Annotated in this window: 59 protein-coding genes (2 of these 59 running past the window's edge); all 59 read left to right on the forward strand. The window is 53.5% G+C overall.

Going from position 1 to position 57,671, the window contains the following annotated elements:
• Positions 1-487: the final stretch of an ADP-forming succinate--CoA ligase subunit beta gene (gene sucC, locus FHS19_RS02485; RefSeq protein ID WP_183578134.1), read on the forward strand. It extends 674 nt beyond the left edge of the window; only the last 487 of its 1,161 coding nucleotides appear in the window; its start codon lies off the left edge, out of view; it ends in the stop codon at positions 485-487.
• 34 nt (positions 488-521) lie between these two features.
• Complete coding sequence (gene sucD, locus FHS19_RS02490; protein ID WP_183578137.1) at positions 522-1,451, forward strand: succinate--CoA ligase subunit alpha; 930 nt, start codon at positions 522-524, stop codon at positions 1,449-1,451.
• 131 nt (positions 1,452-1,582) lie between these two features.
• On the forward strand, positions 1,583-2,701 hold the full coding sequence (gene dprA / locus FHS19_RS02495) for a DNA-processing protein DprA (RefSeq protein ID WP_183578140.1): 1,119 nt from the start codon (positions 1,583-1,585) through the stop codon (positions 2,699-2,701).
• A gap of 53 nt (positions 2,702-2,754) precedes the next feature.
• Positions 2,755-4,857, forward strand: coding sequence for a type I DNA topoisomerase (gene topA, locus FHS19_RS02500; RefSeq protein WP_183578143.1), 2,103 nt, complete (start codon positions 2,755-2,757; stop codon positions 4,855-4,857).
• 25 nt (positions 4,858-4,882) lie between these two features.
• Positions 4,883-6,223 (forward strand): FADH(2)-oxidizing methylenetetrahydrofolate--tRNA-(uracil(54)-C(5))-methyltransferase TrmFO, encoded by a 1,341-nt coding sequence (gene trmFO, locus FHS19_RS02505; RefSeq protein ID WP_183578146.1) that lies wholly within the window; start codon positions 4,883-4,885, stop codon positions 6,221-6,223.
• Between the two features lie 18 nt (positions 6,224-6,241).
• Positions 6,242-6,784, forward strand: coding sequence for an ATP-dependent protease subunit HslV (hslV, locus tag FHS19_RS02510; RefSeq protein WP_183578151.1), 543 nt, complete (start codon positions 6,242-6,244; stop codon positions 6,782-6,784).
• Between the two features lie 16 nt (positions 6,785-6,800).
• Complete coding sequence (gene hslU / locus FHS19_RS02515; protein WP_183578153.1) at positions 6,801-8,204, forward strand: ATP-dependent protease ATPase subunit HslU; 1,404 nt, start codon at positions 6,801-6,803, stop codon at positions 8,202-8,204.
• A 525-nt stretch (positions 8,205-8,729) separates the two neighbouring features.
• Positions 8,730-9,137 (forward strand): flagellar basal body rod protein FlgB, encoded by a 408-nt coding sequence (gene flgB, locus FHS19_RS02520; RefSeq protein WP_183578156.1) that lies wholly within the window; start codon positions 8,730-8,732, stop codon positions 9,135-9,137.
• A gap of 12 nt (positions 9,138-9,149) precedes the next feature.
• Positions 9,150-9,593: a flagellar basal body rod protein FlgC gene (gene flgC, locus FHS19_RS02525; RefSeq protein ID WP_221223854.1), complete on the forward strand. Its 444-nt coding sequence runs from the start codon at positions 9,150-9,152 to the stop codon at positions 9,591-9,593.
• Positions 9,594-9,634: 41 nt separating this feature from the next.
• Positions 9,635-9,946 (forward strand): flagellar hook-basal body complex protein FliE, encoded by a 312-nt coding sequence (fliE, locus tag FHS19_RS02530; RefSeq protein ID WP_183578162.1) that lies wholly within the window; start codon positions 9,635-9,637, stop codon positions 9,944-9,946.
• Positions 9,947-10,044: 98 nt separating this feature from the next.
• Positions 10,045-11,625: a flagellar basal-body MS-ring/collar protein FliF gene (gene fliF / locus FHS19_RS02535; RefSeq protein WP_183578165.1), complete on the forward strand. Its 1,581-nt coding sequence runs from the start codon at positions 10,045-10,047 to the stop codon at positions 11,623-11,625.
• An 11-nt stretch (positions 11,626-11,636) separates the two neighbouring features.
• On the forward strand, positions 11,637-12,653 hold the full coding sequence (fliG, locus tag FHS19_RS02540) for a flagellar motor switch protein FliG (RefSeq protein ID WP_076168160.1): 1,017 nt from the start codon (positions 11,637-11,639) through the stop codon (positions 12,651-12,653).
• Positions 12,646-13,491 carry a FliH/SctL family protein gene (locus FHS19_RS02545; RefSeq protein ID WP_183578168.1) on the forward strand — a complete coding sequence of 282 codons (846 nt, stop codon included), beginning with the start codon at positions 12,646-12,648 and terminating at the stop codon, positions 13,489-13,491. Before fliG ends, FHS19_RS02545 begins: the two co-directional genes overlap by 8 nt.
• Positions 13,478-14,797, forward strand: coding sequence for a flagellar protein export ATPase FliI (gene fliI, locus FHS19_RS02550; protein WP_183578171.1), 1,320 nt, complete (start codon positions 13,478-13,480; stop codon positions 14,795-14,797). The genes FHS19_RS02545 and fliI overlap by 14 nt, the downstream gene beginning before the upstream one ends.
• Before the next feature lie 9 nt (positions 14,798-14,806).
• Positions 14,807-15,256 (forward strand): flagellar export protein FliJ, encoded by a 450-nt coding sequence (gene fliJ / locus FHS19_RS02555; protein WP_183578174.1) that lies wholly within the window; start codon positions 14,807-14,809, stop codon positions 15,254-15,256.
• Between the two features lie 42 nt (positions 15,257-15,298).
• Positions 15,299-16,234, forward strand: a complete 936-nt coding sequence (locus FHS19_RS02560) for a MotE family protein (protein ID WP_183578177.1) — start codon at positions 15,299-15,301, stop codon at positions 16,232-16,234.
• A 78-nt stretch (positions 16,235-16,312) separates the two neighbouring features.
• Positions 16,313-17,776, forward strand: a complete 1,464-nt coding sequence (locus tag FHS19_RS02565; RefSeq protein WP_183578180.1) for a flagellar hook-length control protein FliK — start codon at positions 16,313-16,315, stop codon at positions 17,774-17,776.
• Between the two features lie 17 nt (positions 17,777-17,793).
• Positions 17,794-18,420 carry a flagellar hook capping FlgD N-terminal domain-containing protein gene (locus FHS19_RS02570; protein WP_183578183.1) on the forward strand — a complete coding sequence of 209 codons (627 nt, stop codon included), beginning with the start codon at positions 17,794-17,796 and terminating at the stop codon, positions 18,418-18,420.
• Positions 18,417-18,806: a TIGR02530 family flagellar biosynthesis protein gene (locus FHS19_RS02575; RefSeq protein ID WP_183578186.1), complete on the forward strand. Its 390-nt coding sequence runs from the start codon at positions 18,417-18,419 to the stop codon at positions 18,804-18,806. The genes FHS19_RS02570 and FHS19_RS02575 overlap by 4 nt, the downstream gene beginning before the upstream one ends.
• Positions 18,807-18,889: 83 nt before the next feature.
• Positions 18,890-19,708: a flagellar basal body rod protein FlgG gene (gene flgG / locus FHS19_RS02580; RefSeq protein ID WP_183578189.1), complete on the forward strand. Its 819-nt coding sequence runs from the start codon at positions 18,890-18,892 to the stop codon at positions 19,706-19,708.
• A gap of 56 nt (positions 19,709-19,764) precedes the next feature.
• Positions 19,765-19,989 carry a flagellar FlbD family protein gene (locus FHS19_RS02585; RefSeq protein ID WP_076168142.1) on the forward strand — a complete coding sequence of 75 codons (225 nt, stop codon included), beginning with the start codon at positions 19,765-19,767 and terminating at the stop codon, positions 19,987-19,989.
• Entirely contained in the window at positions 19,986-20,453 is a 468-nt protein-coding gene (locus FHS19_RS02590) for a flagellar basal body-associated FliL family protein (RefSeq protein WP_183578192.1), read from the forward strand. Before FHS19_RS02585 ends, FHS19_RS02590 begins: the two co-directional genes overlap by 4 nt.
• A 34-nt stretch (positions 20,454-20,487) precedes the next feature.
• Positions 20,488-21,486: a flagellar motor switch protein FliM gene (gene fliM / locus FHS19_RS02595; protein ID WP_183578195.1), complete on the forward strand. Its 999-nt coding sequence runs from the start codon at positions 20,488-20,490 to the stop codon at positions 21,484-21,486.
• Positions 21,476-22,747, forward strand: a complete 1,272-nt coding sequence (fliY, locus tag FHS19_RS02600) for a flagellar motor switch phosphatase FliY (RefSeq protein WP_183578198.1) — start codon at positions 21,476-21,478, stop codon at positions 22,745-22,747. Before fliM ends, fliY begins: the two co-directional genes overlap by 11 nt.
• Before the next feature lie 26 nt (positions 22,748-22,773).
• Entirely contained in the window at positions 22,774-23,139 is a 366-nt protein-coding gene (locus FHS19_RS02605; RefSeq protein ID WP_076168133.1) for a response regulator, read from the forward strand.
• 8 nt (positions 23,140-23,147) lie between these two features.
• Positions 23,148-23,681, forward strand: a complete 534-nt coding sequence (locus FHS19_RS02610) for a flagellar biosynthetic protein FliO (protein WP_183578201.1) — start codon at positions 23,148-23,150, stop codon at positions 23,679-23,681.
• Complete coding sequence (fliP, locus tag FHS19_RS02615) at positions 23,678-24,430, forward strand: flagellar type III secretion system pore protein FliP (RefSeq protein WP_183578204.1); 753 nt, start codon at positions 23,678-23,680, stop codon at positions 24,428-24,430. Before FHS19_RS02610 ends, fliP begins: the two co-directional genes overlap by 4 nt.
• A gap of 32 nt (positions 24,431-24,462) precedes the next feature.
• The gene (gene fliQ / locus FHS19_RS02620) at positions 24,463-24,732 is read left to right on the forward strand and encodes a flagellar biosynthesis protein FliQ (RefSeq protein ID WP_076168126.1); all 270 of its coding nucleotides are present in this window, start codon (positions 24,463-24,465) and stop codon (positions 24,730-24,732) included.
• Positions 24,733-24,744: 12 nt separating this feature from the next.
• Positions 24,745-25,533, forward strand: a complete 789-nt coding sequence (gene fliR / locus FHS19_RS02625; protein WP_183578207.1) for a flagellar biosynthetic protein FliR — start codon at positions 24,745-24,747, stop codon at positions 25,531-25,533.
• 22 nt (positions 25,534-25,555) lie between these two features.
• On the forward strand, positions 25,556-26,644 hold the full coding sequence (gene flhB, locus FHS19_RS02630) for a flagellar biosynthesis protein FlhB (protein ID WP_183578210.1): 1,089 nt from the start codon (positions 25,556-25,558) through the stop codon (positions 26,642-26,644).
• A gap of 21 nt (positions 26,645-26,665) precedes the next feature.
• Positions 26,666-28,699: a flagellar biosynthesis protein FlhA gene (gene flhA / locus FHS19_RS02635; RefSeq protein WP_183578213.1), complete on the forward strand. Its 2,034-nt coding sequence runs from the start codon at positions 26,666-26,668 to the stop codon at positions 28,697-28,699.
• Positions 28,696-30,135 (forward strand): flagellar biosynthesis GTPase FlhF, encoded by a 1,440-nt coding sequence (flhF, locus tag FHS19_RS02640; RefSeq protein WP_183578216.1) that lies wholly within the window; start codon positions 28,696-28,698, stop codon positions 30,133-30,135. The genes flhA and flhF overlap by 4 nt, the downstream gene beginning before the upstream one ends.
• The gene (locus tag FHS19_RS02645; RefSeq protein ID WP_183578219.1) at positions 30,132-31,046 is read left to right on the forward strand and encodes a MinD/ParA family protein; all 915 of its coding nucleotides are present in this window, start codon (positions 30,132-30,134) and stop codon (positions 31,044-31,046) included. Before flhF ends, FHS19_RS02645 begins: the two co-directional genes overlap by 4 nt.
• A gap of 35 nt (positions 31,047-31,081) precedes the next feature.
• Entirely contained in the window at positions 31,082-32,479 is a 1,398-nt protein-coding gene (locus FHS19_RS02650; RefSeq protein WP_183578223.1) for a protein-glutamate methylesterase/protein-glutamine glutaminase, read from the forward strand.
• Between the two features lie 13 nt (positions 32,480-32,492).
• Positions 32,493-34,577, forward strand: coding sequence for a chemotaxis protein CheA (locus tag FHS19_RS02655; protein ID WP_183578227.1), 2,085 nt, complete (start codon positions 32,493-32,495; stop codon positions 34,575-34,577).
• Positions 34,578-34,657: 80 nt separating this feature from the next.
• Positions 34,658-35,119: a chemotaxis protein CheW gene (locus FHS19_RS02660; RefSeq protein ID WP_183578230.1), complete on the forward strand. Its 462-nt coding sequence runs from the start codon at positions 34,658-34,660 to the stop codon at positions 35,117-35,119.
• A gap of 36 nt (positions 35,120-35,155) precedes the next feature.
• Complete coding sequence (locus tag FHS19_RS02665) at positions 35,156-35,749, forward strand: chemotaxis protein CheC (RefSeq protein WP_221223856.1); 594 nt, start codon at positions 35,156-35,158, stop codon at positions 35,747-35,749.
• Entirely contained in the window at positions 35,742-36,239 is a 498-nt protein-coding gene (locus tag FHS19_RS02670; protein WP_183578235.1) for a chemotaxis protein CheD, read from the forward strand. The genes FHS19_RS02665 and FHS19_RS02670 overlap by 8 nt, the downstream gene beginning before the upstream one ends.
• Positions 36,240-36,241: 2 nt before the next feature.
• Positions 36,242-36,640: a hypothetical protein gene (locus tag FHS19_RS02675; RefSeq protein WP_183578238.1), complete on the forward strand. Its 399-nt coding sequence runs from the start codon at positions 36,242-36,244 to the stop codon at positions 36,638-36,640.
• A gap of 12 nt (positions 36,641-36,652) precedes the next feature.
• The gene (locus FHS19_RS02680) at positions 36,653-37,441 is read left to right on the forward strand and encodes a FliA/WhiG family RNA polymerase sigma factor (protein WP_183578241.1); all 789 of its coding nucleotides are present in this window, start codon (positions 36,653-36,655) and stop codon (positions 37,439-37,441) included.
• Between the two features lie 30 nt (positions 37,442-37,471).
• Positions 37,472-38,881 (forward strand): flagellar assembly protein A, encoded by a 1,410-nt coding sequence (locus tag FHS19_RS02685; protein ID WP_183578245.1) that lies wholly within the window; start codon positions 37,472-37,474, stop codon positions 38,879-38,881.
• Between the two features lie 668 nt (positions 38,882-39,549).
• On the forward strand, positions 39,550-39,861 hold the full coding sequence (locus tag FHS19_RS02690; protein ID WP_183578248.1) for a hypothetical protein: 312 nt from the start codon (positions 39,550-39,552) through the stop codon (positions 39,859-39,861).
• A 45-nt stretch (positions 39,862-39,906) separates the two neighbouring features.
• Positions 39,907-40,500, forward strand: coding sequence for a hypothetical protein (locus tag FHS19_RS02695; RefSeq protein ID WP_246426402.1), 594 nt, complete (start codon positions 39,907-39,909; stop codon positions 40,498-40,500).
• The gene (locus FHS19_RS02700; protein ID WP_183578250.1) at positions 40,497-41,132 is read left to right on the forward strand and encodes an endolytic transglycosylase MltG; all 636 of its coding nucleotides are present in this window, start codon (positions 40,497-40,499) and stop codon (positions 41,130-41,132) included. Before FHS19_RS02695 ends, FHS19_RS02700 begins: the two co-directional genes overlap by 4 nt.
• Positions 41,133-41,338: 206 nt before the next feature.
• Positions 41,339-42,037 carry a 30S ribosomal protein S2 gene (rpsB, locus tag FHS19_RS02705; RefSeq protein ID WP_076168084.1) on the forward strand — a complete coding sequence of 233 codons (699 nt, stop codon included), beginning with the start codon at positions 41,339-41,341 and terminating at the stop codon, positions 42,035-42,037.
• Between the two features lie 151 nt (positions 42,038-42,188).
• Positions 42,189-42,839 carry a translation elongation factor Ts gene (gene tsf / locus FHS19_RS02710; RefSeq protein ID WP_076168081.1) on the forward strand — a complete coding sequence of 217 codons (651 nt, stop codon included), beginning with the start codon at positions 42,189-42,191 and terminating at the stop codon, positions 42,837-42,839.
• Positions 42,840-43,039: 200 nt separating this feature from the next.
• A complete protein-coding gene (gene pyrH / locus FHS19_RS02715; RefSeq protein ID WP_076168079.1) occupies positions 43,040-43,768 on the forward strand; it encodes a UMP kinase in 729 nt (242 codons plus the stop codon).
• Positions 43,768-44,322, forward strand: a complete 555-nt coding sequence (gene frr / locus FHS19_RS02720; RefSeq protein WP_183578253.1) for a ribosome recycling factor — start codon at positions 43,768-43,770, stop codon at positions 44,320-44,322. The genes pyrH and frr overlap by 1 nt, the downstream gene beginning before the upstream one ends.
• Before the next feature lie 72 nt (positions 44,323-44,394).
• Positions 44,395-45,162: an undecaprenyl pyrophosphate synthase gene (uppS, locus tag FHS19_RS02725; RefSeq protein WP_183578256.1), complete on the forward strand. Its 768-nt coding sequence runs from the start codon at positions 44,395-44,397 to the stop codon at positions 45,160-45,162.
• A gap of 21 nt (positions 45,163-45,183) precedes the next feature.
• A complete protein-coding gene (locus FHS19_RS02730; RefSeq protein ID WP_183578260.1) occupies positions 45,184-45,984 on the forward strand; it encodes a phosphatidate cytidylyltransferase in 801 nt (266 codons plus the stop codon).
• 18 nt (positions 45,985-46,002) lie between these two features.
• Positions 46,003-47,142 carry a 1-deoxy-D-xylulose-5-phosphate reductoisomerase gene (locus FHS19_RS02735; RefSeq protein WP_183578263.1) on the forward strand — a complete coding sequence of 380 codons (1,140 nt, stop codon included), beginning with the start codon at positions 46,003-46,005 and terminating at the stop codon, positions 47,140-47,142.
• 215 nt (positions 47,143-47,357) lie between these two features.
• Positions 47,358-48,629: an RIP metalloprotease RseP gene (gene rseP, locus FHS19_RS02740; RefSeq protein WP_183578267.1), complete on the forward strand. Its 1,272-nt coding sequence runs from the start codon at positions 47,358-47,360 to the stop codon at positions 48,627-48,629.
• A 52-nt stretch (positions 48,630-48,681) separates the two neighbouring features.
• Positions 48,682-50,130: a proline--tRNA ligase gene (gene proS / locus FHS19_RS02745; protein WP_183578270.1), complete on the forward strand. Its 1,449-nt coding sequence runs from the start codon at positions 48,682-48,684 to the stop codon at positions 50,128-50,130.
• A gap of 197 nt (positions 50,131-50,327) precedes the next feature.
• Positions 50,328-54,644: a PolC-type DNA polymerase III gene (locus tag FHS19_RS02750; RefSeq protein ID WP_183578273.1), complete on the forward strand. Its 4,317-nt coding sequence runs from the start codon at positions 50,328-50,330 to the stop codon at positions 54,642-54,644.
• A gap of 195 nt (positions 54,645-54,839) precedes the next feature.
• Entirely contained in the window at positions 54,840-55,301 is a 462-nt protein-coding gene (gene rimP, locus FHS19_RS02755; protein ID WP_183578276.1) for a ribosome maturation factor RimP, read from the forward strand.
• A 38-nt stretch (positions 55,302-55,339) separates the two neighbouring features.
• On the forward strand, positions 55,340-56,437 hold the full coding sequence (gene nusA / locus FHS19_RS02760) for a transcription termination factor NusA (RefSeq protein WP_183578279.1): 1,098 nt from the start codon (positions 55,340-55,342) through the stop codon (positions 56,435-56,437).
• 25 nt (positions 56,438-56,462) lie between these two features.
• Positions 56,463-56,771, forward strand: coding sequence for an RNase P modulator RnpM (gene rnpM / locus FHS19_RS02765; RefSeq protein WP_076168056.1), 309 nt, complete (start codon positions 56,463-56,465; stop codon positions 56,769-56,771).
• Positions 56,764-57,087 (forward strand): YlxQ family RNA-binding protein, encoded by a 324-nt coding sequence (locus tag FHS19_RS02770; protein ID WP_076168054.1) that lies wholly within the window; start codon positions 56,764-56,766, stop codon positions 57,085-57,087. Before rnpM ends, FHS19_RS02770 begins: the two co-directional genes overlap by 8 nt.
• A protein-coding gene (gene infB, locus FHS19_RS02775) for a translation initiation factor IF-2 (RefSeq protein ID WP_183578283.1) crosses the window boundary here: on the forward strand, positions 57,080-57,671 show its beginning. It continues 2,012 nt past the right edge of the window; 592 of the gene's 2,604 nt are visible here — the first part of the coding sequence; the start codon lies at positions 57,080-57,082; its stop codon lies beyond the right edge, outside the window. Before FHS19_RS02770 ends, infB begins: the two co-directional genes overlap by 8 nt.

Genomic DNA, 57,671 nt, shown 5'->3' on the forward strand with positions numbered 1-57,671 from the left:
GCACAAAGACATTCAAGAGCTTCGCGACCTGGACGAAGAGAACGAAAAAGAAATCGAAGCTTCCAAATACGACCTGAGCTACATAGCTCTCGACGGCAACATCGGCTGTATGGTCAACGGCGCAGGCCTTGCCATGGCCACGATGGATATTATCAAGTACTATGGCGGAGACCCGGCCAACTTCCTCGACGTAGGGGGCGGTGCCACGAAAGAGAAGGTTACCGAGGCGTTCAAGATCATCCTGTCGGATGAGCAGGTCAAAGGCATTTTCGTCAACATCTTTGGCGGAATCATGCGCTGTGACGTTATCGCCGAGGGCGTGGTTGAAGCTGCCAAGCAGCTCGGCCTGACCCGTCCGCTTGTTGTGCGTCTCGAAGGAACCAACGTGGATCTGGGCAAGAAAATTTTGGCCGAATCCGGCCTGAACATCGTGCCTGCCGATTCCATGGCTGACGGCGCCCAAAAAATTGTCTCACTCGTAAAATAGAATCTTTAAAATACGATAGGGGATGTGAACAAACGTGAGTATTTTGGTCGATAAAAATACAAAAGTCATCACACAGGGCATCACCGGCAAAACCGCCCTTTTCCATGCGAAAGGCGCCCTCGACTACGGCACGCAAATGGTCGGAGGAACTTCTCCGGGCAAAGGCGGCACCAAGGTTGATATTACGCTGGAGAACGGCCAAGCGGTCAGCCTGCCCGTATTTAACACGGTTGTAGAAGCCAAGGAAGCGACGGGCGCGACCGCGAGCGTCATCTACGTTCCGCCGGCATTCGCGGCCGACTCCATCATGGAAGCCGTCGATGCGGAAATGGAACTGGTCATCTGTATTACGGAAGGCATTCCGGTGCTGGACATGGTCAAAGTGTCCCGTTACATGGAAGGCAAGAAAACCGTCCTGATCGGACCAAACTGCCCAGGGGTGATTACACCTGGTGAATGTAAAATCGGCATCATGCCTGGGTATATCCATACTCCGGGCCATGTGGGCGTCGTGTCCCGCAGCGGAACGCTGACCTACGAAGCGGTTCATCAATTGACGACCCGCGGCATCGGCCAGTCCTCTGCAGTAGGCATTGGCGGTGACCCGGTAAAAGGCTCGGAATTCATCGATATCTTGAGCCGCTTTAACGATGATCCTAACACCTATGCTGTTATTATGATCGGTGAAATCGGCGGTACGGCGGAGGAAGAGGCGGCGGAATGGATCCGCGCCAACATGACTAAGCCGGTCGTTGGCTTTATCGGCGGCGTGACTGCGCCTCCGGGCAAACGCATGGGACATGCGGGCGCTATTATTTCCGGCGGTAAAGGCACGGCGAAAGAAAAGATCGCCAAGCTTGAGGAATGCGGCATCAAAGTCGCTCCAACGCCTTCGGAAATGGGCTCCACGCTGGTAAGCGTTCTGGAAGAGCGCGGCCTGCTGGAAAAATGCACGACTCACTAATATAAACCGGCCGTTATGTACGGTTGAAAGAGGTAAGCAACCTTTTATTTCTCCATTCGGAGAATAAAGGGTTGCTTTTTTGTGTTTTCAACACCGAAAAACTGGAAAATATAAGGAAGGGCGGGATTGGTATGAAAGACGAACGGTGGCTGTTGATTGCACTGCATGAGACAGAGGGGATCGGGAGAAAGAGTATTGCCAGGCTGCGCGGACAGCGTATGTTCTCCGGGGACATGTTTCATTATAATAGTAGAGATTGGGAGGAAGCAGGTTTTCCCGAGGAAAAGGCGAAGCTTTTATCTGAACGGATCACACCCGATTTGATCGAAGAGCTGAAATCCCGTAAGCTTGAGGGAGGCGCCGGCATCCTGACTTTTTTGGATGAAGATTACCCTGCGTATTTGAAGGAGATCGCGGAGCCTCCATGGGTATTGTACTGCACCGGAAAACGGGGATTGCTGCAAACGCCCGGTGTCGCCATGGTCGGAACAAGGGTACCGACGGCCTATGGCCGTAAGGTCGGCCAGGAACTGGCGGAGGGCATCAGCGCAGCTGGATTCACGATCGTCAGCGGCATGGCCAGAGGCATCGACAGCGTGTGCCATGAAGCCTCTCTAGCCTGCGGAGGAAATACGATTGCGGTGATGGGGACCGGACATGGCGTAGTCTATCCGCCGGAGAACAGAGGATTGTATGAGCGGATCGCCGAGGATGGGCTCATTCTAACGGAGTATCCTTCCGGGACCAAATCGCATCCCGGCCTGTTTCCGCAGCGCAACCGCATTATTGCCGGCTTGACGCTCGGGACGCTGGTCGTCGAAGCGGATTCGCGCAGCGGATCTTTGATTACGGCGGATTTGGCACTCGAAGCCGGCAGAGATGTGTTCGCCGTGCCTGGGCCGGTTACCTCGCCCAAGAGCCGAGGCGCGCTGAGTTTGATTAAACAAGGCGCCAAAATGGTGCTGAATGCCGAAGACGTGATTGAAGAATATGATTCATGGTTGCCAAAAGGGTTTGAAGATACATACAATAGGGAGCGTCAGATGTTGGAGGACACGCGGCTGCCTGCAGATCATTTGACAATGGATGAGCTTGGGATATACCATATATTGGAACAAGGGCCGTCTACATTGGATGAGCTGCTGCAGCAGACCGGATGGGATTTTGGACATTTGCATTCAGTTCTGTTATCTTTAATCATAAAAAAGCAGATTACCCAATTATCTGGTGCTATATACAAGCTTATATAACAAGAGTCTATGGACTAACATTCACAGAATTGTTCGGAAAGGGGGATGAACCTATGGCTGACTCACTTGTCATCGTAGAATCGCCGGCCAAGGCGAAAACGATCGGCAAATATTTAGGCAGCAAGTATATCGTAAAAGCTTCGATGGGTCACGTGCGTGATCTCCCGAAGAGCCAAATCGGGGTTGAGGTCGAAAATGATTTTAATCCGAAATATATTACGATCCGTGGAAAGGGCTCCGTATTAAAGGAACTCAAGGACGCCAGCAAAAAAGTAAAAAAGGTTTATCTCGCAGCTGACCCCGATCGCGAGGGTGAAGCGATTGCCTGGCATCTTGCCCATGCCTTGGAGCTGGACGATACGGATAGCTGCCGCGTCGTGTTTAACGAAATTACGAAGCAAGCGGTCAAGGACGCGTTTAAAACGCCGCGCAAGATCAATATGGACCTGGTTAACGCGCAGCAGGCCAGACGTATTCTGGACCGGCTTGTCGGTTACAAGATCAGTCCGCTTTTGTGGAAAAAGGTAAAGAAAGGTTTGTCCGCAGGCCGCGTTCAATCGGTTGCGGTCAAGATCATCATCGACCGGGAGAACGAAATCAATGCGTTCATTCCGGAGGAATACTGGTCCATTACGGCCCAGCTCGCCAAGGGAGATTCTGTTTTCGAAGCGAAATTCCAGCAGCTGAACGGCCAGAAGAAAGAACTTTCACGCGAGGATGAAGTAAACGAAGTGCTTGCTGCCATTAAGGGGGCCACCTTCAAAGTCAGCGAAGTGAAGGAAAAGGAACGCCAGCGGCATCCTTCGCCTCCGTTTACGACAAGCTCCCTGCAGCAGGAAGCTGCCCGGAAGCTTAATTTTCGTGCCGCGAAAACGATGTCCGTCGCCCAGCAGCTGTACGAAGGCGTAGAGCTCGGGAAAGAAGGAACCGTCGGCCTCATCACTTATATGCGTACGGATTCCACCCGGATTGCCGGGTCGGCCCAGGAAGAAGCCAAGGAATTTATCAGCGGGAAGTATGGGGATCCGTTTGTCCCAGAAACTCCGCGGGAGTATTCGAAAAAATCGGCAAACGCCCAGGATGCCCACGAAGCGATCCGTCCGACCTCGGTCATGCGCGATCCCGACTCCGTGAAGTCGTTCATGAGCCGTGACCAATACCGCCTTTACAAGCTGATTTGGGAACGTTTCGTTGCCAGCCAGATGGCTTCCGCCATACTGGATACGCTTTCCGTAGACATTGCCGCCGGGCCGGCCGTTTTCCGCGCAACCGGTTCGAAAGTCCGCTTTCAGGGCTTTATGAAGGTTTACGTGGAAGGCAACGACGACGGCACGACGGAAGAAGAGAAGTTTTTGCCTGCGCTGGCTGTAGGCGATAAGCTGAAGAAGGAAGATATCGAGCCGAAGCAGCACTTCACGCAGCCGCCTCCACGCTATACCGAAGCCCGGTTGGTCCGGGCGATGGAGGAGCTCGGCATCGGACGGCCAAGTACGTATGCACCGACGCTGGAGACGATCCAAAAGCGCGGTTACGTGGCAATCGAAGAGAAAAAGTTCGTTCCGACAGAACTGGGTGAATTGATCATTGAACAGATGGAACAATTTTTCCCGGAAATTCTGGATGTGGAATTTACGGCTCACATGGAAGACGATCTCGACCATGTCGAGGAAGGCTCGGAGGATTGGGTCAAGGTGTTAGCCGAGTTCTATTCTTCCTTTGAAAAGCGTTTGGAAGTAGCCGAGGAAGAAATGAAGGAAATCGAAATCGAGGACGAGGTATCGGACGAAATTTGCGATAAATGCGGCAGACCGATGGTATACAAATTGGGACGGTTTGGCAAATTCCTCGCCTGCTCCGGATTTCCGGACTGCCGGAACACAAAGCCGATCGTCAAGGATATCGGCGTCACTTGTCCGAAATGCAAGGAAGGGCATGTGGTCGAGCGCCGCAGCAAGAAGGGGCGGATTTTCTACGGCTGCGACCGTTATCCGGAATGCGATTTCGTATCCTGGGATAAACCGTCGCCGAAGCCTTGTCCGAAATGCGGCTCTCTGATGGTTGAGAAGCGCAACAAGCAGGGAGCACGTCTCCAATGCACGGCATGCGACCATACCGAGCCCCTGGAAGAGAACGAAGACAACGAAGAAATGATGTAATTGTAAACAGCAGGGGGTAATGAAGTTGACAGAAGTACAGCAGGTAACCGTCATCGGCGCAGGTCTGGCAGGCAGCGAGGCTGCCTGGCAGATCGCAAACCGGGGGGTTCCCGTGAAATTATACGAAATGCGCCCGGTCGTGAAGACGCCCGCGCACCATACGGACAAGTTCGCCGAGCTCGTATGCACCAATTCGCTGCGTGCCAACGGTCTTACGAACGCTGTCGGCGTCATCAAGGAAGAAATGCGGATGCTGGATTCGCTGATCCTGAAGTCCGCCGATAAAAATGCGGTTCCTGCCGGAGGAGCTCTGGCGGTGGACCGCGATGGTTTTTCCGGGGATATTACGAGCACTCTCCATAACCATCCGCTGATTGAAGTCGTAAACGAAGAAATTCAGCATATACCAGAAGAAGGGATTGTCGTCATCGCCACAGGCCCTCTGACCTCGCCTGCGCTCTCCGCCGAGATCAAAGCGCTCATGGGCGAAGAGTATTTCTACTTCTATGACGCTGCAGCTCCGATCGTAGAGAAAGACTCCATCGATATGAGCAAGGTATACCTGGCTTCCCGCTATGATAAAGGCGAAGCGGCTTATTTGAACTGCCCGATGACCGAAGAGGAATTTAACGCGTTCTATGACGCGCTGGTCCATGCGGAAGTCGCGCAGCTGAAAGAGTTTGAGAAGGAAGTATACTTCGAAGGCTGCATGCCGATCGAGGTCATGATGAAGCGGGGCAAGCAAACGGCGCTGTTCGGGCCGATGAAGCCGGTAGGACTGGTCAACCCGCATACAGGCGAGCTGCCTTATGCGGTCGTGCAGCTGCGCCAAGATAATGCCGCAGGCACGCTGTACAATCTGGTCGGCTTCCAAACCCACCTCAAATGGGGAGAGCAAAAGCGCGTATTCTCCATGATTCCGGGGCTGGAAAATGCGGAATATGTACGCTATGGCGTCATGCACCGCAATACGTTTATCAACTCTCCGAAGCTGCTCCAGCCGACCTATCAGCTGAAAACGAATGAGAACCTGTTTTTTGCCGGTCAAATGACAGGGGTAGAGGGATATGTGGAATCTGCCGCATCCGGGCTTATAGCGGGCATTAATGCAGCGAGAAAGGCGCTTGGACAGGACCTTGTCGTATTCCCTGAAACTAGCACCCTCGGCAGCATGGCTCATTATATTACGACTGCGGATTCGGAACACTTCCAGCCGATGAACGCCAACTTCGGCCTGCTGCCGAAATTAGAGAAGAAAATCCGCAACAAAAAGGAAAAAAACGAGGCGCTGGCAAATCGGGCTTTGGAGACGATTAACGCGTTTATCAAGGAAGCCGGACTGGCAACCGAACATCAGGAAGTATAGATTAGGAGGTCTGTAGGTATGGATTTATCTTTTCATGCGACAACCATTTGCGCTGTACGCCATAACGGAAAAGCGGCGATCGCCGGTGACGGCCAGGTGACCTTCGGTGAAAATGTCATTATGAAGCAGACCGCCAAAAAGGTGCGCCGTCTTTACAGAGGCCAGGTCGTTGCCGGCTTTGCAGGTTCCGTGGCGGACGCCATCACCCTTTTCGAAAAATTCGAAAGCAAGCTGGAGGAGCATCATGGCAATCTGCAGCGTGCCGCCGTGGAGCTCGCCAAGGACTGGCGCCAGGATCGCGTTCTCCGCAAGCTTGAGGCACTCATGATCGTTATGGATAAAAGCGGCATGCTGCTCATTTCCGGGGGCGGTGAAATCATCGAGCCGGACGACGACGTGTTGGCGATTGGCTCGGGAGGCAATTTTGCGCTTTCTGCCGGACGTGCGCTGAAGCGTCACGCCCAGGACCTGGAAGCGAAGGATATTGCGCGGGAAGCTTTGAAAATTGCTTCGGAAATTTGCGTATACACCAATGGAAATATCATTGTGGAAGAGCTGTAAGGGTGGAGGAATGCATATGGATAACCAAAGTTTGACGCCAAGACAAATCGTGGCCGAACTGGATAAATACATTGTAGGCCAGAAGCAGGCGAAGAAATCCGTTGCCGTCGCACTGCGCAACCGTTACCGCCGCAACCGGCTTCCCGAGGATGTTCGGGATGAGATTGTACCGAAGAACATCCTGATGATCGGTCCGACGGGGGTGGGCAAGACCGAAATCGCCAGACGTTTGGCGAAGCTGGTCAATGCGCCTTTTGTGAAGATCGAAGCCACCAAGTTTACGGAAGTAGGATACGTCGGCCGCGACGTGGAATCCATGGTCCGCGATTTGATCGAAACGTCCATCCGCATGGTCAAAGCGGAGCGTACGGAAAAAGTAAAAGACCGCGCCGAGGAGCTCGCCAACGAGCGGATCGTGCAAATTCTCGTTCCGCCGGCCGGCAAAAACAAGTCGCAGCGCAACCCGTTTGAAATGCTGTTCGGCAATGGCAACCAGAACGCACAGGATACCGAAGAGGAGAAGGAACAGGACAGCACCGTGGCTGAACGCCGGCGCCAGGTGAAGTTTAAGCTTCAGTCCGGCAGCCTGGAAGACGACATGATTGAAATCGACGTTGAAGACAATTCGCCGACGATGATGGATATGCTGGCCGGGCAGGGGAATGACCAGATGGGCATGAACATGCAGGAAATGTTCGGCAGCCTGATGCCACGCCGGACGAAGAAGCGGAAGCTGCCGATCCGGGAAGCGCGCAAGGTGCTGACACAGGAGGAAGCGACCAAGCTGATCGACATGGACGACGTCATCGCCGAGTCGATTCTTCGTGCCGAGCAGTCGGGCATTATCTTTATCGACGAGATCGATAAAGTTGCCAGCCAGGGCAAAGGCTCTGGGCCTGACGTGTCCCGTGAAGGCGTCCAGAGGGATATTCTGCCGATCGTGGAAGGATCGACGGTCATGACCAAATACGGCCCCGTGAAGACGGACTTTATTCTGTTTATTGCCGCCGGTGCATTCCATATCGCGAAACCGTCGGACCTCATTCCCGAGCTTCAGGGCCGCTTCCCGATCCGCGTGGAGCTGAGCAGCTTGTCTCTCGACGACTTCGTGTCGATTCTGACCGAGCCGAAGAACGCTTTGACCAAGCAGTATACGGAGCTGCTCAAAACCGAGGACATCGAGGTCGAATTCTCCGCTGAAGCAATCCGGGAAATTGCCAAAATTGCCGCGACTGTTAACCAGAATACGGAGAACATCGGTGCGCGCAGGCTGCATACGATCCTGGAGAAGCTGCTCGAGGATTTGTCGTTTGAGGCGCCTGAATTAACCCTGGAGAATATGACCATCACGCCGGAGTACGTGCGTGAAAAGCTTGGCGATATCGCCCAGGACCGCGATTTGAGCCAATATATATTGTAAACCGGTAATCGTCACTGCGCGGACATGTCTGAAGGATAGAAATCCTTCGGGCATGTCTTTTTTTGTTAGGCTTAGAAATTGACCGCAGGAAGGATAGAGCTGGCATCATAAGCAATGCCGGGGAGGCGAAGACATAACCCTGCGCGCGTATGCAAGGAAGAGGTTCGTTTACGACACTTTCGCAAATCCGAAATTCTAGGACTATTCAGCATGAGTTTTTATCGAAATGTGACAACAGCCCCGTCCTATGTAAGCCTATAAACCCTTATCCTGCAAAGATTTAGCAAAGTTTTCAAACAAATTAAGAACAAAGACCTTCTTTTTGGGAAAAGATAGGGCTTTTTTCTTATTGTAATATGTCCCAATCTTTAAGAAACTTAGGATATACGACAATATAGTAATTTTTTCTACTTTAGACCTAGAACAAGCAATATTTCTAAGGACTTTTGTCGAAAAAAAGTGAAATTGGGAAGAAAGTTCCCCGCGGACTAACAGTAAAGTTATGGAAATTAAGGGGGATACGGAATGGATTTGCTGAACAGCGTCAGCTTTCAACGTTTGGAAGGCGGACTTCAGGCGGCAAACGCGCGCCAGAGGGTCATTGCGGACAACATTGCCAATGTCGACACACCCTATTTCAAACGGTCTGAAGTGTCATTTGAGAGCCTGCTCCAGCAGGAAATAAATGGATCTGCACCTCAGCTTCGCGGCAGGGTCACCGATCCCCGGCACTTCGTCATAGGTCCTACGAATTCAGTCCCAAATCCGGTTGTAACGGAGGACCAATCGACAGCCATGAACAACAATATGAACAATGTGGATATTGACCGGGAGATGTCTGCACTGGCTGACAACCAGCTTCAGTACAACGCCTACATCCAGCAGATGAACGACCAGATCAAAATGATGCGGACAGCTATTGAAGGGAGATAATCGCGGGTGAACATGAACAGCAGCTTTGGGATCAGCGCCTCGGCACTGACAGCACAGCGTTTGCGGATGGACGTCATTTCATCCAACATTGCGAATGCGGAAACGACGAGAGCGTCGGTGGTTGACGGCAAAGCGGTGCCGTACCGCCGCAAGATGGTTGTGCTGTCGCCGAATGAATCGGATTTCTCCAGCATGCTGGAAGCACAAATGAACGGACAAAGTGCGGGTAAAGGTGTGAAAGTGGCTGCGATTCAGGAGGATCAGACGCCGTTGAAGCCGGTATACAATCCGACTCATCCGGATGCAGATGCGGAAGGGTATGTCTACATGCCTAACGTGGATATCGCCAAAGAAATGATCGATATGATTTCGGCCACGAGATCGTACGAAGCGAACGTCACTGCACTGAATTCCTCGAAAGCGATGATCACGAAGGCCTTGGAAATAGGTCGCTAAACCTAGTTCGAACAAATAAATGCAGGTAAGGAGGGACATTGATGATCCAAAACTCGATGTTTTCGACACAAAGCATCCAGCCGCTCGACATGAAGCAAAGCGCATCAAGCGTTAGCAAAACGCCAGCCCAATCCCTTAGCGATTTCGGATCCTATCTGGAAAATGCGCTGAACCAGGTGGCCGGGCAGGAGAAAGCCGCCGAAGAAATGAGCAATCAGTTCATGCTCGGACAAGTCGATGTGGACCAAGTCATGATTTCTTCGCAAAAAGCGCTTCTCAGCCTGGAGCTGACGACGCAGATTCGGAACAAAGCGATCGAAGCGTACCAGGAGATCATGCGGACACAAATTTAAAGGCTGCAGACAAAAGAGTGAACGAAGGATTTGGCGGATCGCCTGAACCTATTCATTCATAGATTTTTGCTAAGTTTTCGGGTGGGGTGGGTGACGTTGTGAACGAAAGAATCGTCCAGTATAAGGACAGAGTCGTTCAGTACTGGAATCAATTCAGCAAAAAACAGAAAATTTTATTCATTTCTACGATCGCTTTTATTATCATCGCCATTGTCGTTCTGACCATGCAGTTTTCCAAGACGGAGTATGAAGTGGCTTTCAAGGATCTGAACGCCAGCGATTCCGCAGGAATTATGAGCTACCTCGATACGAACAACATCCCGTATAAATTGAGTACTGACGGAACATCCATTTCAGTACCGAGCACGGAAGCGGCCCGCATCAAGGTTGATGTCGGCTCCCAGGGACTCATTCAGAACGGATCCATCGGATTCAAAACGTTCGATCAATCATCATCGATCGGCACAACCGACAGCGAGTTTAACGTCAAGTACAACAACGCATTGAACGGAGAAGTCGAGCAGCTGCTCACCAGCATGAACGGCGTTAATAAGGCTAAAGTCCTAGTGAACCTGCCGAAAGAAAGTGTGTTTGCCAGCGAAGAAGACCAGGAGAAAGCAAGCGCCTCAGTCGTGCTTACCTTTAAGCCTGGTTATCATCCAAGCCAGCAAACGATCGACGGGTACTTCAACTTGGTCAAGACCGCCGTACCGAATCTGCCGGTGGAGAATATCACCATCACCGAATCGGAAGGCAACACAGAGCTGCTATCGTCGGCCCAAGGCGGTTCAGGAACGCTGTCCTCGTCCGTAGAAGAAAATTTTGCGCTTCAGAAAAAGTTCGAAAGCGAAGTTCGCCAGAACGTCAAAGAATTTCTGAGCCAGTTCATGGGACCGAATAAAGTCGATGTCCTCGTCGTCTCCAAGCTGAATTTCGACAAAGTTCAGAGCAAGGAAAACATGGTGACACCGGTAGATACGGAAAACATGAAAGGCATCGAAATCAGCGTTCAGGAAATTTCGAAGAATTATACGGGTAAGAGCAATCCGGATAGCGGAGTGGCAGGCACGGGCCAGACCCAGGTGCCGGGGTATCCAAGTAACTCGTCCACAGGCGACGTAACCTCCGAGGATTTGTCCAAGACGATCAATTACGAGGTTAACCATATTACCAAAGACATCGTTGCCAGTCCGTATACCGTAAAAGATTTAACAATTAACGTAGCTGTTGAACCACCAACGGGACAAACCAGTGTAGATCAACAAACCAGAGATGCCATTCAGAATATCTTGGTAAATATCGTCAGGGCATCGCTTGCCGACTCCGGTATTACATATACAGACGCTGATTTGGCTAAAAAAGTTTCGGTCTATTCGCAACCTTTCAGTGGTAATGTTACCCAGCCGAGCGGAATCAAGCTTTCCCAAGGCATGCTGTGGGGAATCGGCCTCGCCGCCCTTGCGCTTCTTGCGGGTGGAGGCTACCTGATTTACCGCCGCCGCAAGAACAAAGAGGAAATCGAAGAAGATCTTCCGCTGCCGCCTGCGGCAGAGTTTCCTTCCATTAATCTGGAGAGCGTGACGAACGAAAGTCAGGTACGCAAACAGCTGGAGACGCTGGCGAAGAGAAAGCCGGATGAATTCGTCAACCTGCTGCGCACATGGCTCGCCGATGAATAGGGGGTGGATTTATGGCAAAGGCAAACAGCCAGGCACTGAGCGGGCGCCAAAAAGCGGCCATCCTGCTCATTACGCTGGGACCGGAAGTGTCCGCACAAATTTTCAAGCATTTGCGTGACGACGAGATCGAGCAGCTGACGCTGGAAATCGCCAATGTTCGCAAAGTGGACAGTGTGGAAAAGGACCTGATCATGTCCGAGTTTCATCAAATCTGTCTGGCTCAGGAATATATTTCGCAGGGCGGCATCAACTATGCCAAGGAAATCCTTGAAAAGGCGCTCGGCTCGCAGAAGGCGCTCGAAGTCATCAACCGACTGACGGCGACGCTGCAGGTACGCCCGTTCGATTTTGCCCGCAAAGCGGATCCGAACCAGATTTTGAACTTTATACAGAACGAAAACGCCCAGACGATCGCCCTCGTGCTGTCCTACCTGCAATTTGAGCAGGCGGCGGCGATTCTGTCCTCCCTGCCTCAGGAAAAGCAGGCGGATGTCGCCAGAAGAATCGCGGTTATGGACAGCACGTCGCCTGAAGTCATCGCTCAGGTGGAGCGCGTGCTGGAGCAGAAACTGTCTGCGACCGTGACGCAGGATTACACGAATGCCGGCGGCATCGAATCGATCGTCCAGATTTTGAACGGGGTCGACCGGGGAACCGAACGAACGATCCTCGATTCGCTCGAAATCCAGGATCCGGAGCTGGCCGAAGAAATCAAGAAGAGAATGTTCGTGTTCGAGGATATCGTCAACGTCGACAACCGTTCCATTCAGCGGATCATCCGCGACATCGAGAACGCCGACCTGCAGCTTGCCCTCAAGGTGGCAAGCGAAGAGGTGCGGGACGTCATTTTCCGCAACATGTCCAAGCGGATGGCCGAAACCTTCAAGGAAGAGATGGAGTATATGGGGCCTGTGCGGCTGCGTGACGTCGAAGAAGCTCAGACCCGCATCGTAGGCACGATCCGCAGACTGGAAGAAGCCGGGGAGATCATCATCGCCCGCGGCGGAGGAGATGACATCATTGTCTAATTTGATTAAATCTTCGCAGTACGTACCGGTGGAAGCCCTCAAACGGCTGGATCTGGCAAGGCATTATGCACTACCGGAGCAGGATGAGTCAGCTGACGAGGTCAAGATCGAAGAGATCCGGGCCCAGGCGGATGAAGAGAGTAAACGACTCAGCCAGGAAATGCTGCAGGATGCCAAGGAGTTCGCGGAGCGCCATATCCGTGAGGCGTCCGAGGAGGCGCAGCGGATTTTGGCCGAGAACGAGGAGAAGATCAACGCCTGGTGGCAGGAGCGCAGGGAACAGGACGAGCATCTGATCGAGGCCGTGAAGTCGGAAGGCTATGCGGAAGGATACCGGGAAGGCGCTGAGAAAGCGGAGGCGGATCTTGCGCTCAAGCTTCAGGAAATGATGGCCGAAGCTCAGTCCGTACTGCGGCATGCTTATATGATCAAGGAGCAGATCATTCAAGAAGCCGAGCCCTTCCTCGTAGATCTGAGCTGTGCCATCGCCGAGAAGGTGATTGACAAGCAGCTGACCATGGATCGGGATTATGCTATCGATCTCATCCGGAAGAACTTGTCCCGTAAACGGGAGCAGGGCGTGATTACGCTTTGCGTGGCGCCGGAGCATTTCGCATTTGTCCAGGCCGCCCGGGAGGAGTTGAGCGTCGCGATCGATTCGCAAGCGGAGCTGCAAATCCTGCCGGATGCTACGGTTCATGACCACGGCTGCGTCATTCGCTCCTCATTCGGCAGCGTCGACGCGCGTGTGGAAACGCAGCTGACCGAAATCAAAAAAGAGCTGATACGCATCGCTCTGGATGAAGGGGAACGGAGAGACCAAGATGAAGGTGCTTGATAGCGGACGGTACATGGAGCATTTGCGGAACATCGATCCGGTCCGGATCAACGGGAAGGTCACCCAGGTCATCGGACTGATGGTCGAGTCGGAAGGTCCGGACGCCAGCGTCGGAGAGGTCTGCTATATATATCCGAGCAAAGGCGCCAAGCCGCTGCAGGCAGAAGTTGTCGGCTTCCGTGACAACAAGGTTTTGCTCATGCCGCTCGGCGAGCTGCAGTCGATCGGACCGGGATGCGATGTGGTCGGCACGGGCAAGCCGCTCAGCGTTCAGGTAGGCTCCGAGCTGCTGGGCAAGGTGCTGGACGGTTTGGGGCAGCCTCTTGACGGGTCGCTGATTCCGACCCGGATGCCGCACAGCTCGACGTACAACACGCCGCCGAACCCGCTGAACCGACCGAGGGTGCTGGAGCCGATCAGCATCGGCGTTCGGGCGATCGACGGCCTGCTGACTATCGGCAAAGGACAGCGGGTCGGGATCTTCGCCGGATCAGGCGTAGGGAAAAGTACGCTGATGGGCATGATCGCGCGCAACACCTCGGCGGATGTCAACGTAATTGCGCTTATCGGCGAGCGGGGACGGGAAGTGCTCGATTTTATCGAGCGTGACCTGGGCCCCGAAGGGCTGCAGCGCTCGGTAGTCATCGTGGCCACTTCCGACCAGCCTGCGCTGATCCGGATCAAGGGAGCGCTGATCGCGACGACCATCGCTGAGTATTTCCGGGACCGGGGCATGAACGTCATGCTGATGATGGATTCCGTGACGCGGTATGCGATGGCGCAGCGGGAAGTGGGCCTGGCGATCGGCGAACCGCCGGCAATGCGCGGATATACGCCATCGGTGTTTGCGAGCCTGCCGAAGCTGCTCGAACGGGCGGGGACAGGGCCGCAAGGCTCCATTACCGCCTTCTACACCGTACTCGTCGACGGCGACGACATGAATGAGCCCATCGCAGATGCGGTGCGGGGAATCCTGGACGGGCACATCGTGCTGAACCGGGGCATCGCGAACAAGGGTCATTTTCCCGCGATCGACGTGCTTGCCAGCATCAGCCGGGTGATGAAGGATATCGCGCCGCGCGAGCAGACGGACGCTGCGGATAATTTGAAGCGGCTGATGGCCGTCCACAAAGAGTCCGAGGACCTGATCAACATCGGCGCTTACCAAAAAGGCTCAAACGAGCAAATCGATGAAGCCATCGATTCCATCCAGGCCATCTGGGATTTTACCAAGCAGCGCGTAGACGAAAAAGTGACGCTGGAGCAGGTTCAAGAACGTTTGATTTCCGAATTTTCAAGGAGATGACCTTAAGGGATGAGATTTCAGTATACGTTCCAAAAAATTGTCGACCTCAAAAGCAACGAACGTACCCAAGCGGAATGGATGCTGTCCAGCGCCATCGGTAAACTTCAGGCGGAAGAAAAATCGCTGGGGGAGCTGCTGGATATCCGGGAAAACATGGTCAGGCAGCTTCAGGAAGCCGCCGGCCAATGCGTCCCTGTCTCCATGATTCAGGAAATTCAGGCGTATGTCGAATATTTGGACCAGTGCATCCGGATGAAGCATGTGGATGTGAACAAGGCGAATATGAAGGTTCAGATGCAGCAGAAGCATTTGTCCACAAAGATGCTGGATGAAAACGTCTGGTTAAAAGCGCGGGACAAAGCAAAGACGGCATTTCAGAAGCAGGCGCTCCTGCATGAGCAGAACGAGCTTGACGAGATGGCGACCGTACGGTTTGCCATGGGCGCTAGGGCGAGATGAGTGAACGTGATATAGAGCTGCTGGCTTGGGGGTGGAACAACTGTGGCAAGAACAGATTTTGAAGAATTAGAGAAAGAATCAACAGGGGGATTTGAACGGTTTTTGTTTTTTGTCATACCAATCATCTTTACGGTGGTGCTTCTGGGCGTGCTTTTGATGCTGCTGAACACCAATGTGCGGAACGAAGTGCTCGGCGCGGCCAACAAAATTCCGGTTGTGAAAAACTGGGTCCCTGACCCGGTCAAGGATCCGGAAGCGGCTAAGCTGGACAAAACGAAAGCACAGATGGAGAGCGCGACCGCTACGATCAAGGAGCTGAAAAGCCAGCTGGAAGCCAAGGAAGCGGACCTTCAGAAGGCTAAGGAAGACAAGCAGCAGCAGGACAGTAAAATCAAATCGTTGCAGACACAGATCGACCAGCTTCAGGAAAGCAGCGCTCAGGCTGCGGATGCACAGGCCGGGGGGACAGCCGACGATTACGAGAAACAGATCAAGAACTTGGCGAAAATGTACGCCGGTATGAGCCCGAGCAAAGCGGCACCGATTCTGCAGAACATGACCACGGAAGAGGTCGTTCAGCTGCTTAGCGCCATGGATGCGGACAGCCGAATGAACATCCTCGCCAAGATGGATCCGAAAATGGCGGCGGATATCACGCTGAAGATGAAGGATTCTGTGTCATCCAGCGATTTGGCGATCGCGGCGCTTCAGTCCAGAGTGAACAAGGACAGTGCCACGCAGACGGCACCGTCGTCAACCGGGCTCGACAAGGCTCAAATCAGCCAGACGTTCGGGTCGATGAACGCGGACAGCGCGGCGAATCTGCTGCTGGCCATGTACAAGATCAGTCCGGACAAAGTGCTGACGATTCTGGGCGCCGTTGCGGATTCGACACGGTCGGGCATTCTGGATTCGATGGGCAAAACAGACCAGAAAACGAGCGCAGTCATTCTCAACAAATTGCTAAGCAGCAAGTAGTGATTCTTTTCAACCAGAGCTTCTTTTCAACAGAGTACTTGAATACAGTACTGCACGCGAAAGGAGGTGAAAACAAAGATGAGCCTGATATTTCAAAACATTCCCGCAGGTGCGCCAGCGGGAGCGAAGACAGCAGGAACAAGCGGCGGTGCGGCAAACGCCTCGGCGGGAACGGCACTGGTACCGGCATTTGGAGTATCGTTGACTCAGCTGATGACAGGTACAGCAGGCGGTTCACAGGAAGCTTCGGCCATGAACGGCGTGGCATCGCTTTTGGAAGGGCTGCTGAAAAATGCTCAAACGGCCGCGGTTCAAGGGAATGGGGACAGTGATGAGCGGAACACTGCAGCCCTGCTGCAAAGCCTCCTTCTGGACGCTGATCAGCTGGATGAAGCGATTGCCGAAGATCCCGAAGTGCTTAGCTCCCTGCAGAGCTGGATTCAGCAGGTAACCACCTTGCTGCTGAATCTTCAAGGAAGCGGCTCGGCACAGCCGGAAGACACGCCGGTAAATGAGGGAGATCATGCCTTGACGGCACTGGCCAGCCACCCGGCGACGGCACGGTTTGCCGCACAGGATGCGTTGGCGCAGCTGATCACGGTGCTGCAGCAGCCGAATACGGGGGCGGACACCGCGGCGCAGGCGGCAGAACTGCTGGAAACGTTCCACAACCTGGTTCAGAACGCTGCGGCTCCTGGGAAAAGCAAACCGGCGGCGTCTCTGGTCAAGGATTCGGGATCGGCAGTACCACAGGATCCGGCACCAATATTCCAGCCAAAAGCGGAAGGACAAGCCAGCCGCATATCCGCGTTGCTGGAAGCAATCCGGCAGCAGCCGGCAGGCGATACTGCATCGGCGGCAAGCGGCAAGGCCATGCTGAGTATCTTGACGGGCCACGAGCCGAATGCCGATGTGCAAACAGCAGCATCCGCTGCAAGCCCTTCTTCCGGAGAAGAGGCAGAAGCGGCGAAGCCGGAGGATCCGCTTGCCAGCCAGACGACGGTGACGGCAGGGCAGCTTGTGATGAAAGAAGGCATTCAGTCGCCTCATAAGGCAGCGGCGCCAGCGGTGCCAGTTACGCAGTTTGCCAAAGAAATGGGCACATTTGTCGTAAACAAGCTGGAAATCGTGAAGCACGAAGGCATATCGGAAGCGAAAATATCGCTGTACCCGGAACATTTGGGTCAGGTCGACATTAAGCTGACGATGCAAAACGGACAGCTCGTCGCCCAATTTACGACCGAGCACGCCGGAGCCAAGGATTTGCTGGAGCAGCAAATGAGTCAGCTCCGCAGTACGCTGCAGTCGCAGGGCGTTCAGGTTGAGAAACTCGTTGTTACACAAAACCCTTCGCTGCAGTCCCAAATGTATCACGACGGCCGTCAATCCCAATCGGGTCAGCAGCAGCCGAACCGGCGGCAAAAGGACAAGGACGCTTCCTCCGAAGATGCCTTGACCGTGGCCGAGCTGGGTGACGAGCTGAATGAATGGCTTGCCCGGCAGCAGGCCGAGCAAGGAAATACATTTACGGCGAAAGCGTAAAACGGAGGTGAACAACCATGTCAGATATCGTATCGACAAGCAACATTTGGCCGAACTACGCGGCATCCAATGTGCAGAAGGCCAGCACGAAAACGCAGACGCTCGGCAAGGACCAGTTTCTGAGCATTCTGGTGACCCAGCTTCAAAACCAGGACCCGATGCAGCCGATGGAGGACAAGGAATTTATCGCCCAAATGGCCCAGTTCACCTCGGTCGAGCAGCTGATGAACATATCCAGCCAACTGACCGCCATGAGCCAGTCCCTTGGCAACGTATCGGGATTGATCGGCAAACAGATCAGCTGGGTCGATAGCGGAAGCAGCTCCGATCAATCAAGCGAAAGTGAGCCGGAAATCAAGACGGGGATCGTGGATTCGATCATCGTCAAGGACGGCGTTCAGTACGCTTCCGTCGGGTCGGTGGCGATTCCGATTACGAAGATTGTCGAAATCATGGATGCCAAGGAGGAAGTGAATACGCCGCCGACGGATGCAGAAACACCGCCGCCTGACGGTACGTCGAACGAGGGGGGCGCAGCAGAAGGTTCTGCGGGCACCGGCTCTGATACCGGAGAGACGGGCGCGGAAGCATCAAGTGCAGCGGCAGGAGAGGGTACGACGGGCGGAAACGGGGAGACGGCATGAACGAACGGATGACGATCGGACAGCTCTATCCCGGAAGGATATATCCTGCCGCCCCCGTCAAGACTTCGAAACCGGCCGGTACGCCGGACGCCTCGTCCCATACGTCATTTGATGAATTGCTGCAGGGAAGCCTGCTCAAGTTCAGCAACCATGCCGCCAAGCGGCTGGAGCAAAGAGGGATTGAGATCAAAGGGGAACAGCTGGAACGGCTGAACCAAGCCGTAGAGAAGGCTGCTGCCAAGGGCAGCAAGGAATCGCTGATCCTGATGAAGGATATGGCGCTCATCGTCAACGTTCCGAACCGGACGGTCGTGACGGCGATGGACGGCAAATCTATGAAAGACAACGTGTTTACCCAAATCGACAGCGCGGTCGTGCTGTCATAAGCTGGCTGGCCCGAACCGGAAAGCCAGGGAACTGCTGACCGACTGATGCAGTTCATTCCATAAACCTAGGAGGAAACAGACCCATGTTGAGATCGATGTATTCAGGCGTTTCAGGGATGCGCGGATTCCAAACCAAGCTCGACGTAATCGGCAACAATATCGCCAACGTCAACACGACGGGCTTCAAGGCAGGCCGGGTGATGTTTAAGGATGTCATGAGCCAGACCGTGTCCGGCGTGACAGCGCCGGATGGTACGGACCAAGCCGGAGTCAATGCCAAGCAGATTGGTCTCGGTGTTTCCATCGGCTCGATTGACACCGTTCATACGGCAGGAAGCGCGATGACCACCAACGTTCCGACGGATCTGCGGATCGACGGAGACGGATTCTTTCTTATCAAACTATCAGGCGATCAGGAAACACCCTTTCTGACCCGCGCTGGTGACTTCCATGTGGATGCCCAGAAAAATCTGGTGACTTCAGACGGAATGTTTGTTTGCGATTCCGATGGTACTCCCATTACACTTCAGGCGGACACGGTTTCGTTCTCCATTTCCCAGGATGGAACCATTATTCAGAAACTGGCTGACGGGACTACCGATAATGGAACAATTATCGGTGTAGGTAAAGTGACGAACCCGGAAGGTCTGGAGAAAATCGGCGGCAACCTGTACCGGATGACATTGAACGCCAACGATGGAGGAGAGCTTACCCCTACAACAGGTAACGACGCAGATGCAGGAACCGGCGCAATCGTAGCCGGGCAGCTGGAAATGTCCAACGTCGATCTGACCGGCGAATTTACCGAAATGATCGTCGCCCAGCGCGGCTTCCAGGCGAACTCGCGGATCATTACGACCTCCGACGAGGTACTGCAGGAAATCGTCAATCTGAAGCGCTAGTAGAGTGAAGTGACGGGGGAGGCCTGTCCTCCTCCGATTTCCATAGGAGGCCTGCTATGATTTTAGTTACCCGGTTAAACGGCTCACCATTATGGCTGAATGCCCTGCTTATCGAAACAGTGGAAGAAACGCCGGACACGTATATTACCCTGGTTACGGGCAAACGAATGATTGTTTTGGAAAAAGCGGCGGAAGTCATTTCCCTGGTGAAGCAATACAATCAGGAAATCGGCGTTCACAACGCAACTATTAAAGTGCAACAAACGGAGGAATCCCCATGAAAAAGATGCTGCCCTGGCTAATAACGATACTACTGGCGATTACACTGATCGTGCTTGCCGCATTTTTGCTGATGGATAAATATTTCGGGAGCAGTTCAAGCGAAACGAAATCGGCGGCCCAAACGATTGAGGCTCCAAAATTATCGGCTGACGAGCTTGTGGAAATCACTTCGGAGATTACGGATATCAAGACCAATCTCGCGGATCAGGATTATATCGTATTGATGAATTTTGCGTTCCAATTGAACGACAAAAAATCGAAGGAAGAATTCGATAAGATCAAGGAATTCGAAATCAAGCCCATCATTATTAAGACGCTCGCCGATACGAGACCCGAGGAACTGAAGGGCTCCAAAGGAAAAGACCAATTAAGCGCAAAATTGATCAATCTGATCAATAATACCCTGACACGAGGGAAACTGACGCAAATCTCCATCACGAACTTTGTTTTGACGCCGCTGTAACATAACGACCGGATACCGTAAGGGGGTGAGATGATTGGTTGATGTATTATCGCAAAATGAGATTGACGCCCTGCTCGCCGCACTGTCGTCCGGTGAAATGGATGCGGAGGAACTTAAAAAAGAAGAGACCCAGAAAAAAATCCGTTCCTATGATTTCAAGCGGGCCGTCCGCTTTTCCAAGGATCACATCCGAAGCCTGACACGGATTCATGAAAATTTCGCGCGGTATCTCACGACCTATTTTTCCGCACAGCTGCGGACGTTTGTTCAAATCAACGTGGTGCAGGTCGAGCAGCTTCCTTATGACGAATTCATCCGTTCGATTCCGAAGATGACGATTCTCAATATTTTTGAGGCGGAACCTCTGAAAGGCAGAATGGTGCTGGAGGTTCACCCCAACGTTGCCTATGCCATGCTGGACCGGCTGCTCGGCGGAGTTGGAAACGCTCCGTCCAAAATCAACTCGCTAACTGAAATCGAAACGACGATCATGGAGCGGATTTTCAGCCGGGCGTTCGAGAGCTTGGCGGAAGCGTGGAAAACCGTGCTGGATATATCTCCGCGGATGGAAGCGATGGAGACGAATCCGCAGTTTATGCAGATCGTCTCACCAAACGAAACGATCGCCCTGATTTCGCTGAGTACCAAAATCGGCGATACGACAGGCATGATCAACCTCTGTATTCCGCATGTGGTGCTGGAGCCGATCATGTCGAAGCTCTCGGCCCATCAGTGGTTTGTATCCGAGAAGAAGTCCAGCTTGCCGGAGGAAGCCGAGTCGCTCAAAAACCGGATCAGCCAAGCCAAGCTGAGCATGATAGCCGAGCTTGGGGAGTCTGTTATCTCCGTTTCTGAATTTTTGGGATTGAACGTAGGGGACGTCATCAGCCTGGCCAAGCCGGTACATTCGGGTCTGAAAATCAAGGTTGGTGACCGGTTGAAGTTTATAGGAAGCCCGGGTACCGTCAAAGACCGCGTGGCCGTGCAAATCGACGAAATTGTCAGCGAAGGAGCTGAGGAACTTGACGAGTAAAGACTATTTATCCCAGGAAGAGATCGACGCGCTGCTGAAGCAGACCGAAGCGGCCGACTTCTCCCGGAATGCGGGGTCCACGGTAGACGATTATTTAACCCCTCTGGAGCAGGATGCACTGGGAGAGATCGGCAACATTACGTTTGGCAGTGCAGCAACCGCGCTTTCGACGCTGCTTGGCAAGAAGGTGGACATTACGACGCCGAAGGTGTCGATCATCACCCGCAGCGAGTTTGAGGAAGAGTTCCCCAAGCCCCATGTGGCTGTTCATGTCACGTATGTGGACGGTTTTGAAGGGATCAACTCTTTGGTCATTAAAACGCGTGACGCGCAGGTTATCGCCGACCTGATGCTGGGCGGAGAAGGTGATCCACAAGATGCGGAGCTGAACGAAATTCATATCAGTGCGGTACAGGAAGCGATGAACCAAATGATGGGCTCATCGGCCACCTCGATGTCGACCATCTTTAACCGGTTCGTAAATATTTCGCCGCCGGGCATCGACATTCTGGACATGGCCAACGGCGACGGGGTCAACAGTCTGCCTTCCGAGCAGACGCTGATTAAGATCTCTTTCCGGCTCAAAATCGGAGATCTGATCGATTCCACGATCATGCAGCTGCTTCCGGTCCAGTTCGCCAAGGATATGGTCAGCATGCTGATCCATGGTTCGGACGAGGCGGAGCAGTCGATGCAGCAAGCGGCTCCGGCGGTTGAAGCGCCTGAGCGGCCGGCATCTCAGCCTGAGGCCTCTTACCCGCCTCCGACGGCAAGTCAGCCGGTACCGCAGCAGGATTACGGAATGCCATCCGGCGCGCCGGGATATGGCGTACCCGCTGCCGGAATGCCCGCTTCTATGCCGGGGCCGGCGTACGATCCGAACATGCCGAATCCTTATGCGGCCACGCCGCAGCATTACGGGGGAATGCCCAACCGCAACGTCAACGTGCAGCCCGTGCAGTTTGCGAATTTACAAGGTGGCTCGTTCGGCCAAGTCGATCAAAATAATTTGAACTTACTGATGGACATTCCTCTTAAAGTCACCGTAGAATTAGGAAGGACCCAGAAGCAAATTAAGGATATCCTGGAAATGTCTCAAGGTTCGATCATCGAGCTGGACAAGCTGGCAGGCGAGCCGGTCGACATTCTGATCAACAACAAACTGATCGCCAAAGGCGAGGTTGTCGTCATCGATGAAAACTTCGGGGTGCGTGTCACGGATATTCTCAGCCAGTGGGACCGAATACAAAAATTACAATAGCAAAATTTAGGGAGGATTTTTAATCAATGGCAAATCGAATTCTTATCGTGGATGACGCTGCATTTATGAGAATGATGATCCGTGATATTTTGACTAAAAACGGTTTTGAGGTAGTCGGTGAGGCCCAGGACGGATCCCAGGCCATCGAGAAGTTTAAAGAGCTTCGTCCGGACCTGATTACGATGGATATTACGATGCCGGAAATGGACGGGATTGCCGCGCTGAAAGAAATTAAAAAGATCGACCCGGCCGCGAAGGTCATCATGTGTTCCGCCATGGGTCAGCAGGCGATGGTCATCGACGCTATCCAAGCAGGCGCCAAGGATTTCATCGTCAAACCGTTCCAGACCGACCGCGTCATTGAAGCCATCAATAAGACGCTGGGAGTTTAGGACTTTAGATGGGTAATCCAGATACGCCGCTTCCCGGCTCCGGTAATTACGCCCTCAGCCTGGTTTACGTCATCATCGTCCTGGCGGTGATTATTGCACTCATTATTCTTCTGATCCGTTTTCTCGGCCGGAAAAATAAAACTTGGTTCAGCAGCCGTTCGATCCGGACGCTGGGGGCTGTCGGGCTGGGGCCAAACAAATCGCTCCAGGTCATTGAAATCGGCAGCAGCGTTTATTTGGTCGGCGTAGGCGAAGACATTCGCCTCGTCGATAAAATTACCGACCCTGACGAGGTTGCCGTCATCCTGGCATCGTTTGAACAGGATCCGGCATACTCTCAGAACGGATTATCGCCTTTGGTGGCCAAGCTTGCTGCAAAGCTGCGCAAGACGGGACCGGTATCCGAGGAGATCAGTCTGGAGGAAACGCCGGAATTTCATGAAGTTTTTGACGAGAAGCTGCGCCGGATGTCAAACCGTAAAGAGAAGATGGAAGAGCTCCTGCGGGAAGACAATACTACAGATCGGTTGAGGGAGCCATGAAAAAGAAGGTTTTGCTCGTTTGTATTATCGTTTCATTGATCAGCCTGCTTTCGGTTACGGCCGCCTTTGCGGATCCGATACCGAATATCGATATCCAGGTAGGGGATTCCGGAGGGAAGCCAAGCACCAGCTCGCTCTCGATTCTGCTTCTCATCACGGTCATCAGCATCGCGCCGGCGCTGCTTGTGCTGATGACCAGTTTTACGCGGATCGTGGTCGTGCTCGGTTTTGTCAGAACGTCGCTTGGGACTCAGCAGATGCCCCCGAACCAGGTCATCGTAGGGCTGGCTCTTTTTTTGACGCTGTTTGTCATGACGCCAACCTTTTCCTCTATTAATGATGTGGCCTTGCAGCCGTATTTAAAGGGAGAGCTGACGCAGACGCAGGCCTTGAACAAAGCGGCGGAACCGATGAAAAAGTTCATGTTCTCCAACACAAGGGAGAAGGATCTGCTGCTGTTTATGAAATATACCAAAATCGAAAAGCCGAATACCTACAAGGACATTCCGCTCACGGTCATGGTGCCGGCGTTCGCGATCAGCGAGCTCAAAACGGCCTTTCAGATGGGATTCATGATCTTTATTCCTTTTCTCATTATAGATATCGTCGTATCCAGTACCCTGATGGCGATGGGCATGATGATGCTCCCGCCGGTCATGATCTCGCTGCCGTTTAAAATTTTGCTGTTTGTGCTGGTGGACGGTTGGTATTTGGTCGTCAAGTCGTTGCTGATGAGCTTTAATACCTGAATGAGTAAGAAGAGGAGGCGGGCAGTTCAGCCATGAATTCGGAATTTATTATCGGTCTCGCCGGGCAGGCGGTGTATACCGTGCTGAAGGTCAGTGCGCCCATGCTGCTGCTGGGACTCATCGTCGGTCTGGTGATCAGCATTTTTCAGGCGACAACCCAAATCCAGGAGCAGACGCTGGCATTTGTGCCCAAGATTGTGGCCGTACTGCTGGCAATTCTTTTCTTTGGGCCATGGATCCTGACGACGCTGGTGGACTTCACCTTTAACATTTTGGACAACTTGTACAAGTATATCGGATAGGCGGACTAATTCATGAACATGCTGCTGGAAAGTCTGCCGGTTTCTATGCTTATTTTTTGTCGAATTACAGCTTTTTTTGTTGTCGTTCCGGTGCTTTCTTCCAGAGGAGTCCCGAATATTTTCAAAATAGGCATATCTTTTTTCGTATCTGCGCTTGTGTACCTAACTTATGGCGTGCATCAGAGCGTTCCGGCAGATGTGACTTACGCCCTCTTGATCATCAGGGAAGTGCTGATCGGGCTGCTGCTCGGATTCGTCGCCTATGTGCTGTTTATGGTCATCCAGACGGCCGGCTCATTCATCGACATCCAGATCGGCTTCGGTATCGCCAACGTGCTGGATCCGATGACGGGCACCTCAGCGCCAATACTGGGCAACTTCAAGTACATGTTCGCCCTGCTGCTGTTTCTGACGATGAACGGGCACCACTATTTGCTGGACGGCATCATCCGGAGCTATGACTGGGTTCCGCTCTCCAACGAGTTGTTTATGAAGATGGCGGACGGCAGCTTGTCGGAATTTTTGATCAAGACATTCGGCCAATCGTTTGTCCTGGCCTTTCAAATGTCAGCCCCGCTCGTCACGGCGCTGTTCCTGACAGACATCGGGCTGGGATTTCTGGCACGCACCGCACCGCAGTTCAACGTATTTGCCGTCGGGATGCCGCTGAAAATTATTGTCGGTCTGATGATACTGTTTTTGCTGGTACCGAGCTTTTCCTATATTTTCGGCGACTTGTTCGGGATCATGTTTGAGTCCATGCAGACGCTTCTGGGGATTATCGGTCACAAGCCTGCGTAATGTGAGGATGGAGGGAAGGAACATGTCCTACAGGTATCCCTTGGATCTGCAGCTGTTTGGCGGAGAAAAAACCGAAAAAGCGACCCCGAAAAAGCGGCAGGATACCCGGAAGAAGGGCCAGGTCGCCAAAAGCCAGGATTTAACCGGCGCGGTCGTTCTGCTGGCTTCCTTTTTCAGCCTTCTCATGTTCGGTTCATCGTTCAAGGAGCGGCTTGTCGGACTGTTCAAGGACATTTTTCTGAACCGCCTGACCATGGATTTGTCGATTAACAACGTCATGAGCCTCGCCGTGGAATACGGCATTGACATTTTGCTGCTGCTGGCGCCGGTGTTTCTTACCGTCGTCGTCATGGCGCTCGCCGCCAATTTGATGCAGGTCGGATTTATGCTGACGGGGGAATCGCTGAAGCCCAAATTCAGTAAACTGGACCCGATCAAGGGGTTTAAAAATATTTTCTCGGTCCGTTCCCTGGTTGAGTTCGCGAAATCGATCTTAAAGCTGGTGATCATCGGCTTGCTGGTCTACCAAACGATGAGGGGAGCGATCGGCGATATCGGCAAGCTGTCCGAGGTCAATATCGAGAAGACGTTTCATTTTGTGGCCAGTCTGACGATGAAGCTCGGCCTAAAAATAGGGGCCGCCCTGTTTGTGATGGCCGCGCTCGATTTTTTGTATCAAAAGTATGAGTTCGAGAAAAGCATTCGGATGTCAAAACAGGACATCAAAGACGAGTATAAAAAAATGGAGGGGGATCCGCTGATCAAGGGGAAGATCAGGGAGCGGCAGCGCCGGATGGCGATGCAGCGGATGATGCAGGAAGTGCCGAAGGCCGACGTCGTCATCACGAACCCGACCCACTTCGCGGTGGCCCTGAAGTACGAGGGCTCGCAAATGGAAGCCCCGCAAATCGTAGCCAAAGGCCAGGATTTTGTGGCTCTGCGGATCAAGGAGATCGCCAAGGAAAACGGCGTGATTACGATGGAAAACAAGCCGCTGGCCCGTGCGCTGTTTCAAAGGGCGGAAATCGGGGACTCGATTCCCGCCGATTTGTTTCAAGCCGTGGCTGAAGTACTGGCTTATGTATATAAATTAAAAGGCAAAGTGAGATAAGGGATCGGAGGTAAGGAAGCTTTGAAGTTAAAAGAGATAACGATTCTGACCGGCGTCATCGGCATTGTGATGATGATGATTCTTCCGATCCCGTCCTGGCTGCTCGACGTGCTGCTGGTCATCAATATTTCGCTCGCGCTCATTATTTTGCTGGTCGCGATGAATACGCAGGAAGCGCTGCAGTTTTCCATATTCCCTTCGCTTCTGCTCATTACGACGCTGTTCCGGCTGGCGCTGAACATTTCGACGACCAAGCTCATCTTGTCCGAGGGCTTTGCCGGCGACGTCGTCAAAACGTTTGGCAGCTGGATCGCCAGAGGGGAAATCGCCGTCGGCTTTATCGTCTTTCTGATTCTGGTCGTCGTGCAGTTTATCGTCATTACGAAGGGATCGGAACGGGTGGCGGAAGTCGCCGCACGGTTTACGCTCGACGCGATGCCCGGCAAGCAGATGAGCATCGATGCCGACCTGAACGCCGGTATGATCAATGAGCAGCAGGCGAGGGAGCGTCGCCGCAAGGTCGAGCGTGAAGCGGATTTTTACGGCGCGATGGACGGTGCGAGCAAGTTCGTCAAAGGGGACGCGATCGCGAGCATCATTATCCTGCTGATCAACCTGGTCGGCGGTTTTATTATCGGGATCGCCATGCGCGGCCTGTCCTTCCAGGATGCCATGTCCACTTACTCGGTGTTAACCATCGGGGATGGTCTGGTCAGTCAAATTCCCGCACTCTTAATTTCAACGGCTTCCGGTTTGATCGTGACGCGTTCTTCTTCGGAGGGCAATTTGGCGAACGATCTGACCAAGCAGCTGCTGTCTTACCCGAAGCTGCTGTACATTGTGGCGGCGACGATTGCCCTCCTCGGGCTGTTTACACCGATTCATCTCATCACGACGCTTCCGCTGGCCGGCCTGCTTGCTTTTGCGGCCTACCGGATGCAGAGAAACATGGACCGGAAGCAGATCGAGGTGGAACAGCAGGAAGAGGAGCAGCAGATCGAAGAGGTGCGCAGTCCGGAAAGTGTCATCAACCTGCTGCAGGTGGACCCGATCGAATTCGAATTCGGTTACGGATTGATTCCTTTGGCGGATACACAGCAGGGCGGAGATTTGCTTGACCGGATCATTATGATCCGCAGGCAGTGTGCCTTGGAGCTGGGGCTCGTCGTTCCGGTGATCCGGATCCGCGACAATATTCAACTAAAACCGAACGAATATGTCATTAAAATTAAAGGGAATACCGTCGGAAGCGGTGAATTACTATTAAATCACTACCTGGCCATGAGTCCCGGTTACGATGACGAATCGATCACGGGAATTGAAACTTTGGAACCAGCTTTCGGACTTCCGGCCTTGTGGATTGACGAAGCGACGAAGGATCGCGCGGAGCTTTCGGGCTATACGGTAGTGGATCCGCCGTCCGTCGTGGCGACCCATTTGACCGAGCTGATCAAAAAGCATGCCCACGAGCTTCTGGGACGGCAGGAGACGAAGACGCTGGTCGACAATTTGCGCGAAAATTATCCGGTTCTTGTCGACGAGCTTATTCCGTCGGTGCTGTCGATCGGAGATGTTCAGAAGGTTTTGGCCAAGCTGCTTCGTGAGAAAATTTCGATCCGGGATTTGGTGTCGATCTTTGAAACGCTGGCGGATTACGGCCAATATACCAAAGACCCCGATGTGCTGACCGAGTATGTGCGGCAGGCGTTGTCCCGGCAAATTACGCAGCAGTTCTCAAGGGAAGGCGAAACGCTTAAGGTCATTACGGTAGGGCCGACGCTGGAGAAAAAGATTACCGACAGCGTCCAGCAGACGGATCAGGGGAGCTACCTGGCAATGGACCCGGTATCCACACAGACGGTGTACCAGAAGCTCAGCGAGCAGATCAACCGCCTGCTTCAATCGGGGCAGCAGCCCATTTTGCTTGCCTCGCCGACTATCCGCATGTATTTGCGTCAGGTGATCGAGCGGACCATGCAGGATATTCCGGTTCTTTCTTACAGCGAGCTTGAACCCAATGTAGAAATTCAAAGTGTCGGAGTGGTGAACTTATGAGAGTAAAGCGATATGTGGTCGATTCGATGCCTGAAGCTATGCTCCAAATCCGCAATGACCTGGGCAGCGATGCCGTCATTCTGAGCACGAAGGAGACCAAGCTGGGCGGTTTCCTAGGTATGTTTAAGAAGAAAAAAATCGAGGTCATCGCCGCGGTGGAAGCAGATGAACAGGCGAATACAGCAACGAAACAGCGGCAGGCGCAGGGCCCGGCTCCCCAAAAGGCAGCGGTTCCGCAGAAGGCCGTGCCGCAGGCATACAAGAAGACCGCCGAGCTGACCCTTGCCGCATCCGGCGCCAAGGCTTCTGCTGATCATACCCAGCCGGAGGCAGCCCCTGTTCAACCGGAGCCTCGCGGTACGGAGATCACATCCGTTTACGCCGGCCAGGCTGTGACCCGGGCGGCCGGATTTGGGGAATCAGCCGCTGCAAACGAGACGCTGCATTCAAACGTAACGCTCCCTTCTTCGGAACAGGAGCAGTTTGCCGGAGCGCTCAGCCGCCACGAACAGCTGCAGCCGGTGGAGGAAAGAGAGCCGGAGGCCAGAAACAGCGTGGAAGCGAAGCTGCTGGAAGAGCTGCAGGAAATGAAGGCGTGGATGGCCAAAATTTCCCGCCAGTCGATGATGAAGCAGCAGCTTCCGGCTGTACTGGAGAAGCTGCAGGAGCGGTTGATCCAGCAGGAGGTCGATTTCGACCTCATCGAGAAGTGGATTACCTCCTCCTTCGACCATTGGGAAGAGAGCGGGCGGACGCTGGGGGATACGGAATTGTTTGCGCATGTGCGCAGCCAAGTGCTGGCGTTCCTCTCGGAGCGGTTTGGCGGAGGCATTGCCAACCGGACACGGATCGTCTATGTCGCAGGTCCTACGGGGGTCGGCAAAACGACGACCATCGCCAAGCTGGCTGCAGAACAGCTGCTGCGTTTTCACCGGAAGGTTGGCCTGATCACATCCGATACCTACCGCATCTCGGCAGTCGACCAGCTTCGGACGTACGCTTCCATCCTGAATGTTCCGCTGGAGGTGGTACAGTCGCCCGGTGATATGCAGCGGGCGTTTCAGCGCCTCCAGGACTGCGACATCATCCTGATGGACACGGCCGGCCGCAACTATCGTAACGAGCTGCTCGTCTCGGAGCTGCAAAGCCTGTTTTCCGCCATAACGGACCACAGCGAGACCTTTCTCGTGCTCAGCCTGACATCCAAGAGCCAGGATATGAAGAAGATCACGGAACACTTCAGCAAGTACGGGCTGGACAAGGTGATCTTTACCAAGCTGGATGAGACCGGAAGCTGCGGCTCCGTCTTTAACCTGATCCGGGAATACCCGCTGTACCTGTCCTACATGACCAACGGCCAGAACGTGCCTGAAGATCTCCTCCTTCCGGACAGCAAGAAGCTGTGCGGCATGCTGCTTGGAGAAGAGGCGCCATGATGGACCAGGCGCAGGCTTTAAGAGAGTTGATCCGGCAGCAGGGATCCGGCGGGAGAGGAGCCGCAGCCGGGAAGGAGCCCAGGCTGCCCGGGACGGGGAAAACCGCCAAGCTGATCACTGTCACGAGCGGAAAGGGTGGCGTAGGCAAATCGAATTTTACGCTGAATTTTGCCCTTGCCCTGCAGGCGATGGGGCGGAAAGTGCTGGTGTTCGACGCCGATATCGGCATGGCCAACATCGATGTACTGATGGGCATCTCGCCCAAATTCAACCTGTACCATTTGCTCCAGCGTGAGAAGTCGGTGGGCGAAATCATCGAGAAGGGACCACATTCGTTGTCTTTTATCGCCGGCGGTTCCGGGTTATCCGAGCTGTTGTCACTCTCCGAGCAGGACTTGGCTTATTTTACGGAGCAGATTGAAGGACTGGCAGACGAGATGGACTATATCATCTTCGATACCGGTGCGGGGCTGTCCAAGGAGAACTTGAACTTTATCCGTTCGGCGGATGAATGCCTGGTTGTGACCACACCGGAGCCGACCTCGATCACCGACGCCTACGCTTTAATCAAGGTGGTCAGCGGCACGGAACCGGGCGTTACCTTCAAGCTGATCATTAACAGGGCGGGCGATGAGAAGGAAGCGGCTCAAACCGCCGACAAAATCGCCATGGCGGCCCGGCGTTTTCTGGGCGTGGAAACGACCATGCTGGGTTACATCGCAGATGACAGTCATGTTGTACAAGCGGTTAAGAAGCAGGTTCCCTTTTCCCTTGCGTACCCGAACTGCAATGCAGCGAGGGATCTGCAGCGGATCGCATACCGTTACATGCTTGTACCGGCTCCCCCGGAACCAAGTGCCTTGTCAGGGATCAAAGGGTTTATGCATAAATGGCTTCGTCGTACAAAATGATTTTCTGTACTAAGGAACAGAGGTGAACAAGCGGCATGACGCCATACAAAGTCATAGTAGTGGACGACTCGGCTTTCATGCGGAAGATCGTATCCGATCTCATTGAAAAGGATCCCGCATTTCGCGTCGTTGATACGGCCGTTAACGGAAAGGAAGCCGTAGACAAAGTTTTAAGCCAGCAGCCGGACATCGTCACGATGGACGTAGAGATGCCGGTGATGAACGGACTCGAAGCGCTTACGGTCATTATGCAGGCGCATCCGCTGCCGGTAATCATGCTGTCCGGCATCAATGAGGCTGGCATGAGGGAGACGATCAAAGCCCTCGAAGCCGGAGCGTTCGATTTTATCCGCAAGCCTTCCGTAACGCATGCGCAGCAGATCGATGACGTCCGGGATGCCCTGCTTGAGCAGATGAAGGCGGCGATGGCGGCCAAGGAACGGAGAGCGCTTTGGAAAGCGGAGGAAGAGAAGCGGAAGAACAAGCCTGCCGCGGCTGCACCGGTCTCAACGCCAGTCCTGCCAAAGCTGGGGCGGAAGCGGCCGCTCCCGGACCTGGCGAAAGAAACCGGCGCTCTTCGTCACGAGGCAGCCGCGCAGGAGAGCGCTCCCGATAAGGAGGTTGTCCTGCAGCAGCCTGACAAGCCCATGGCGTCGAAGCTTCCCAAGCCTGGAGCAGGAAAGAAACCGAAGGATTCCCCGAATAGCAGGACAACATGTGAACTGACGCACCAGGTGCTGGAATCCGCTCCTTCGGCGGAAGACGCGACAACAACAGAGGCGCCGGGAACGGATGCCGCTAAGCCCCGCCGGACATCGGAGGGCAGGGCAGCAACCGCGTTTACGCAGCTTGTTGCGGTCGGCTGCTCCACTGGCGGACCGCGGGCGCTGAAGACGCTGCTTGAGGGTATACCGGCCGATTTTCCGGCACCTGTTATCATCGTGCAGCATATGCCGCCCAATTTTACGAAATCCCTAGCCCAACGGCTGAATACATTCAGCCCGCTGACCGTGGTTGAAGCCGAGCAGGGAATGGCATTGGAGCCCGGCTTCGCTTATATTGCCCCGGGCGGCTATCATACGAAAATCGTACCGGATCAGAGCCGGGGCTTAAGGATCTCGCTGACGGAGGAGAGTCCGGTGGGCGGCCACCGTCCGTCGGTGGATGTCATGTTCGAATCCCTGCTTGAGCTTCCATCCCTGAAACGCCACGTTGTGCTGATGACCGGGATGGGAAGCGACGGGGCAAAGATGATGAAGCGGCTGTACGATGCCGGGGTTACCAGCACGTTTGCGGAGAGCGAGGAGACCTGCATCGTATACGGCATGCCGCGTTCCGCAGTGGAACTCGGCTGCGTGAATCAAGTGTTACCGCTTCACAATATTGCCGCAGGGCTCGTCCAGGCTGTAGGCAACGGAAAGCAAACTTATTAGGAGGTGTCTCATAATGGACATGAATCAGTATTTATCCATGTTTATCGATGAGTCCAATGATCATCTGCAATCCTTGAACGAAAACATGCTGCTGCTCGAACAGACACCGAATGATCTCTCCATCGTACAGATTATTTTTCGCTCGGCTCATACGCTGAAAGGGATGGCGGCTACGATGGGCTTCGAGGACCTGGCGTCGCTGACCCACCAAATGGAGAACGTGCTCGACCTGGTACGCAACGAAAAGCTCGTGATGCAGGATTTTATCTTTGACACCCTTTTTAAAGGGCTCGATGCGCTTGAGGCCATGGTGGAGGATATTACCCAGGGCGGCGAAGGGAAAGCCGACGTATCGGCCATCGTTGCCGACCTCCAGGCGATCGTTCGCGGAGAAAACCCGTCCGCCGGCAGCGCGAAGTCCGCAGGCTCCGCCCCGGCCAAGCAAGAAACCAATACCGCCATCCAGCTCGATGAGTTTCAATACTCCGTTTTGCAGCAGTCCATAGGGGAAGGGCACCGCGTTCTGTATATTGACGTCGCCATTCGGGATGATTGTCAGCTGAAGGCGGTCCGCGCCTATATGGTGTTTGATTTGCTGGAGAAGTCCGGCGAAGTCATTAAGTCCCATCCAACCGTGCAGGATATTGAGCAGGAAAAATTCGAAAAAAGCTTCTCACTCTACTACATAACACAAAAAGATCCTGCCGAACTCCAACAGCAAATTTTGAATGTTTCGGAGATTGACCAAGCTTCAGTAGTAGAACTCGATCACGAATCCCTGCAGCAAATGGCCGAGATGGGGGCGGCAACCGCTCAATCTGCGGCTGCTGTGGCCGAAGAAACAAAACCCGCGCCTGCCGCTCCGGCAGCTGCTGCTCCAACGGCAGAGAACAAGAATAACAAGCCCGCGGCAGCCGCCAAGCCGGCCGCCAAAACCGGCGGTGCCCCGGCCCGCACGATCCGGGTTGATATCGAACGGCTCGATGTGCTGATGAACCTGTTTAGCGAGCTGCTGATCGACCGGGTACGTCTGGAACAGCTGGCTTCAGAGGTGCAGAACCACGCCTTGACCGAGACGGTCGAGCACATGAGCCGCGTCAGCTCCGATTTGCAAAATATCGTCCTGAAGCTGCGAATGGTACCGGTCGATACGGTGTTCAGCCGGTTTCCGCGGATGGTCCGCGACTTGGCCAAATCGCTGGATAAAAAGCTGGAGCTGGTCATTACCGGCGCCGAAACGGAGCTGGACCGGACCGTTATCGATGAGATTGGGGATCCGCTCGTTCACCTTTTGCGTAACGCGGTCGACCATGGCATCGAGTCGCCCCAGGACCGGGTTGCCGCAGGCAAACCCGAGACGGGCACCGTACACCTTCGGGCTTTTCACAGCGGGAATCACGTCTTTATCGAAATTGAAGAGGACGGACGCGGCATCTATCGTGATAACGTCCTGAAATCCGCACTGAAGAAAGGCATCGTCACCGAGGAGGAAGCGAAGGGCATGTCGGACGAGCAGGTGCACCAGCTGCTGTTCGCGCCGGGCTTCAGCACCGCCGAGAAAATTTCCGACGTATCGGGCCGTGGAGTCGGACTGGATGTCGTGAAGGCAAAGATCACTTCTCTCGGCGGACAGGTGACCATCTATTCGACGCCGGGCAAAGGAACCAACTTCTCGGTACAGCTGCCGCTCACCCTGTCGATCATCGCCGCGATGCTTGTGAAAATGGGATCCGAGAAATATGCCATCCCGCTCAGCTCAATTGTGGAAACCGGCATCGTCAAGAAGGAGCAGATCCGCCAGGTGCACGGCAACAAAATGGTGGATTTCCGCGGATCCATGATCCCGCTCATTTCGCTGAGCCGCATCTTTGAGGTTCCAGACTTTAATGAAGAGGACGAAGGCGAGACCGAGATCATCGTCATCCATAAGGGAGACCGTTTGGCGGCTTTGGCCGTGGACGAATTTATCGGACAAAACGAAATCGTTCTGAAAAACCTTGGCAAATATCTGCCGCAAACCAAGGGGATTTCGGGGGCGACTATTCTGGGCGATGGCCAGGTGGCCCTGATTCTGGATCCGAACGTCTTCATTAAATAGGAAGGTCTGCGATAAAGGAAGGCTTGCGGCGGCGATATAGCATCGCATACACGCCGCATTTAAATAAGGAAGTTTTGGGCATGGGAGAAGATATCAAAGTCATTGTATTTAAGCTGGGCAGTGAAGAGTACGGAATCGAAGTCGACAAAGTCCAAACGATCGAGCGCATGCTCCCGATTACACGCGTTCCGAAGACGTACACGTTCGTTAAGGGCGTCATTAACCTGCGGGGCGTCGTCATTCCGGTGATCGACCTGCGGGGACGCTTCGGCCTTCCGGAAACCGAATATACGGACCAAACGCGGATCATTATCGTGGTGGTAGGCGAAATGGAAGTCGGCTTTATCGTCGATTCGGCCAACGACGTCATCGATCTGAACAGAGACCGGATCGAGACTCCGCCGGAAGTCGTCGGTGGCATCAAGGCCAGATACCTGGACGGCGTGGCAAAAATCGGCGATGACCGTCTGCTCATCATGCTGAACTTGTCCGAAGTGCTGAAGAAGAGCGAAATTATTCAGCTGGAAAGCCTTGAGGAGTAGTTCGTGGAGGTCTTTAAACATTTTAAGGAATTCAAAATGGATGTCCTGAAGGAAGTCGGCAATATCGGGGCGGGCAATGCGGCAACGGCGCTGTCCCGCCTGCTCGATAAACCTGTCGATATGGCGGTTCCCAAAGTGCAGCTGCTTCCCTTTGAGGAGATTGCCGACAGGGTCGGCGGGGCCGAGCGAATCGTCATTGCGATTTTTCTGAGGGTGGAAGGCGACGCTCCCGGCAACTTGTTCTTTATTCTGAGCCCGGAAGCGGCCAAAAGCCTGTTGAAGAAGCTGGCCGGCATGCAGGTCGACCTGGACGGCATGTTCGACGAGATGGAGCAATCGGCACTCTGCGAGATCGGTAATATTTTGGCCGGCTCGTACCTTTCCTCACTCGCCGACTTTACGAAACTGGATTTGTCCCCAACGGTCCCTGGCCTGGCTATGGACATGGCCGGCGCCGTTCTGAGCTACGGGCTGCTCCAATTTGGCCAAATGGGCGACGATGCGCTGCTGATCGATACGACATTCCTCGAAGGTGATCATGAGGTGGAAGGGAAGTTCTTTCTGATTCCCGATCCGGACTCGTTCGCGAAAATTTTTCAAGCTCTGGGAGTGCCTCTTGAGAATGATTGAAGAGCAAAGCATCGTTAAAGTAGGCATGGCCGATATGAACGTCGTGCGCGATCCCGGGGTCATTCGCACGCTGGGCCTCGGCTCATGCGTCGGAATCACCCTGCATGACCCTCTTCTCAAAATTGCGGGTATGGCTCATATCATGCTGCCGTCCTCAGACATTGCCCGTGAAGGGCAGCTGAACATCGCCAAATACGCGGATACCGCAGTGCCTGCATTGCTGGAGAGGCTTTTGGCCATGGGAGCGTCGGCTTCCAGAATCGTCGCCAAGATGGCCGGAGGATCGCAAATGTTTCTGATGGCCGGTACCGGGGATACGATGAGAATCGGCCCCAGGAATGTGGAATCATGCAAAACCATGCTGTCCAATCTTCATATTCCGTTAATCGCCGAAGACACGGGTGGAAGTCACGGACGAACCATTGAACTGGATTCAGGCAGCGGGATCCTGTCCGTGCGCAGTGTACAAATGGGTATAAAGGAATTGTAGCCATGAAAGGAAATTTGTTGTTTAACTTTGTGTTTGGTGCTGTTGGATTCGTGCTGACGCTGCTGATCTCGATGGGAAACAACCTGTTTATGACCAGCTTGATCAGAGGGCTGATATCTTTTGTCATCTGGTTTCTGCTCGCCTTTTTGCTTCGCTGGGTGTGGGGCGTGGTCAGCGTCCCCGAAGCGGAACAGGAGGCAGCAGCTGAGCAGGATCGGGGGACCCGGTTCGATGTGACGACCCCGGATGAGAGCGACGAGTTAAATGATCTGTTGACGCCGAAGCCCGCCTCCGCTCAAGAGGATGGGGGAGGCTTTACACCACTCAATCCGCCGAAGCTGGTTTCGGCGAAGGATCCGGAAGAACTGGCGAAAGCCGTTCGACACCTGTCAGAAAAATAGGGGGTGGGGGAAATGAGCGAGCGCAAAGCTTCTCATCTGAATCATGCCGAGCTTTGGGAGCAATGGAAAGAACACGGAAATATTGAAGCAAAAAAGTCCCTGATCGAGAAACACCTCCACATTGTGGATTATGTTTCCAGCCGCCTTGCCATCGGCCTTCCAAGGAATGTATCCAGGGATGATTTGGCCAGCAATGGCGTTATGGGGCTGATCGATGCGATTGACAAATTTGACTACAAACGCGGACTGCAGTTTGAGACCTACGCTTCTTTCCGGGTAAGAGGGGCTATTCTCGATTCACTGCGGCAGGGGGACTGGGTGCCCCGCTCCGTTCGGGAGAAGGCCAAGCGGATCGAGGATGCCTATCAGCAGCTTGAACAGAGGCACCTGCGGACGGTGACGGATTCGGAGATGAGCGAATATTTAAACGTGTCCGAGAAAGATTTTCACCAGATGCTCCAGGAAGTCGCGGTGATGTCGCTCTGCTCGCTGGAAGACCCGATCCGCGAGGAGGAGTCCGAGACGCGTCTCTCCGTGATGGTCGACGACAAGGCCAAAAATCCGGATTACAAAGTCAATGAGTTTTATTTGCGGGAGTCTCTCATCAAGGGGATTGAGAAGCTTACCGAGAAAGAAAGAACCGTCGTATCCCTGCTGTATTATGAGGACTTATCATTAAGCGAAATCGCCGAAGTCATGTCACTTTCACCTTCAAGAATATCCCAGCTTCATTCCAAGGCCATTTTGCGGTTGCGCGCAACGCTGGAGAAGAACCGGGATTTACTGATGCAAAACGATTAACCGTTGCACGAGTAGAAAGGAGGAAAACGATTGACAGCTCCAATTGCGCTTGAAACCTATTTGGATATTACCTTTTCGGAGGATAAAAGCGTCGCTTATCTGCAGTTCTCCAAGCGTTCCGAAGATTTTAAGGTGACGGAGGAAGATCTTCAGCTCTTTTTGAGGAGCCATCAAGTTCAATTCGGCATGGATCAGGCGGTCCTGAGCCGGATCTCCAGCCATCCTCAGGAGTACATGTTTGGACGGACGGCGATTGCCATCGGTGAACAGCCCGTCAGCGGCAAGGACGGCCGGATCGAGTTTGCCTTCAACCTCCGGGACGACAAGGAGCACAGGCCGCTCGAGACCGAGGACGGCAGAGTGGACTATAAAGAGCTGGTCAGCCTCAACAATGTCATCAAGGGCCAGCTGATCGCCAAGCGGATTCCGCCCGAGCCCGGCAAACCGGGACTCAGCGTTACCGGGGAAATGATTCCGTTCAAGCCCGGCAAAGAAGCCTATTTTAAGGTAGGGAAAAATGTGGTGGTGGACCCGGAAAACACAGCCATGTATGCCGCCATCGACGGCCTGATCGCCACGACGGATAAAGGAAAAATCAACGTCTTTCCCGTATATGAGGTGAATGGGGACGTGGATTACAGCGTGGGGAACATCGACTTTGTCGGCACCGTGGTCATCCGGGGAAACGTTCTGACCGGATTCCGCGTGAAAGCGGCGGGGGATATCCGCGTGGTTGGCGGCGTGGAGGGGGCGGAGCTGGAAGCGGATGGGTCCATTGAAATTACGAGCGGGATCATCGGTTACAACAAAGGTTATGTGAAAGCGGGCCAACATGTAAAAAGCTCTTTCATCCAAGATGGCAACGTCACCGCTGGGGAAGATGTAATCGTCTCGCAGAGTATCATGCATTCCAACATCCGGGCAGGGAGAAACGTACTGTGCAACGCCACCAAAGGGCTAATCGTCGGCGGCGTCATTCAGGCAGGAGAGCGGGTCATTGCCAGAACCATCGGCAACAGCATGTCGACCATGACGACGATTGAGGTGGGCGTACTGCCGGAGCTAAGAAACGAGCTCACCGAACTGCGGGGCAAGATCAGACAGCTGGTAGAGGCGCAGGACAAAACGGACAAGGCATTGTATTTATTGAATCAGCTGGCCGCTTCAGGACAACTTCCGCCTGACAAGATGGCGCTTAGGCTCAAACTGAACGCCACCAAGAAATCGAATGACCGGGAGCAGATGGAAGCGAAAGAACGTATATTGGATATCGAGAAAACATTGGAAGATTCGGTGCGGGCCCGCGTCGACGTCGTGAAAGTGGTCTACGGAGGCTCTAAAATAGTTATCGGCAGATATACCCGATTTATTAAGGACCCGGCGGAACGGGTTTCATTTTATTATCATGAAGGCGATATTACGATGGCTCCGTACATTTAATATAAAGTGCGAGTTCAAAAAGGTCGGTTTTCAGCACCGAAGTTTACGCTTCCGATGTGTGTTTTTTTCAAAACACTTGAATTGGATGAAGCAAGGGACTGAGGAGCAGAGCTACACGTTTTCGTAGAAAACGACTTCGTAAGCATCTGCCTGTAGTGGGTACGTGAGCACCTGAAATGTTTCCGAAGGAAACATACTACGTAAACATCCGCATAGGCCCGGCTGAATTCAAGATTCGATGCGAAAGTCAGCTTCCCGATTTACTTCGTGTTAGATAGATTGAATTAAAGAAAGTCACATTTTTGACACAATAATTCCGCGTTAGATCATGGGATGACAAGTAAAAACATTAATTCATTCTATCTAGATATAGAATTTATTCGTTATCAGCAGAGCTGATGAAATTCTATATCGCAAGAAACCTGCATTTTATCGCGGTCACTCATCCTTGATTGGCCTCGATTGGTTTTCTTATCATATCAGAAAGTATAAACATCCAGAGCCATTTCTTCCTGATATTTCAAGAAAAATTACCTTTAAACGCGGTCTGTCTTCTTTGAAGGTACTTCGATAGACGGATTTCTTATCAAAAGCGATCTTTTTGAACAACCTCTAAAAAGAAGCGAGTACTCTGGATACGATTCCTATCGACAAGAGGTGGAAGACGAATGAGTATGAAGGCAGTTGAAATGCAAATTGCGATTCCACGGACCAGCGAGGTCGGGAAGGTGCAAAATGAACTGCATCACCGGCCTGCACAGGATCAGCAGTTTTTGGCCGAACAGCAGCTCATAGAAGCGGCGGAAATGAGCAGGCGCAGCGAATCGGTGGACGAAGCGGCGGATGCCGCCGTTCGGGATGAGGGCGGACGGAACAAGCATCAGCGAAATCAAGCCGCAAGCCCATCCGCAGAGGAGCATGAGGAACTGCAAGATGCACAGCACCCCTTCAAGGGGCATCATCTGGATGTGTCCCTATGATCCGATGCCAGGGCAGGAATATCACAGTCAAAGGAGAGCCGTTACTTGGAACCTTGGTTAATCGTCGTTATATTGGGCGCTGCCGCGTTGGTGTACGCCATGATGCTTCCTAAACGGAAGGAGGAGCAGAGCCAGCAAGGCAGCGTGGTCAAGCAGGTCGAGGCCACATTGGAGCAGTACATGGCCGAAATTGAAAATGAAAACGTCGAGCTCGTCGAGCTGGTTGCCCAAATGAAGCAGGAGATGGCGGCCAAGCAGCTGTCCCAGCAGGAACAGCTGACGGAGATGCGTCATCGGCTCGTTTCGCTTGAACAGCAGGTGGCGCAGCAAGATGCAAGGCTTTCGCAAGTAGAGAGACTGCCTGCCGGGTTGGCCCCGGTTAGCCGTGAAGCGGCTGCTGCCGTCGAGCCGGAAGCTCTTCCGGGGTCAGCAGTGGCGGATGGAGCAGATTCGGAGGGCCAGGGCGGAACCGAACCGGCGCTGTCTGAGCAGCAGCCGTCGATCAGGGACAGGTACCCGGAACTGTTCGAACTGTATAGTGCTGGCAAATCCATCGATGCGATCGGAAAAATGACAGGCATGCACCGCGGCGAAATCCAGTTGATTCTTCAGCTTGCGAAACAGGAGGAGACGGTGTGATCAGAAATCGGACATTCATGATGGGACTCGGCTTGGGGCTCCTGCTTGGAGCGCTCTTGCTGCAGCTGATGATCCTTGGGCAGGGTAACGGCCGCTCGGTCGGAGAGGCCCCGGCGGCTGCCGGCCTGACGAAGGAAGAGCTTGAGCAGCAGGCGGAGGCGCTGGACCTGAAGATCGTCGGCAAGGAGGACAAGCTGATGACCGAGGAGGAATGGAAGCAGCAGATGGTTGGGCAGAGCTCGGTTCCTAAAGGAAGCGCAGCGAAGGCGCCGAATGCCGCGAACGCGGGGAAGCAGCCGGCCCAACCGGATAAGCCGCAGCAGCCTGCCGCCTCCCAGCAGCCGAAATCAGTCTCTCCGGGATCGGATGGGGCTTCAGCAGCCAAGCAGCCGCAAACGCCTTCTGCGCCGGCGGTCAAAACCGTTGAAGTGAAAATCGCCAGCGGGAACAATTTGGAGGACGTTGCCGGCAAGCTGGAGAAGGCCGGGGTCATCGCCGACGCCGACCAATTCGTACAAAAAGGAAGAACGCTCAAGATCAGCACGAAAATCCAGACCGGCCAATACACGTTTTCACCGGGCGAGGAATTCAGTTCCATTATCGCTAAAATTACGACAAAACCGTCACGCTAACGACAATCGGCTGGACGGTTTTTTGGCTGCGAAAAAAGCCGTCCCTTAGGCGTTGCATCGAGCTTTTAGATATGGTATATTAAATGACGGTGTTAAAACACACGCTGTCGGATTTCGTAAAGGGTGCTTTCCATATGGAGAGTCTTGACGGGAAATGAAAGCAGCGGAGGACACAATAAAAAACCAAACTTAGGAGGTGTGTGAAGATGGCAGTTATCTCCATGAAGCAGCTTCTCGAAGCTGGCGTTCACTTCGGTCACCAGACTCGTCGTTGGAACCCGAAAATGGATAAATATATCTTCACTGAAAGAAACGGAATTTACATTATTGACCTGCAAAAGACAGTTAAAAAGGTCGAAGAAGCTTTTAACTTCGTGAAAAGCGTGGCTGAAGAGAACGGAACAATTCTTTTCGTCGGCACGAAGAAACAAGCCCAAGACTCCGTCAAAGAAGAAGCAGAACGTTGCGGCATGTACTACATCAACCAACGTTGGCTCGGCGGAACGCTGACTAACTTTGAAACGATTCAAAAACGGATCAACCGTTTGAAAGAACTCGAAAAATGGGAAGAAGACGGCACTTTCTCCGTTCTTCCTAAGAAAGAAGTCATCCTTCTCCGCAAAGAGAAAGATCGTCTTGAGAAATTCCTGGGCGGCATCAAGAACATGAGAGGCCTGCCAAGCGCCCTGTTCATCATCGATCCGCGCAAAGAGCGCATCGCGGTTGCCGAAGCCCGCAAATTGGGTATCCCAATTGTAGGTATCGTTGACACGAACTGCGATCCGGACGAAATCGACTACGTTATTCCTGGTAATGACGACGCGATCCGTGCCGTTAAGCTGTTGACTGGCAAAATGGCTGACGCTGTGGTGGAAGCTCACCAAGGCGAAGAAACTTCTGCCTAAGTTTCAACAGTTACGCAATATAGACATGAATTAAATGAAAAGGGTGGTTGGTAGGTGGATAACCTCTCACTGCCCTTTTTTTAAGATGAAAACAAAGATCAGGTGTGACGCCTGGCTGAAAAATTAGCATCCTATTTGGAGGGAATATTCGATGGCAGTAAGTGCTAGTGCGGTAAAAGAACTTCGTGAAAAAACAGGCGCAGGTATGCTCGATTGCAAAAAAGCGCTGGAAGAAGCAAACGGTGATATCACCAAAGCAACGGAACTCCTTCGTGAAAAAGGTCTGGCTGCTGCAGCAAACAAAGCTGGACGCGCAGCTACGGAAGGTGTAGTAGAAGCGTACATCCACGCCGGCGGAAGAATCGGCGTTCTGGTTGAAATCAACTGCGAAACCGACTTCGTTGGTAAAACGGACCAGTTCAAAGAGTTTGCACGCGACATCGCAATGCATATCGCGGCTTCGAGCCCGCGTTACGTTTCCCGCGAAGAAGTGCCTCAAGCTGAAGTAGAGAAGGAAAAAGAAATCCTGAAAGCCCAAGCTTTGAACGAAGGCAAGCCTGAAAAAATCGTTGAAAAAATGGTTGAAGGCCGCATCGGTAAATACTACGAGGAGTTCTGCCTTCTGGAGCAATCCTTCATTAAGGATCCGGACAAAACGATTTCTCAGCTGCTGAACGAAAAAATCAGCACCATCGGCGAAAACATCTCCATCCGCCGCTTTGTTCGTTACGAACTGGGCGAAGGACTCGAGAAAAAAGTCGACAACTTCGTTGAAGAAGTTATGGCGCAAGTTAAACAATAAGAGCCCTTTTTTTGCGGCATCTATAACTAGAACAAGAGAAGAGCGGAACACGCAGTGTTCCCTCTTTTTTAAAAGAGCAGACGTTTTTTCTGAAGAGAATGACATCGGTTTGGTGTGGTGTTTACCGGATAGGGCCCGCCGAACGTTAGTTGCAGCAACTGGCGCCATATGGTGATGTCTTTAAAGTGGAGGGTAAACATTTGGAACAGCCTGTATTTAAACGAGTTGTCTTGAAGGTCAGCGGGGAATCCCTCGCAGGTCAGAACGGTTATGGTATCGATGCGGAAACGATCGGATCCATTGCAGAGCAAGTCAAAGAAGTGGTGGATCTTGGCGTTCAGGTTGCGATCGTCTGCGGCGGCGGCAACATCTGGCGCGGCATTGCCGGCAGTTCCAGCGGGATCGACCGCGCAACGGCCGACTACATGGGAATGCTGGCGACGGTCATGAATTCGCTGGCGCTTCAGGATGCCCTGGAACAAATCGACGTGCCGACGCGCGTACAGACGTCGATCGCCATGCAGCAAATCGCGGAGCCTTATATCCGCCGCAGGGCGATCCGTCACCTGGAGAAAGGCCGAGTGGTCATTTTTGCCGCAGGAACGGGTAACCCGTTCTTCTCGACCGATACAACCGCTGCCCTGCGTGCGGCTGAAATCGAGGCCGAAGTGATCCTGATGGCCAAGAACAAAGTGGATGGCGTGTACTCCGCCGATCCGTTCAAAGACAGTACGGCCGAGAAATATGAGCAGCTTACTTACATGGACGTGCTGAACAAGAATCTGGGCGTGATGGATTCCACGGCATCATCCCTCTGCATGGACAACAACATTCCGCTGATCGTATTTGCTGTTACCGAGCAAGGGAACATCAAACGGGTCGTTTTGGGTGAAAAAATCGGAACGATTGTTAAAGGGAGCGTAGACTAATGCCAGAAACGGTAAAAAAACACGCAGAAGAACGCATGGAAAAAGCTATCGGCGCTTTGAAGAGAGACCTCGCCACGCTGCGCGCCGGCCGCGCCGCTCCGGCACTGCTGGACCGGATTCAAGTAGAGTATTATGGAGCGATGACACCGGTGAACCAACTGGCCAACATCAGCACACCGGATCCGCGCACGCTGCTCATCCAGCCTTGGGACAAATCTTCGCTGTCCGATATCGAAAGAGCGATTATGAAGTCCGACCTCGGACTGACGCCGGCCAATGACGGCAGCATCATTCGTCTTTCGATTCCACCGCTGACCGAAGAACGCCGCACGGAACTCGTGAAATTGACGAAGAAGTTCGGCGAAGAAGCGAAAGTGGCGATCCGCAACATTCGCAGAGATGCCAACGACGACATCAAAAAGATGGAGAAAACCGATATTTCTGAGGATGAATCGCACCGTCATCAGGAAGACATCCAGAAAACGACGGATAAATTTATTGCGGAAGTCGACAAGGTGCTCGTAGCTAAAGAAAAAGAGATCATGGAAGTATAAGAGACTTGCGGCCCCTCCTTTTATGGTGGGGTTTGTGTCTTTTTTTGCAGAAACCCGCTTGGAGGAACTAGAATGATCAAACGAGTTCGATCGTGGTGGAAACAGAAGGACCCGCAGCTTTTGCCAGAGCGATCCATGGACAACGTTCCTGAGCATGTGGCCATCATTATGGACGGCAACGGGCGTTGGGCCAAAAGTCGCGGGCTGCCGCGAATCGTCGGGCACCAGACCGGGATGAAGGCAGTGAAGCGGGCAACCATTGCCGCCGACGAGCTGGGCATTAAATATTTAACGCTGTATGCTTTCTCTACGGAAAACTGGAAGCGTCCCAAAGACGAAGTCGACTTTCTGATGCGTCTGCCGCAGGAGTTTCTGGCGATCGAGTTGGACGAATTGATCCAAAAAAATGTGCAGGTCCGCATGATGGGTGACCGTGACGGTCTGCCGCAGCATACGCTGAATGCCATGGAAGAAGCGATGCGCCGGACGGCCGGCAACGACGGGCTTGTCCTCAATTTTGCCCTCAATTACGGCAGCCGCAAGGAAATGACGGATTGTATGAAGGAGCTGGGTAAACAGATTCAGGAAGGTAAGCTGTCGCCTGATGATATTTCCCCTGAGCTGATCGACCGTCATTTGCTGTCGGGGGGCATGCCGGATCCGGATCTCATTATCCGGACGAGTGGCGAAATGCGGCTCAGCAATTTCATGCTGTGGCAGCTCGCGTACAGCGAAATGTGGTTTACCGATATTTACTGGCCCGAATTTAACCGAAATCATTTATACGAAGCGGTTGCTGAATACCAGCGCAGAACGCGTCGATACGGCGGACTGACTTAGCCAGATGGGGGATGAATACCGTTGAAACAACGACTGATCACGGGAATTGTTGCGGGTGTTGTTTTTCTGGGATTTTGCCTGCTTGGCGGCCTGCCGTACCACATTCTAGTCCTGGCGATGGCAATGATCGGATATTATGAGTTTGTAAAAATGACCCGGGTATCCCCGTTTATCGGTACGGCCATGCTGGGATACCTGGGCGTGCTTTTGTTTATGTTCCCGTGGAAGCTGCTGGATATCAGCCTTCCGCTTCCGCTCGGGCACGTCATCTGGCTGCTTCTGTTCCTGTTCCTGCTGGTGACCGTGGTTACCAAGAACAAGGTGGACATTCAGATGACCTCCCTGCTCTTTTTGGGAGCTGTTTATGTGGGCGTAGGCTTTTCATACATTGCCGAATCCCGCAGCGCTCCGGACGGACACGGCGTGTTTTGGACGTTCCTGCTGCTGGTGTCGATTTGGGCGAGCGATGCGGGAGCGTACTTCGTAGGCAAATGGATCGGCACCCACAAGCTGTGGCCGGCGATCAGTCCGAATAAAACGATCGAAGGCGCCCTTGGCGGCGTCATCATCGCCATGTTGACATCGGCGGTCTTTGCGCTTCTGTCGGGCGGACTGCTCACGATTGGACGAGCCTTGGCCATCGGCCTGGCATGCGCGGTGGCCGGTCAGCTTGGGGATCTGGTCCAATCGGCGTACAAGCGTGTATACGGCATCAAAGATTCGGGAAATCTGCTGCCGGGTCATGGGGGCATCCTGGACCGCTGCGACAGCTGGATTATCGTATTTCCGTTCGTACATATCGTGATGCTGATGCCTTATTAATACGAGAGAAGGTTCAATATGAAGAAATTAAGCGTTCTCGGCTCTACCGGTTCGATCGGCACGCAGACGCTGGATGTCGTGTCGAAGCATCCGGAGCATTTTCAAATCGAAGGGCTTGCGGCCGGGTCGAATGTGGAGCTGCTGCTCCGGCAGGTTCATCAGTTCAGACCGAAGAAGGTTTCGGTCGCAACCAAAGAACTGGCTGAACAGGTGAAGACGCAGATTTCGCCCGGTACGGAAATTTTCTATGGAAATGAAGGGCTGGTGGAGGTTGCAGCCGGCACGGACGCCGATACGGTGGTAACGGCTGTGGTAGGCAGCATGGGGCTGCATTCCACGCTGGCGGCGATCGAAGCTGGCAAGCACATTGGACTGGCCAACAAAGAGACGCTTGTGACCGCAGGTCATCTTGTCACGGAGGCCATTAAGCGAAAAGGCGTGAATATGCTGCCGATCGACAGCGAGCACTCGGCCATATTTCAATGCCTGAACGGTGAGCGCCGCGGCGATCTGGCCGGCATCACACTGACCGCTTCCGGCGGTTCGTTCCGGGATTTGACCCGGGAGCAGCTCCAATCGGTCACGGTGGAGGATGCGCTGAAGCATCCCAACTGGTCGATGGGTGCAAAAATCACCATCGATTCGGCGACGATGGTCAACAAAGGGCTGGAAGTGATTGAAGCCCATTGGCTGTTCGGCCTGCCGTATGAGCAGATCCACGTGCTGCTTCACCCTGAGAGCATCATCCATTCTTTTGTGGAATTCCGCGACACGAGCATCATCGCCCAGCTGGGCAATCCGGACATGCGCGTACCGATCCAGTACGCCCTGACGTACCCGGAACGTTGGGATTCGCCTGCCAATCGGCTGTCGCTGGCCGAAGTGGGCAAACTGCATTTCAGAGAAATGGATATGGAGCGGTTCCCTTGTTTAAGACTTGCCTTTGAATGTGGTAAAATGGGTGGTACAGCAACCACTGCGTTTAACGCAGCAAACGAAGTGGCGGTAGGCCGGTTTTTAAACAGGGAGATTTCGTTTTTACAGATAGAGGATATTCTTGAAGAAGTGCTTGACCGGCACGCCAACATTCCGAATCCGCAGCTGGCGGACATTGAGGAATGCGACCGGAATACGCGGCTGCTTGCTGCCAAGCTGTAGGCTGGCGCGCAAGCGGCATGACAATACTTCACTCTACTCCCCTGACTTAAAAAAATGACGAGAAGTGATTCTCTTGTGCGGGACCGGAGAATAATGATAATCTATATAGACTGAATTAAAGACGAGCTTCTTTTCGCGCTATTGGCTTTAATCCATCTGATGATATAGATGCGACAGAACTTTCGGTCTCAGACAAATTAAGGGGGATGCGACGCTTGGAAATGGTGCAGGTAGTTTTTTTGACGGTGCTCATGTTTTTCGTCATCGTGACGGTACATGAATGGGGCCATTTTTACTTTGCCAGACGCGCCGGCATACTGGTACGGGAGTTTGCGATCGGTTTCGGTCCGAAACTGTTTTCTTATAAACGCAATGAAACGCAGTTTACGCTGCGTCTGCTGCCATTTGGAGGATATGCCCGGATGGCGGGGGAAGATCCCGAAATCGTGGAAATTCACCCTGGACAGACCATCGCGGTCCGCGTCAGCGGCGCCGAAGTAAAGAAGATATACTTGGATCAGCTGGACAACCGCAAGAACGTCATCCGCGGAGAAGTGGAATTCATCGATATGGTCGATGATTTGAAGGTCCGCCTGAACGTGGACGGCGAGAGCCAGCAGTATCCGATTTATCCGAAGGCGATGCTTGTCGCCAAATCCCATGAGACGCAAATTGCGCCGAGAGACCGCCAGTTTGCCAGCAAGACGGTGGGGCAGCGGGCGCTCTCGATTTTTGCGGGTCCGCTGATGAATTTTATTCTCGCCTTCGTTCTCTTCGTGGTTCATTTGCAAATGGCGGGAATTCCGCTGGAAAATCCGACGTACGTGCAGATCGGTGACGTATCCAAAGGCATGCCTGCATATGAAGCGAACCTGAAGAAGGGCGACATCATCGAATCGATCGATGGCGTGAAGATCGGCGCGGATTATCAGAAAATGATTGATCTGACCTCCAAATCCAAGGACAAGCCGATGGAATGGACGATCCGCCGGGGAGACGAGGTGTTTAATGTAACGCTGACTCCGCGTGCGATGGAAGGCCAGGAAGGCGGCAAGGTGGGCATTACGCCGCAGCTGCCAAGCCGCAAAGCGTCGATCGGCGAAACGTTCAGTGGAGCGGGAGTCGCGATGGTCGATACGACCAAAATCATTTTCCAGGGCTTCGGCCAGCTGATCAAGCAGTTTAACATGGACGATCTGGGCGGACCTGTCCGGACGTTTGAGGTGACGGGCCAGATTGCGAAGCAGGGCATTGTGCAGCTGACGTATTGGGCGGCGATTCTCAGCCTCTACCTGGGGATCTTCAACCTGCTGCCGATCCCGGCGATGGACGGAAGCCGGCTGGTGTTCCTCGGCGTCGAAGCGCTGCGGGGCAAGCCGATCGATCCGAGCCGCGAGGGCATGGTCCACTTTGTGGGCTTCGCCATGCTGTTCCTATTAATGATTGCCGTAACCTATAACGATATATTACGATTGATTAACGGATAACTAATGATGTCCCCGGCTAGAACGGGGTGAACTTGGGAGGAAGTCCATTTTTATGTCAAACGATAAACAATTTGTGACGGAGATTACGCCGCAGGGAGAAGATTTCTCCCGCTGGTATATTGATGTGATCAAAAAAGCCGATCTGATGGATTATTCGCCGGTCCGCGGCTGCATCGTCTTCCGTCCGGACGGCTATGAAATCTGGGAGCACATCCAGCGTGATCTGGACCGCCGTTTCAAGGAAACGGGCCATCGCAACGCCTATTTTCCGCTCTTTATTCCGGAGAGCTTTTTCCAGAAAGAAAAAGAGCATGTCGAAGGCTTTAATCCCGAGCTTCCTTGGGTGACGGAAGCAGGCGGAGACAAGCTGGAGGAGCGTCTGGCGATCCGTCCGACGTCGGAGACGATGTTTGGGCATATGTACGCCAAATGGATCCAATCCTACCGCGACCTGCCGGTGCTGATCAACCAGTGGGCCAACGTCGTCCGCTGGGAGAAGCGCACGCTGCCGTTCCTCCGCACGAGCGAGTTTTTGTGGCAGGAAGGCCATACCGCTCATGAGACGGAAGAAGAAGCACGTGAAGAAACGATGAAAATGCTGGAAGTGTACCGTCAATTCGTGGAAGAGTTTTTGGCGATTCCGGTCATTACCGGCCAGAAGACGCCTTCCGAGAAATTCGCCGGCGCGGTGGAGACGTTCTCCATCGAGGCGATGATGAAGGACGGCCGCGCGGTTCAGGCGGGAACCTCCCACTACCTGGGCACGAACTTTGCGGTGGCGTTTGACATTCAATACTTAAGCAGAGACAACAAGCAGGAATACGTGCACACGACATCTTGGGGCACAAGCACGCGCCTGATCGGCTCGATGATTATGGTGCACGGCGATGACCGCGGCCTTGCGCTGCCGCCGAAGGTCGCTCCGACACAGGTGATCATGATTCCGATCGGACCGCCGAAAACATGGGAAGCAGTCGTAGGCCGCACGGACGAGCTGTTCGCCGAGCTGAAGCAGGCAGGTATCCGCGTGCGCGTGGACGACCGCAGTGACCTTCGTCCGGGATGGAAATTCAACGAATACGAAATGCGCGGCGTTCCGGTCCGTCTGGAAATCGGTCCACGTGACATGGAGAACGGCGTCTGCGTGCTCGTCTCCCGGATTACCGGCGAGAAGAAGGTTGTTCAGCAGGCCAACCTGGTCGAAGAAGTTCAGACGATGCTGGATCAGGTGCAGAAGGAAATGTTCGATCGCGCCAAGCAGTTTATGAACGACCATTTCTATTCGGTGGATACGCTGGAGGAAATGAAGAGCAGCATGGAACAGCAGCGCGGATTTACCCTGGCGGGATGGTGCGGTTCGGAAGCCTGCGAGAGCAAGGTGAAGGAAGAAACCGGGGCAACCAGCCGGAACATTCCTTTCGAACCTGCGGAAGAGAAGCATACCTGTCTGGTATGCGGACAGCCTGCCAAGCATACCGTCGTTTTTGCCAGAGCGTATTAATGCCGCGGCAGCCAAGCTGCGAGATTGATTCGTTTCACGCATAAGCAGGGAAGAACCCGGCGGATCGGTAGAGAGGCCGGATGAAATAATGAATGAGGAGCTTCTGCCAGAAATGAGTCGGTGCACGAGATCGAGACATTTTTGTGAACAGAGGCTCTTCATGTTTATGGATTAGCGCTTTAAAGGGGGAGGAGAGCATGGAAAACGTGGGGGAAAAGAGAAAACGGTTCGAGCTGCTGATGAAGCAGGGGGAAATGCCGCCCGCGATCGTGGATCCTTATTTTCTGGATGGTCATATCGAACAAGTGGAGATCAGCCGGAGCAATCAGGAATGGAGAATTACCATTTGGAAGGAAACCTTGGTCCCCGGTGAGGTGTACCGGACGTTCTGCCTGAGGCTTCAGGAGAAAATGCAGCATATTGCAAAGCTGTCGTTTGTATTCAAGTATGCGGAAGAAGTGGACCGCAAAGACATTGTCGGCGCATATTGGAACCTTTTCCTGGAGTGGGTTCACCGCGAAATTCCTTCCGTCAACGGCTGGATGGCCAGGGCCAAACATGAGCTGGACGGGGAAACCCTGCTGGTCACGATGTCCGATAATACGTCGCTGGAGTTGGCGAGAAAGAAGCAGATCGACCAGGCGCTCACTCGTTTCTTCGCGCATTACTTCGAAGTTCCTCTCCGTGTCAAAATTCAAATCGGCGAAGTCCAGCGGGAAATGTACGAGGAGTTTGAGCAGAAGAAGCTCGAGGAAGAGCGTGAGGTTATCCAGAAGATGATCTCCAACATGGAGGCGGAAGCGCGCGCAGCCGAAGGTGACGATGAGGAAGTCTTTCTTCAGGTCGGTTACGATATCAAGGAGCAGCCGGTTCCGATTCAGGAAATCCAGGACGAAGAGAAAAAAATTACGGTACAGGGCACGATTTTTGGCCTGGACCGCAAAGAGCTGCGCAACGGAAGCACGCTGTTCATATTTAACCTGACGGACTTTACGGATTCCCTGCAGATGAAAATGTTTGCCAAGACAAAGGAAGATGTGAAAGTTCTGAGCCTGCTCGCCAACGGCAAATGGGTGAAAGCCCGCGGCCGGGTCGAGATGGACCGCTTCATGACGATTCCCGAACTGGTCATGATTCCTTCGGACTTGATCGAAGTCCAGGCGCCGCCTACCCGCAAGGATAATGCTCCGGAGAAACGGGTGGAATTCCACCTGCATACGACGATGAGCACGATGGACGCCGTGACGCCAATCGACCAGTACATTAAGACAGCCGCCAAGTGGGGTCACAAAGCGATCGCCGTGTCTGATCACGGCGGCGTGCAGTGTTATCCCGACGCGGCAAAGGCGGCGAAGAAAAACGGGATCAAGATGATTTACGGCGTCGAGGCCAACGTGGTGAACGATTCGGTTCCGGTCGTCATGCAGCCGAGGCCAATGGACCTGAAATCTGCGACTTACATCGTATTCGATATCGAGACCACCGGCCTGTCGATTACGAACAACAAAATCATCGAGCTTGCGGCCGTCAAAATGCAGGAAGGCAAGGAAGTCGACCGCTACGCTACGTTTGTCAACCCGCATGAAAAAATACCGTATCACATCCAGCAGTTGACCAACATTAACGATGAAATGGTCAAGGATGCGCCGGAGCTTGAGCCCGTCATCCAGGACTTCGTCAAGTTTGTCGGTGACGGCGTACTTGTAGCTCACAACGCACGGTTCGACGTCGGCTTCATCCAGGCTGCCCTGAAGGGGCTCGGCATGCCGGAACTGGACAACCCTGCGCTGGATACGCTGGAGCTGGCCAGATTGCTACATCCGACGATGAAAAACCACCGCCTCAACACGTTGGCGGATAAGTATAAAGTGGCGCTGGAAAGCCACCACCGGGCGATTGACGATACGATTGCCCTGGCCGGCATTCTGGACGGACTGCTGGCGGATGCCGAGAAGATCAAAGGACTGACCCGTCTGGAACGCTTGAACGATTACGTCGGCACGGATCTGTCCAATTCACGTCCGTTCCACTGCGGAATCTACGCGCTGAACCCGATCGGCAAGAAAAACTTGTACAAGCTGGTGTCGATGTCGCACACCGAATACTTCAAGCGGGTGCCGTGCATCCCGAAATCGAAGCTGGAGGAGATGCGCGAAGGGCTGCTGGTTATCTCCGGCTGCGAGAAGGGCGAGTTTTTCGAAACCGTGCTGAACAAGACGGTGGAGGAGGCGACGGAGGTCGCGCAGTTCTATGATATTTTGGAAATTCAGCCGCTGACGATGTACATGCACCTTGTAGAAAAGGGGCTCGTCGGAAGCACGATTGAGCTGAATAACGCCATCAAAACGGTGTGCGAGATCGGGGAAAAGCTGAACAAGCCTGTGATCGCCACCGGTAATGTGCACTACTTGGAGCCGCGGGATAAGCTGTTCCGGGATATTACGATTCACGGTATCACGGGCTTTAGCCCGCTGAAAGATATCCGTAAGCCGGATGCCCATTTCCGGACGACGGAAGAGATGCTGGAGGAATTCGAGTTTCTTGGTCCGGAGAAGGCGATGGAAGTGGTTGTGACGAATACCAACGAACTCGCCGACCGCTTTGAGGAGTACGAGCTGTTCCCCGACAAGCTGTTTACGCCGATTATCGACGGGGCGGATGAAGAAATCCGCAACACTTGTTATGCCACGGCACGGTCGATTTATGGCGAAGACTTGCCGGAAGTTGTCGTTGCGCGGCTGGAGAAGGAGTTGGAGCCGATTATCAAATACGGCTTCTCCGCCAACTATCTCATTTCCGAGCGGCTGGTGAAAAAGTCGAACCAGGACGGCTATCTCGTCGGTTCCCGGGGCTCCGTCGGATCGTCCGTCGTCGCGACGTTCCTCGGCATCTCCGAGGTTAACCCACTGCCGGCGCATTATATTTGCAAAAATCCGGAATGCAAGCACAGCGAATGGTTCCTGGACGGCAGCGTGCCGAGCGGATTTGACCTTCCCGACAAGCAATGCCCGAACTGCGGCCAAATGCTGAAGGGCGAAGGCCAGGACATTCCGTTCGAAACGTTCCTCGGCTTTAAGGGCGACAAGGTTCCCGATATCGACTTGAACTTTTCCGGGGAATATCAGCCAACAGCACACAACTATACGAAAGAGATTTTTGGTGAAAAATGTGTGTTCCGTGCAGGAACGATAGGGACAGTGGCCGAAAAAACGGCTTTCGGTTATACCAAGAAATACGAAGAGGAATACCATAAAAAGTGGCGCGGAGCGGAGCTGAACCGGCTCGCCGCCGGATGCACCGGCGTCAAGCGGAGCACAGGCCAGCACCCGGGCGGCATCGTCGTCGTGCCTGACTACATGGAAGTGGAAGACATCACGCCGGTCCAATACCCGGCGGACGATACAAACGCGGAATGGAAGACGACCCACTTCGATTATCACGCCTTCGACGCAAACCTGCTCAAGCTCGATATTCTGGGGCACGATGATCCGACTATGATGCGGATGCTGCAGGATTTGACGGGGGTCGATCCGACGACGATTCCGATGAACGATCCGAAGGTCATGAGCATGTTCAACTCAACGGAGGCGCTCGGGGTAAAGCCGGAGCAAATCCGGACGCCGGTGGCCACCTACGGCGTGCCGGAGATGGGGACGAAGTTCGTCCGCCAGATGCTGATTGAGTCGAAGCCATCTTCCTTTGCCGACCTGCTGCAAATCTCAGGTCTGTCCCACGGAACGGGCGTATGGCTCGGCAATGCGCAGGAGCTCATCAAGAACGGCACCTGCAACATCAAGACGGTGATCGGCTGCCGTGACGACATTATGCTGTTTCTGATTTACAAAGCCGGCATGGATGCGAGCCTGGCGTTTAAGATTACGGAGAGCGTGCGTAAGGGCAAGGGATTGACGCCGGAATGGATCGAGGAAATGAAGCGGTGCAAGGTGCCGCAGTGGTATATCGATTCCTGTCTCAAAATCCAGTACATGTTTCCGAAAGCGCACGCCGCTGCATATGTTATATCTGCGGTCCGGACGGCCTACTTCAAGCTGTACCATCCGATCGAGTATTACGCCACCTACTTCTCGGTCCGGGCTGAAGACTTCGATATCGAGCTGTGCTGTCAGGGCTATGAGGCGATCTACCGGCAAATCGAGGAGATCGAGCAGAAGGGCTTCCAGGCAACGACCAAGGAAAAAAGCATGCTCTCGATCCTTGAGATGGCGCTGGAGATGACCGCACGCGGCTTTACGTTCAAGCCGCTCGATCTGTACCGTTCCGATGCGACCCGGTTTACGGTGGACGGGGAATCGCTGATTCCTCCGTTCTCGGCGCTGGCCGGCATCGGGGAGAACGCGGCCAAGAATATCGCCGCCGCCCGCGAATACGGGGAGTTTCTCTCCATTGAGGATTTCCAGCAAAAATCCAAGGCGAGCAAGACGATCATCGAGCTGCTTACGGGAATGGGCTGCTTCCGGGGGCTGCCGGAGAGCAACCAGCTTTCGTTATTTTAATTCCGTCTTTTGCGTGTAACGCCCTAACCCCTTGCTGGACAAGGTTTAGTCAAGGCATCATACTTGTCAGTACTGCCAGACTATGTTATAATTTTTTTGGTAATCATGTAGATAAAACCGTTGTTTAAAGAGTGGGGCGACCCACTCTTTACTCTTTGGTATATAGGATATTTGAAGCCTTGGAGGTTATAATCTTTGAGCACACCGAAGATCAAAGGAATTGTGGAACAAATGGTACAGCCCTATTTGGATGAGCATAACTTCGAGCTGGTCGACATCGAATACGTGAAGGAAGGCAGCAACTACTTTCTTCGCGTCTTTGTTGACAAGGAAGGCGGCATCGATATCGATGACTGCGGGATGATCAGCGAGTACCTGAGCCACAAGCTGGACGAGAACGATCCGATTCCCGAAGCATATTTTCTGGAAGTTTCCTCCCCTGGCGCCGAACGTCCGCTCAAGAAGAAAGAAGACTTAGCCAAAGCCGTCGGCAAGGATATTTTTGTAACGGTTTACGAGCAGGTAGAAGGCCAGAAGGAATTTGAAGGCCGGCTTCTTTCGTTCGAGGACGACGTTCTTGTCATTTCTGCGGGTAAGAAGGAATACAGCATCCCGTATGCAAAAGTTGCCAGCGCTAGACTGGCGATTATTTTTTAAGTACAAGGCTGCACTTTGAAAGGGGGAATTGATTTCCAATGAGTATGGATTTTATTGAAGCGATGAATGAGTTGGAAAGAGAGAAAGGAATCAGCAAAGACATTTTGTTCGAAGCCATCGAGGCGGCGCTGATCTCCAGCTACAAACGTAATTTTAACACGGCGCAGAACGTTCGCGTCGACATGAACCGGAATACCGGGGTTATCAAAGTGTTCGCCCGCAAGCTGATCGTGGAAGAGGTGCTGGATCCCCGCACCGAAATTTCCCTGCCTGCCGCCCGCGAGATCAATCCGCATTTCCAAATTGAGGATATTGCGGAAATCGAGGTCACTCCCCGGGATTTCGGCCGGATTGCCGCCCAGACGGCCAAACAGGTCGTCACCCAGCGGATCCGCGAGGCGGAGCGCGGCCTGATTTATAACGCCTTCGTCGACAAAGAAGAGGATATCGTGACCGGTACAGTCCAGCGCCAGGATCCGCGTAACTTCTACGTGGACCTTGGCAAGGTGGAAGCGGTGCTGCCGCTCAACGAGCTGATGCCGAACGAAAAGTTCAAGCACGGCGACCGGATCAAAGCCTACATCACGAAGGTGGAGAATACGACCAAGGGGCCGCAAATCATGCTGTCCCGGACGCATCCGGGGCTCTTGAAGCGATTGTTCGAGCTGGAGGTTCCGGAAATTTTCGACGGTGTCGTGGAAATTCGCTCTGTCGCACGTGAAGCCGGATTCCGCTCGAAGATCGCGGTGTATTCCCGCAATCCGGAAGTGGATCCTGTCGGCTCCTGCGTCGGGCCGAAGGGCATGCGTGTGCAGACCATTGTCAATGAGCTGCGCGGTGAAAAAATCGACATCGTCCGTTATTCCGAACAGGTGGAAGAGTATGTGGCCAATGCCCTCAGCCCTTCCAAGGTTCTGGAAGTGATTGTATTTGAAGACGAGAAGATGGCACGTGTCATCGTGCCGGATTATCAATTGTCTCTCGCGATCGGGATCAAAGGACAAAACGCCCGCCTTGCAGCCAAGCTGACAGGATGGAAGATCGATATTAAGAGTGAGAGCCAGGCGGAACAGGAATTCGGCAGACCGAAAACATCCTCGGGTGAAATGCATCAAGATTCCGTCTCCGTCGATTAATTCCAAACAGGACGGGGGTCGCGGCATGAAACAAAGAAAAGTCCCGCTGCGCAAATGCGTGGCATGCCAGGAAATGATGCCCAAGAAGGAACTGATCCGTATTGTCAAAACGCCGGAAGATGAAGTGCTGATCGACCTGACTGGCAAGAAGTCGGGCCGGGGGGCTTACCTCTGTGGCAAAGTATCTTGTTTTAAACTGGCACAGAAGAACAAATCACTGGATCGGGCTCTGAAGCATCATGTCAAACCGGAAATTTACGAGCAGCTCGCAGATGACTTTGTGCTCGTGGAAGACGAATTTTTGGCCGTAAAGGAACGTTCGGTTGATGAGTAAAACTTTGTCCCGCCTGGGTCTTGCCATGCGGGCGGGGAAAGTGGTCACCGGTGACGAAATCGTCCTGAAAGCGATCCGGTCTTCCGAAGCGAAACTGGTCATGCTGGCGGCTGACGCCTCAGCCAATACACAAAAAAAGTTCCGCGATAAATGCGGGACATACAACATTCCTCTGGTGATCGGATTTGACCGGGAAAGCCTGGGCACAAGCATTGGAAAGCCCGAAAGGGTTGTGCTCGCCATTACGGATCAAGGATTCGCAGAAATGATCTCCAAGAGTCTTGGAGATAATTCGGAGGTGGAGTATATTGAGTAAACAGGACAGTAAAGATAAGCTGCGCGTGTACGAATATGCAAAATCACTTAATATGAGCAGTAAGGAAATCATAACCATTTTGAAAAGGCTTGATATTCCCGTTAACAATCATATGAGCGTTATGGAGAATGATGCGGTCTCGAAAGTGGAACAATTTTTTAAGGATATTAAGTCGAATGCGGCCGCCAAGCGGGAAGGCGGAGACCGCCAGACCGTGGCGAGCACTTCCGCGGTCAGAAACGAGTCAGGCACTCAGCGTAACCAGGGCGGCCGGGCAGCCGGATCGGACCCATCACAAAAACAACAGGAAAAGCAGGTAGGTATGAATAATAAATTGAATAACACCACACAATCAGGGTCGCAAAGACCGCAGGGCGGGCAGGATTCCCGCAGAAGTCACTCAGGATCTCAGCAAAGCAGACCGCAAGGTCAATCAAGCGGATCAGGCAACCGCACGCAAGGAGCGGGAACAAATAATCGGAATCAAGGACCATCACAGGGCAATCGTCCGCAAGGCAATTCCCAACCGGGTAACCGTCCTCAAGGGTCGGGCCAAGGTGGCAACCGTCCTCAAGGGTCCGGAC

The organism is Paenibacillus rhizosphaerae (assembly GCF_014192015.1).
Taxonomy (GTDB): domain Bacteria; phylum Bacillota; class Bacilli; order Paenibacillales; family Paenibacillaceae; genus Paenibacillus_AQ; species Paenibacillus_AQ rhizosphaerae.

Coding starts and splice junctions, on each gene's coding strand:
- proS (WP_183578270.1), top strand. CDS start 48,682: ATGTCAAACGATAAACAATTTGTGACGGAGATTACGCCGCAGGGAGAA.
- fliR (WP_183578207.1), top strand. CDS start 24,745: ATGAACATGCTGCTGGAAAGTCTGCCGGTTTCTATGCTTATTTTTTGT.
- FHS19_RS02650 (WP_183578223.1), top strand. CDS start 31,082: ATGACGCCATACAAAGTCATAGTAGTGGACGACTCGGCTTTCATGCGG.
- rpsB (WP_076168084.1), top strand. CDS start 41,339: ATGGCAGTTATCTCCATGAAGCAGCTTCTCGAAGCTGGCGTTCACTTC.
- FHS19_RS02610 (WP_183578201.1), top strand. CDS start 23,148: ATGGGTAATCCAGATACGCCGCTTCCCGGCTCCGGTAATTACGCCCTC.
- hslV (WP_183578151.1), top strand. CDS start 6,242: ATGGATTTATCTTTTCATGCGACAACCATTTGCGCTGTACGCCATAAC.
- nusA (WP_183578279.1), top strand. CDS start 55,340: ATGAGTATGGATTTTATTGAAGCGATGAATGAGTTGGAAAGAGAGAAA.
- FHS19_RS02565 (WP_183578180.1), top strand. CDS start 16,313: ATGAGCCTGATATTTCAAAACATTCCCGCAGGTGCGCCAGCGGGAGCG.
- FHS19_RS02585 (WP_076168142.1), top strand. CDS start 19,765: ATGATTTTAGTTACCCGGTTAAACGGCTCACCATTATGGCTGAATGCC.
- fliQ (WP_076168126.1), top strand. CDS start 24,463: ATGAATTCGGAATTTATTATCGGTCTCGCCGGGCAGGCGGTGTATACC.
- flhF (WP_183578216.1), top strand. CDS start 28,696: ATGAGAGTAAAGCGATATGTGGTCGATTCGATGCCTGAAGCTATGCTC.
- fliI (WP_183578171.1), top strand. CDS start 13,478: ATGAAGGTGCTTGATAGCGGACGGTACATGGAGCATTTGCGGAACATC.
- FHS19_RS02680 (WP_183578241.1), top strand. CDS start 36,653: ATGAGCGAGCGCAAAGCTTCTCATCTGAATCATGCCGAGCTTTGGGAG.
- FHS19_RS02570 (WP_183578183.1), top strand. CDS start 17,794: ATGTCAGATATCGTATCGACAAGCAACATTTGGCCGAACTACGCGGCA.
- FHS19_RS02590 (WP_183578192.1), top strand. CDS start 19,986: ATGAAAAAGATGCTGCCCTGGCTAATAACGATACTACTGGCGATTACA.
- flhB (WP_183578210.1), top strand. CDS start 25,556: ATGTCCTACAGGTATCCCTTGGATCTGCAGCTGTTTGGCGGAGAAAAA.
- fliG (WP_076168160.1), top strand. CDS start 11,637: ATGGCAAAGGCAAACAGCCAGGCACTGAGCGGGCGCCAAAAAGCGGCC.
- fliE (WP_183578162.1), top strand. CDS start 9,635: ATGATCCAAAACTCGATGTTTTCGACACAAAGCATCCAGCCGCTCGAC.
- flgG (WP_183578189.1), top strand. CDS start 18,890: ATGTTGAGATCGATGTATTCAGGCGTTTCAGGGATGCGCGGATTCCAA.
- FHS19_RS02735 (WP_183578263.1), top strand. CDS start 46,003: ATGAAGAAATTAAGCGTTCTCGGCTCTACCGGTTCGATCGGCACGCAG.
- FHS19_RS02670 (WP_183578235.1), top strand. CDS start 35,742: ATGATTGAAGAGCAAAGCATCGTTAAAGTAGGCATGGCCGATATGAAC.
- flgB (WP_183578156.1), top strand. CDS start 8,730: ATGGATTTGCTGAACAGCGTCAGCTTTCAACGTTTGGAAGGCGGACTT.
- FHS19_RS02655 (WP_183578227.1), top strand. CDS start 32,493: ATGGACATGAATCAGTATTTATCCATGTTTATCGATGAGTCCAATGAT.
- FHS19_RS02665 (WP_221223856.1), top strand. CDS start 35,156: ATGGATGTCCTGAAGGAAGTCGGCAATATCGGGGCGGGCAATGCGGCA.
- FHS19_RS02770 (WP_076168054.1), top strand. CDS start 56,764: ATGAGTAAAACTTTGTCCCGCCTGGGTCTTGCCATGCGGGCGGGGAAA.
- FHS19_RS02575 (WP_183578186.1), top strand. CDS start 18,417: ATGAACGAACGGATGACGATCGGACAGCTCTATCCCGGAAGGATATAT.
- uppS (WP_183578256.1), top strand. CDS start 44,395: ATGATCAAACGAGTTCGATCGTGGTGGAAACAGAAGGACCCGCAGCTT.
- FHS19_RS02605 (WP_076168133.1), top strand. CDS start 22,774: ATGGCAAATCGAATTCTTATCGTGGATGACGCTGCATTTATGAGAATG.
- fliJ (WP_183578174.1), top strand. CDS start 14,807: ATGAGATTTCAGTATACGTTCCAAAAAATTGTCGACCTCAAAAGCAAC.
- hslU (WP_183578153.1), top strand. CDS start 6,801: ATGGATAACCAAAGTTTGACGCCAAGACAAATCGTGGCCGAACTGGAT.
- FHS19_RS02675 (WP_183578238.1), top strand. CDS start 36,242: ATGAAAGGAAATTTGTTGTTTAACTTTGTGTTTGGTGCTGTTGGATTC.
- fliP (WP_183578204.1), top strand. CDS start 23,678: ATGAAAAAGAAGGTTTTGCTCGTTTGTATTATCGTTTCATTGATCAGC.
- rnpM (WP_076168056.1), top strand. CDS start 56,463: ATGAAACAAAGAAAAGTCCCGCTGCGCAAATGCGTGGCATGCCAGGAA.
- flgC (WP_221223854.1), top strand. CDS start 9,150: ATGAACAGCAGCTTTGGGATCAGCGCCTCGGCACTGACAGCACAGCGT.
- tsf (WP_076168081.1), top strand. CDS start 42,189: ATGGCAGTAAGTGCTAGTGCGGTAAAAGAACTTCGTGAAAAAACAGGC.
- FHS19_RS02750 (WP_183578273.1), top strand. CDS start 50,328: ATGGAAAACGTGGGGGAAAAGAGAAAACGGTTCGAGCTGCTGATGAAG.
- FHS19_RS02660 (WP_183578230.1), top strand. CDS start 34,658: ATGGGAGAAGATATCAAAGTCATTGTATTTAAGCTGGGCAGTGAAGAG.
- FHS19_RS02645 (WP_183578219.1), top strand. CDS start 30,132: ATGATGGACCAGGCGCAGGCTTTAAGAGAGTTGATCCGGCAGCAGGGA.
- dprA (WP_183578140.1), top strand. CDS start 1,583: ATGAAAGACGAACGGTGGCTGTTGATTGCACTGCATGAGACAGAGGGG.
- FHS19_RS02690 (WP_183578248.1), top strand. CDS start 39,550: ATGAGTATGAAGGCAGTTGAAATGCAAATTGCGATTCCACGGACCAGC.
- frr (WP_183578253.1), top strand. CDS start 43,768: ATGCCAGAAACGGTAAAAAAACACGCAGAAGAACGCATGGAAAAAGCT.
- topA (WP_183578143.1), top strand. CDS start 2,755: ATGGCTGACTCACTTGTCATCGTAGAATCGCCGGCCAAGGCGAAAACG.